The sequence below is a fragment of the Pseudomonas mucidolens genome, assembly GCF_900106045.1.
GTDB lineage: Bacteria > Pseudomonadota > Gammaproteobacteria > Pseudomonadales > Pseudomonadaceae > Aquipseudomonas > Aquipseudomonas mucidolens.
This window is the reverse complement of record NZ_LT629802.1, coordinates 4,062,254-4,119,924: the sequence shown is the minus strand read 5'-3', so window position 1 is coordinate 4,119,924 and position 57,671 is coordinate 4,062,254. Positions and strand designations below refer to the sequence as shown.

The window sequence follows — 57,671 nt, the reverse complement described above, 5'->3', positions numbered from 1 at the left end:
CAGCCGATGGCGGCGCACTGACACAACTGTTCCGCGCCTGGACGCCCTCACTCGATGCGGAGATTAATAACACCTCTCGCCTGGGCGAGCTGATGGCGGCACTGGCCTCCGAGAATATCGCGGCAACCCATCAGGCACTCGCGCCATTGACCAGGCCGATTCTGGATGACCTCGCGGCCATGGCCCGCGACGCCCATAGTCCATGGAATGTACTGGTCAACCGTCTGGCGGCGTCGTTGCTGTTGCTCAAAGGAGCTCAAACCTTCAGCAGTGCCTGGCTTGGCGTTTTCGTCGCCGCTCGCTTAGGCAGCGAAACTCGTTTGCAGTTGGTGACCGAGGGTGGCCGGCAGATTTGGACGTTGTTGGGGCAAAAAGCCGAAGGGCTGACCCAATGGGCCCGCACCACAGGGGAAGCCATTGGCGCCGGACGCGTGACAGGCATCACGAACTCCGCCTTTGTGACCAATAGTGGTGGGGTCGTGCCATTGGCAGCCTTGCTGCTGAATACACTCAACGCGAGTAATTACCTGAGTCAGGCCGGGTCAGTGGAGGGGATGGACAGTCAGCGCGTCAACGATACAGTTTCCGCTGCTTTGTATGCCGCTGCCGCGTTGACGGCGGTGATTGATAGTCAGGTGCGGCAGGGGTTGGGGGTGGATCGACTTCACTTCTTTGGTTCAGCGGCCCCAACCCTCACTCTATTTGGTGGGGTGATTGGTGGGTTGTCGTTCGTTGCTGCTGGAGCGGAGTTTAAATCCCTGCAAAAACAGATGGAAAGCGCGCAATCACATATCGATCCGTGGCTGGAGATGCGCCAGGCTGTAGTTGGTGGACAAATAGCGGCTTATGGTAGTCAGGCTCTGTTGGGGGCTACCTACACGATGAGAACCTTAGCTGGACTGGTGGAAGTCGAAACAGCCATCATGCGCTACTCGCTATGCATGGGCCCGCTCAACTGGATCATGTTCGCGCTGGGCGTGCTGTACCTGATCACCTGGTTCTTTCAGCAAACCCCGCTGCAAAATTTCCTCAACTTCTGCTGCTGGTCAAAAGCCCGAGCAGGGAATTTAGATCCTATCGCGGCCAAGGCCCAACAAGACGAACTCAATCAACTGTACGGCATCCTGTATACCCCACGCGTGAGCATGGAGAGCAGCTCGGTAATGGGCAGTTCAAGTGGTCCCTCCGGGCTGACTTCCGTAAGCACCATCAGTAGCCTGACCATCGACTTGCCAGGGGCCGAGCCCAGCAGCGCCTACCTGGAACTGAGCCTGATCGGTGATCCGGTGGATAGCCAGCGCTACCGCGATTTGATCAAAAACAGCCCGATCAACAACTACAAACCGCCTCGCCCTTGGCGGGATATGGCACCTCATTGGCTGCCCGGCAGTACCTGTTGCTGGATACCCGCTAACGAAGGCCAAGGTTTACGCCTGAGCGGGCCCTTCAGCTCAGTACAAGGTGTCCTTAGCACCCCACCCAGCACGATCTCCCTGCGCTTGCGGTATCGCACGCCATTGACCGCACTGCTGGGCGCCCGCAACTTTATCGGCGGTGAACGGGGTGTGGCCTTTACCCTGAATGACAACGGAGGCGTGATTGCCCTGCGGGATGATCCGACACCGGAACTGGATCGTGTACCAAGCTACCCGCTCGACAGTGAGCGTTCAGGCTCTACTTACCTGCAACCCAAGGACCGCGCATGAGTACGCCACCGGCAGGCACCACGAAAAAACGGATGTTTTCGCGCAATGACTACTTATCGCCGTTGCCCATTCCCACCGGTGAAAAACCCTCGGATGTGCTCAACACCATTTGGCGCAAGAACGAGGTGTTTCTCGACATCGGAAACTACAGTATCGGCTCGGCGGTGATGGTGCTGTGGCCGATGGTAATGCTGTTTTTAGGGCTGGCCTTTGCGTTTAGAAATATTGCCCCCGATCTCAGTGTGTTTACTCTTGTAGGAGGCGGAATCATCATTGGGGTTCCTACGCTTTTTTTAATTCAGGGACTGTTTCGTGAGGTGCCTTTACCGGTGCGCTTTAATCGGCAACGCCGCGAGGTGTGCGTGCCACGAGAGGGTGGCGAGTTCTGGATTGTCCCCTGGGAAAGCGTGACGGCGGCGGCCACGCAGCAGTCGTCGGTGAGCCAGGCCGGTAAAGCTACGATGGGCTTATTGATTGTTGGCTTTGAGAACCCTGACCCGCAGGCCAAAGAGGATAACAAGCATTTTTCGTTCGGCTTTAACTGTGGTGGCGGCACCACGGCCATGGCGTTGTGGGAGTGTATGCGTAGCTACATGGAGATTGGGCCTGAGGCTGCCCCGGAAGCCGCAGCGCTCAATTCAGGTGCAAATCTGCGTTACTACATCGATTACATGAACGACAAGGCCAAAAAGCGCGGCTGGTTTCTAACACTATTGTGGGAAGGAGTATTCGGCGTATTTATTTTCAATGCTCCTCTCGCTACCTATCTGCAAAGGAAAAAGCTGTACCCGCCGCCAGACCTGCCCTATCCCGACATCATCGAATGGTCCAAACCGCTACCACCCGAGCAATGGGCCAAGCGTTCCCCTGAGTTGGAAGAAGCCATCGCAAAACGTGAAGCGGAACTGGCCGTGCAACCTAAGGACAGCGCATGAGTACGCCACCGGCAGGCACCACGAAAAAACGGATGTTTTCGCGCAATGACTACTTGGCGCCGTTGCCCGTTCCCACCGGTGAAAAACCCTCGGATGTGCTCAACATCATTTGGCGCAAGAACGAGGTGTTTCTCGATATTGGCAACTACAGCATCGGTTCGGCGGTAATGGTGCTGTGGCCGATGGTGATGCTTTTTTTATCCGCAGCTTATGGATTTAGAAATATTTCACCTGAGCTCAGCGAATTTTCTCTTATCGCAGGAGGGATAATCACAGGTATTCCTGCGCTCTTTATAATTCAAGGTCTGTTTCGCGAGGTGCCCTTGCCGGTGCGCTTTAATCGGCAACGCCGCGAGGTGTGTGTGCCACGAGAGGATGACGAGTACTGGATCGTCCCCTGGGAAAGCGTGACGGCGGCAGCCACTCAACAGTCGTCAGTGAGCCAGGCAGGTAAAGCAACAATGGGTTTATTGATCATTGGCTTTGAGAACCCTGACCCGCAAGCCAAGGACGATAATAAGCATTTTTGGTTCGGGTTTAACTGTGGTGGCGGCACCACGGCCATGGCGTTGTGGGAGTGCACGCGCAGCTACATGGAAATCGGGCCAGAGGTTTTGCCGATTACAAATGATTTTGAGGGGGGGAGAGAAAAACTGCGCGGTAGAAGTGTTTTTTGGGGCGTTTGCTCTGACTACCTTAATGGAATCAGGCAGCACCTAAGGGATCAAGAAATTGGTCAAGCAATTTGGTTGGTGATCGCTGCCATACTCCTTGGTGCTCCGATCGCAATGATGCTGCAAACATGGAAGTTATCACCGCCACCAGACCTCGACTATCCCGACATCATCGAATGGTCCAAACCGCTGCCACCGGAGCAATGGGCCAAGCGTTCCCCTGAGTTGGAAGAAGCCATCGCCAACCGTGAGGCGGAATTGGCCGTGATCAGGAAGTCGGCATGAGTACGCCACCGGCAGGCACCACGAAAAAACGGCTGTTTTCGCGCAATGACTACTTAGCGCCGTTGCCCATTCCCACCGGTGAAAAACCCTCGGATGTGCTCAATACCATTTGGCGCAAGAACGAGGTGTTTCTCGACATCGGAAACTATAGCATCGGCTCGGCGGTGATGGTGCTGTGGCCGATGGTAATGCTGTTTTTGGGGCTGGCCTTTGCGTTTAGAAATATTGCCCCCGATCTCAGTGTGTTTACTCTTGTAGGAGGCGGAATCATCATTGGGATTCCCACGCTTTTTTTAATTCAGGGCCTATTTCGCGATGTGCCTTTACCGGTGCGCTTTAATCGGCAACGCCGCGAGGTGTGCGTGCCACGAGAGGATGGCGAGTACTGGATTGTCCCCTGGGAAAGTGTGACGGCGGCGGCCACGCAGCAGTCGTCGGTGAGTCAGGCCGGTAAAGCTACGATGGGCTTATTGATCATTGGCTTTGAGAATCCTGATCCGCAGGCCAAAGAGGATAACAAACATTTTTCGTTCGGCTTTAACTGTGGCGGCGGCACCACGGCCATGGCGTTGTGGGAGTGCATGCGCAGTTATATGGAGATTGGGCCGGACGCTGTTGAAGATCAGACGGCACGCTTCGACAGATCTAAAGGAATATGGGCTACCTACCTGGACGACCTTATCAAGGCTGCGAAGTTGAGAGGCTGGTTTATAACCGCTTTGTGGGAAGGCTTCTGCGGGATTTTTATTTTTAATACGCTACTGATAGATGTCCTTGAACGCTGGAAACTGAACCCGCCGCCAGACCTGCCCTACCCCGACATCATCGAATGGTCCAGGCCGCTACCACCCGAGCAATGGGCCAAGCGTTCCCCTGAGTTGGAAGAAGCCATCGCCAACCGTGAGGCGGAATTGGCCGTGATCAGGAAGTCGGCATGAGTACGCCACCGGCAGGCACCACAAAAAAACGGCTGTTTTCGCGCAATGACTACTTAGCGCCGTTACCCATTCCCACCGGTGAAAAACCCTCGGATGTGCTCAACACCATTTGGCGCAAGAACGAGGTGTTTCTCGATATTGGCAACTACAGCATCGGTTCGGCGGTAATGGTGCTGTGGCCGATGGTGATGCTTTTTTTATCCGCAGCTTATGGATTTAGAAATATTTCACCTGAGCTCAGCGAATTTTCTCTTATCGCAGGAGGGGTAATCACAGGCATTCCTGCGCTCTTTATAATTCAAGGTCTGTTTCGCGAGGTGCCCTTGCCGGTGCGCTTTAATCGGCAACGCCGCGAGGTGTGTGTGCCACGAGAGGATGGCGAGTACTGGATCGTCCCCTGGGAAAGCGTGACGGCGGCAGCCACTCAACAGTCGTCAGTGAGCCAGGCAGGTAAAGCAACGATGGGTTTATTGATCATTGGCTTTGAGAACCCTGACCCGCAGGCCAAGGAGGATAACAAGCATTTTTCGTTCGGCTTTAACTGTGGTGGCGGCACCACGGCCATGGCGTTGTGGGAGTGCACGCGCAGCTACATGGAAATCGGGCCGGACGCAGTACCCAATAGCCGAGTAGGTATTACCCCCTACGAAAAAACGCAAATCGGTTCGATTATTACCGACTTGTGTAAAGGGGGCCTTCTAAATGTTTTATGGGGAATATTCTGCATTACGATTCTGGGGACATATTTCGCAGAAAAATTGCAGAATTTAAAGCTGTCGCATCCGCCTGATCTGCCCTATCCCGCCATCACCGAATGGTCCAAACCGCTGCCGCCCGAGCAATGGGCCAAGCGATCCCCTGAGTTGGAAGAAGCCATCGCCAACCGTGAGGCGGAATTGGCCGTGATCAGGAAGTCGGCATGAGTACGCCACCGGCAGGCACTACGAAAAAAGGGATGTTTTCGCGCAATGACTACTTCGCGCCGTTGCCCATTCCCACCGGTGAAAGCCCCTCGGATGTGCTTAACACCATCTGGCGAAAGAACGAGGTCTATCTTGATATCGGCAACTACAGCATCGGTTCGGCGGTGATGGTGATGTGGCCGACGATGATGCTGTTTTTGGGGCTGGCCTTTGCGTTTAGAAATATTGCCCCCGATCTCAGTGTGTTTACTCTTGTAGGAGGCGGAATCATTATTGGTGTTCCCGCTCTCTTTATTGTTCAGGGCCTATTCCGCGAGGTGCCCTTACCGGTACGCTTTAATCGTCAACGCCGTGAGGTGTGCGTGCCGCGAGAGAATGGCGAATACTGGATTGTCCCCTGGGAAAGCGTGACGGCGGCAGCCACTCAACAGTCGTCAGTGAGCCAGGCAGGTAAAGCAACAATGGGTTTATTGATCATTGGCTTTGAGAACCCTGACCCGCAGGCCAAGGAGGATAACAAGCATTTTTCGTTCGGCTTTAACTGTGGTGGCGGCACCACGGCCATGGCGTTGTGGGAGTGCATGCGCAGTTATATGGAGATTGGGCCAGAGGTTTTGCCGATTACAAATGATTTTGAGGGGGGGAGAGAAAAACTGCGCGGTAGAAGTGTTTTTTGGGGCGTTTGCTCTGACTACCTTGATGGAATCAGGCAACACCTAATGGCTCAAGAAATTGGTCAAGCAATTTGGTTGGTGATCGCTGCCTTACTCCTTGGTGCTCCGATCGCAATGATGCTGCAAACATGGAAGTTATCACCGCCACCAGACCTCGACTATCCCGACATCATCGAATGGTCCAAACCGTTGCCGCCCGAGCAATGGGCCAAGCGATCCCCTGAGTTGGAAGAAGCCATCGCCAACCGTGAGGCGGAATTGGCCGTGATCAGGAAGTCGGCATGAGTACGCCACCGGCAGGCACCACGAAAAAACGGATGTTTTCGCGCAATGACTACTTAGCGCCGTTGCCCATTCCCACCGGTGAAAAACCCTCGGATGTGCTCAACACCATTTGGCGCAAGAACGAGGTGTTCCTCGACATTGGTAACTACAGCATCGGCTCGGCGGTGATGGTGCTATGGCCGATGGTGATGCTGTTTGCATTCATGGGATATCTGTTCAGAAATGATCATGACGATATGCACATATTTGCGATCATGACTACCTTCATCATTGGGGTTCCTACGCTTTTTTTAATTCAGGGACTGTTTCGTGAGGTGCCATTGCCGGTGCGCTTTAATCGTCAACGCCGTGAGGTGTGCGTGCCACGAGAGGATGGCGAGTACTGGATTGTCCCCTGGGAAAGCGTGACGGCGGCAGCCACTCAACAGTCGTCAGTGAGCCAGGCCGGTAAAGCCACCATGGGCTTATTGATCATTGGCTTTGAGAATCCTGATCCGCAGGCCAAGGAGGATAACAAGCATTTTTCGTTCGGCTTTAACTGTGGTGGCGGCACCACCGCCATGGCGTTGTGGGAGTGCACGCGCAGCTACATGGAAATCGGGCCGGACGCAGTACCCAATAGCCGAGTAGGTACTGCCCCCTACGAAAAAACGCAAATCGGTTCGATTATCACCGACTTGTGTAAGGGGGACCTTCTAAATGTTTTATGGGGAATATTCTGCATTACGATTCTGGGGACATATTTCGCGGAAAAATTGCAGAATTTAAAGCTGTCGCATCCGCCTGATCTGCCCTATCCCGCCATCACCGAATGGTCCAAACCGCTGCCGCCCGAGCAATGGGCCAAGCGTTCCCCTGAGTTGGAAGAAGCCATCGCCAACCGTGAGGCGGAATTGGCCGTGATCAGGAAGTCGGCATGAACACGCCTCCGGCAGGCACCACGAAAAAACGGATGTTTTCGCGCAATGACTACTTGGGCCGGGGTAATTTGAAACAAGTCGGTATCTATCTGTTTTTTCTGGTTAATAATTTATTGGTCAACTTGCTTGGAATACCAGTTGGAACGCTGCGTGGTCTGGATTCCGATGGACGGTGCTTTTTGAGCTCCGCCCCATAAATGAATCGGGATCGAATCTATCAAGCAAATGGTCGCGCTGTTGATTGATGCCCCTGCGCGTACGATGTCCCCACTCGCCGCACGTACAGGGGCTCCTAGCAAACGATAGCGTCAATAATTGCTGTGCTGGTTAAGCCGACTCTCGAAGTATTGCGCAGTCTCTTTGTCGGTGCAGTACAGGTAGCAACCCTTCATCCCACGTGTCATCAGGGTTCGGTATGTATTTTTGATGATCACGTCTGTTTCATTTTTCGCGAGGGTAGGTTGCTCTTTCATCATTTTTTTCCAGCCGCGAATCGATTTATCGTGCTTGTCGCGCTCATCCGGGGATGTCACTACCTTACCGTCACGTACGACTAGGTCTGGCCCGATGATCACCCCGATGTAGTCGACTTCCAAACCCTGGCAGGTATGAATGCAGCCAACCTGCTCGATGGAGTTCTCAGCGATGATCCATAGGCTGCCATCCTGATCCAGGTTCCATTGGCGTTTGTAGTCACCAATGACGATATCAGCAGCGGTGGGGTCTTTCTTGCTCAACCAAGGCCAGCAATAGCCCGCGACCACACGAGCCTTGTTTCCATGGTTTTTCTCGTCAATGGCGTCATGCAGCGCCTGCGGTGAGTCGAATACCTTGAACTCGTACTCCGAGGTGTTGAGCGTCGGATTTGCTGTCGAGCGAATGCCAAGCACGTCATCCAGCCATGCCATGTAACCGTCAGAACCACTGCAGCGAAACTGTGAAGACAGCACATATTCCTCGACCACAGCACCCTTGGCTTTGGCAAAGGCGCGTATTGCCTGCTTGCTGCCTATGTCGCTCAGGGTCACACGCTGGTCTTCATCGATGAAGAAAATTGAGCATTTCGCTGATTCAATCAGCTCCTTGATCTGGTTTTCGCCAAGGTTCCCATAAAGCCCGCTTTTCTCATTCAGCCGGTGAGCTTCGTCCACGATAAGCGCATCGAATGTGTTGGGCTCAGTGTCGATGAACGCCCCAGAGCCTGAAAAGAAATTCGAGAAATGGCTGCGTTTTATGGTGCCAACCAGTTTGCTTTCGTAGACCTTGCGTGGGGCGGCATTCTTCGAGACATATTTGCTTAAGAGCCTCAATTCTGTGAGCCTCACCAGTAAATTGATAGCCAGAACAGTTTTCCCGGTGCCCGGGCCCCCCTCAATGATCAGCACCTTTGGTGCCTGGTCCGAGGCTTCGCTTGCTGCCGCAAGCGCTGATTCAAAAATTGCTTTTTGATCGTCAATCAATACGAACTCTGGCTTGCCTGTCATCAGCCCTTCGAGGGCTTCGGCTAGCGCTTTGGACGGACGGATTTTCCCATCGGACAGTTCGTAGAGAACCTCTTTGTTGTCGCCGTGAGCAATATGCTTTTTCAGGAAGCTTCTGAGTTTGGTGAGCTCGTCCGGCCCTTTCAGGAACAGTGGGGCTTTGCTGATGTGGGGCTCGTAGTGCGCTGAGTCGATGATGCCGTCGCTGACGTAGTTATGAAGGTAGGCACACGGACGGATCTCGATGCTTTTGTCATACACCGCTTCGTTGAAGCCCTCCAGCAGCGCGGCGTATGACCATACCTGATAGGACGGGTGAATGGTCTCAACGAGGCCGCCACCCAATGCCGTTTTGACGATGGCATCCTTGGTAGTGGCGGTGGCCTTGCTCCATTGCTTCAATTCGATCAAGACGGCTTTTTTTGCCTGATTTTCGTCGCGACCGGTGAGCAGAAAATCGATTCGCTTCGACGACTGCGGAATGTGCAGCTCAATGGCCAGGCCCGCGTCGCTCGGCAGGCCTTCATCCCTAAGGACCTTGGCCATGTACGTTAGCGATCCTTGCCACGACCTGATTTCCGACCTGCCAACGGTCTTGCCGGTGGCTTCCTTGTAATGCCTGAGGATCACGTCCTCGATGTCATCGTTATCGTTGTCTTTTAGAAATTGCTGTTTGGTCGCAGCGTAAACGATCACGGGTTGTCCTTAGATTCGGGTTGATCAGAGTCGGTCGTACTTTTTGCTGTTGCTTCTGGCTTTATCCACGGGATATTTCTGGCCGTTCGAGGCAAGTTTCCGTGTCACCGCTTCGTTGAGGTCAATGCCGAGTACGCTGCTCAGGCGAACCAGGTACATCAATACGTCCGCCAATTCGTCCTCAACGGCCTGGCCCATTTCCGGGTTTTTTGCGGCGGAGAGCGAATCGGCATCGCTCAGCCACTGGAAAATCTCGCACAGCTCTCCTACCTCGCCAGTGAGAGCCAGAATGAGATTTTTGGGGGAGTGGAACTGTTGCCAGTCGCGATCATCTGCGAAACGCTGAAGGGATGCGGCAAGCTTCACTACGTCAACCAGTGGCGCGGATGAGCTGTCTGAGTCACTCACGGGGCTATCTCTTGGGTATCAATGGGGGCAAAAAATGTGTAGGAAATCCGGCCTTGGATTGTAAGAGTTTTCGTTGTTTCGCGGGGTTTTTTGTGATTTCTCTCACGCGCTGTCTGCTGGCCGAATTGCTTGCCAGCGTTCGCTATATCCTTTGAGCATGGCGAAGTGGGCCGGCTACAAACAGGTCTTCCAGTGCCTGTCGGCGGGCGTGCCCCAGCGGTGATCTGAGGCTTTCCATCCGAAGAACCGAAATCTGGTGTGCTTCGCTGTCTGCTTGAGATAGCTTGGACGAGCAGGTGAATAAATCCAAAGGTCAGCACCTTAAACCGAGGCTCGCAAACCAATCATCCAGAGTCAAAGCCCGTGACGTTGTTAAGTTAGCTAGGCGTTGGGGTGATTCCGCTTGATTTCGCTCCACTTTTAATTCTGCTTGATGGATTTTTAGTGCTTTTTCCTGCTGTGCTTTTTTTGACTTTAGCTTTACCAGCAGCCGTGGTTTTCTTTTGAAGCTTCTTTGTTGCTACCTTCTGAGCAGCCTTAACACGGTATGCTGCAGATTCAGGGATGTGCAGGAGTTTAATCCCGTATCCGTATGAAGTTATAGTTTTGCCGCAATTTTGAAGCGTCACTTTGCTAAAGAATGGGATGTCTAGACTAGAGGAGTTCTCACCATCAATTATTGCGTATACGATATCGTTTCCTTTAGCTTCAAATTTCTCTGGTAGCGCAGGGAAGCCTTGTTTTGCTAGCTGATTATTTACATCCTTAACGAACTCAGATTCACGAACTAAAAGCGTAGAAGCAACTAAGCCTTGAGCAAACAAGTGACTAAGATTGGAAGAGCCTCGCCCTCTCTTTACGTGGATGAATTCCCCTCTTTCGCCACCGCCTTGCTTCTTATAAATATCACAGACCTCAATTTTGTCATAGCTGCCGCCAAATCTAATTAGCTGCCGATCAAGCATCGCATGAGTGGAAGACGCCTGAGCGCACACGTACTCATTGTATTCGCCTTCACCGGAGTGATCGTACTCCACAAAAGGAACAGCAAAGATTTTCTTGTCAAGATCAGAGTAGTACCTTTCAACAGATGCTTGGAAAGAGTCTTCTACGCCAAACCAGCTGCCGGCATGCAAGATAAATAACTTCGCCTTATGCTTTATCTCAGCATAAATGCACTTGAAGGCACTAAATTTTGCCGGTGCCCGGCCATCAGTGTGAATCATATAGATATCACGACGTTTAACAGTATCTAGCGTCGCGTCACTTCGAAAAGTGTCGAGAAATTTTTCAAGATACAGAATCTCCTGTATATCCGTGCCCTCGGCTTCTGCCCGATAGGAAAACCCAGCCACATTACTCCAGTCGACAATATCGGGGATTGCAAGCCACATATTATGCTTTTCGGAAGATATCAGAGCGCTCCAAAGCTGCGCCTCTAGCTCTTCAATAACATCTTTGTCCTTCACAGGAAGTAAATTTTCGACCCAAGAGAACTCACTATTATGGCCATCGACACTTCGGGTCAAGTAGTCCTTAGAAGCAGACCGATCTAGCACCGTCGTAAAAAACATTTTTAGCCCTGCTAGTTCCGCAGGAACTGAAGCCTTAAATGAGTCAATTCCAGCGATTAATGGCCCAAGAACATCAGAGTATTCAGGCTTTGTAAATCCTACCAATCCCCTCAGCAGATCCTGTTCAGCATTAATCATGTAGTCAGAGACGGAGGACGCCTTTATAGTTTGTGTTCGGCTTATTCTTGGGGATGCATCAAAAGTCTGCCGATCAATTGAGGAAATTCTGTCTGGCGAAACGCTATTTAGCACAACCCTTATGCCAAACCTATCTTCTATCAACCGCGGCTCAATCATGTGCCGCCCATGTCCAAAGGCGACCGCGAACTGTCTTGAATTATGAGTCACTATGAGAAGAGCAGACACGCTTTTATTTGTCCAACTCTTAGTCTTTACGCTCTCATTTAACCCCTGGGCGATGAATGAGAGCCAATCAGGTGTAGTTTCAAGTATTGGTTTCCGAATGAAGAGGGTACCGTAAATCCCTTCGGGGCCCAGGAGGTGTTTTTCCGTCTGAATTTTCTGGGGTTTACCGCCTGATCCTATTGGGCTAGCAATTACGTCTTTATCGTCCCACAGGACTCCATTGTTTTCTTTCAGCAAATAGACGTTTAGCGGTATCTTTTTCCCGTTCCCTTTTACGCTCATCGCTCCTCCTAAGCGCAGCGATAGTCGCTGCTTGGCTAATACATGCTCAAAGTGGCCCATTGCCATCCACTGCAGAGTACCCCAGGCCTCTACCGTTTGCTAATGAGTCCAAAAGCCGAACAGGACTGCTGAAAGCGTCTTTTCAGCACGGCGCCACGTGAAATCTGAGTCCGGTAACCTCTACCGAGATTAAGGATTTCAATCTCAGGCGCATACTTTTCTACCGTCAAATCCACGTCCGACTTTTTCAACAGAATCGGCCGTTTTTTGACCTTCGTCTACCGGTTGAACTGCCAGGGTTTTCCTAAGCGATGAGTGAGTAATTGCATGGTCAGCAAATAGTAATAGCGCGTCGATTCAGTGTGCTGGTTTAGGTGGTGATTCAAAAACCACGCAAGATGCTTTCTCTGCCAAGTCCATGGATTGTCGCGTTGCCAACGCTCAGAGATTGCTGTTTGGATCGTCTTCGCCTGACGAAGGTGGCGTTGGCGTGTGGTATGCGACCCGGTCAGGACGCCTGACAGGAACAGCTCCATATCGAATGACTTGCTCATGCTCGACTACCGATGTAAGCCGATACCACGTCAACACGACCGTGCCCTAGCTCATAGCTGATTTGCATTCGGGCCTCCTGATCGAGGCGTCGCTCGAGTTGATAGCAATGGCCATCGTTGATAGGCGCGGGATGCAGGGTGATTTGCTCATAGCGTTCGCATGCAAAGGCCGCCCGTAATTCATGAAAGCCTTTGAGGTTGTGCTTATGGAGGATCTCCCGTGCGGGGCGGACGATTCCCTGCAAGAAATCGAGGTAGCGTTCGTTCGGTGCAAGTAGGTTGCGGCTACCGTCGGGCGAGACCTTTTCGGCAAACCTCAGGGCGTCACGAATATGATCATCTACCGTAATCCAACGAGGTGCTGACGCGCCTGAACGGCCACCTTTGGTGCCGTCCTGAATGTTAATCCTGCCTAGATCGTTAGCCTCACGGCTTAACCGTGGAAGGTCAGCCAAGATGGCCTCACGTAAGCGCATGCCGGTGGCTCGCGCTAACTGAGCGATGGCCGCGGCGCGTGACTGCTGGTGTTCGCAAAGCACCTCTACGATCCGCTTCACCTGTTCGCGGTCTTGGCCTTGCGGCACTGAATGACGAATACTGGTGCGCCGCATTCCCAGCGCCTTACTCGGACTTGGCACTTTCACATATTGATCACCGCGAAGCGCAGCCATGGTCCGATTCACACTGGACAACCGGTTTTGTGCAGTTGCGATGGCCAACTCACCTCGTTCAACTTGTTGGCGCAGATGTCCGGCGTAGTCCATCAAGGTCTGCCGATTAATCTGCCGCGCATCGTTAAACCCCGGGCCATCCTCCGACCGACACCAGCGCACAAAAGCCTGCCAACGCTCACTGTGCGCCTTGACGGTCCCGTAATGGCCGCCGTCAAACAGATCGCGCAATGCCTGCGGCCCGGCATAGCTCAGTTGTCGGCCATAGCCAAAATTGCGGCCACCTCGTTTGCCCACCAGTGCCATGATCGAACTCCTCTCGAAGCTAAAACTTTTAAAACTTTCCCCACGCCATCCCGCCAAGAATGTTGAGTGTTATCAGGGATCAAGGCCCCTGCGACCAGTGAGGGTTGTCCACTAACGCGGGACTGGCGGCTCTTTACGACCGGGAGCTTGGGCATCTCATGATCTGGCCTCCTGAGCACTCCCGAAGAAGTGGGCGGGTGGAGGCTGCACTGGCTGACGAGACCAAGCGCCGCGAGATCCTGAGTCGGGTGAAGGCAGTGAGGTGATGACCGGGGCATGCCTGACTGTCAGTCAGGTGCAGTCCACTCCTTGGGCTGCGGCACCATCATCTGCATCGCTGTTGCGGGTGACTTCGGTGTTTGTCACGCCGATTGTCACGAGGGGAAATGCCGCAATGCCTTGTACGAGGTGGGCTGCAGCAGTGGTAGGAGCGCCCGTCTCTTTCCAGAAGAAAGAGACGGGCGAAGGTTGGCGCAAGATTCGGCCAAGCGGATAGGTTGCTGCAGGGCAGCGAAGTAGGAAGTGTCTTCTGGCGCACGAGGGCCATGATCTGAAGTAGGCATCCATCACCGGGGAGGTGACCGGGCGAGCTGCCGGACGCTAATCGCCTTATGGGGGGAACCACCGCGGGAGCGGCGTGACCTTCAAGGTTCGGGCCACCTGGGTTGCTGTCATCGACAGCGCTTGCACGGCCAGTTCTACGCCTGTGGATAAACCCGGTCAAGGTTCTAAATTCATCGCCACTTTGGACTTGAAGAACGGTTATCCACCGGTGGAACTCCGTGGTAAATCCTGGACAACGTGGTCGCTTTTAGCTCTTCAAAGTAAGGTCCATCCAAACAGGGCGGCTTTGCAGCCCCGTTTGGATGGACCCGCGCTTAGTAGCGGATAAGCGAGGCTGCTTGCCCCGAATCTTGAACGTTCAGTTGTTGCTGCAGTTCTTGCGCCTGTACAGCGCTAGCGAATCGGCACCACGTTCTTGTCTCTGACTTGGCCGTACGCTGAGGCGAGCAGGCTGCCGGTGGCGGCTTTCTGGATGTACTCACTCCACCAGGCCATCATCGGGCGCCGGCGCTCGATGTAGTCGGCTCGGTTGTAGGCGCTACGCACTTCATCCTTATCGACGTGCGCCAGTGCGACCTCAATGAGTTCCGGGTCCCAGCCATGTTCATTCAAGATAGTACTGGCTATCGAGCGCATGCCGTGGCTGACCAAGCGATCCTGGAAGCCCATGCGTTTCAACGCCATGTTGGCTGTTTGGCTATTGGCGTGGGTACGTGGATTTCTGTCTGCCGGGAAGACGTATTCGCGATGGCCGCTGTGAGTTTTCAGTGACTCCAGCAGTGCGACAGCGTGATCACTCAACGGGATGCTGTGTGGACGGCGCTTCTTCATCCGCTCCGGTGGGATATTCCAGACACGCCTTTCAAAGTCGATGTCCGCCCAGCGGGTAGTCGCCGCCTCGGCGGGGCGAGTCATCGTGTGCAACTGCCATTCGATCAGGCAGCGGGTGGTGCGTTTGATGCTGGCATTCGCGATCTCCAGCATGAGCTCGGGGAGCTCTTCGGGTGGAAGCGCGGCCATGTTCTCTTTCTTGGGCTTCTTGAATACTGCCCTGATACCGCTGAGCGGGTTGGCGAAGATCAAGCCGGAATTTACGCCGTAGGTCATGATCTCGTTTAGCCGCTGGCTAAGACGCTTGACCGTCTCCAGGCTGCCTTTCGCTTCGATAGGGCGAAGTAATCCAATCACCATCGGCGCGGTGATTTTCACCAGTGGTGTCGTTTTCAAGTCGGGGGGCACATGCAGCGTGAGCGACCGCCAGATGTCCTCGGCGTAGGCCGGGGTGACCGAGTCTTTCTTGAGCTCGAACCAGGCGGTGGCCACGTTCTCGAAGGTGTGTTCAGTTTCTGCGCGCTTGGCTTCATTCAGCGTATTGCGCTGCACCTTCGGATCAATGCCCTGTGCGAGCAGCTCGCGCGCATCGACTGCCATCTTTCGTGCATTCGCCAGTGACAGTTCGGGGTAGGTCCCGAAGCCGATGTTGATGCGCTTTTTGGTCACCGGTTCGCGGTAGTTGAAATTCCACAGCAACGAGCCGTTGCTGCGTACGCGGAGCTGCAAACCGTCACCGTCGGTGAGGACGTAATCCTTGGACGCGGGTTTGACTCCCTTGAGCTGTCGATCGGAGAGGCGGAGATTTTGAGCAGGCATGAGATTGTCCTCAGGCGCTGATTCGGTATTCCAAAGATTAGCACCGGATGAGCTGGAATACTGTCTGGAATACCCGAATGGCTGGAACTCAAAAAATCTCAGAAGACCGCAAAAGCGCTGGAGTCCGCGTATTTGCTGGATCGCAGGCACAAAAAAAGACGTCCGTGGACGTCTTTAGATGATGAAGTGGTGGAGCCGGGGGGATTTGAACCCCCGTCCGCCAGTACTCCGCTGTCGGTACTACATGCTTAGCCGTGTCTATTGAGTTAACCCTCAGCCGCCCGACGGGCAGGGTGCATTGGGCGAGTTGTGTAAGTTTTAGCCGCTTCGTCCACAACGTACTGCACGGCGATTCTGTTCTATATGACAATCACTTTGGGTTTACAGACATCCCCTGGTGATTGCTGGACCCGAAGGTACCAGAAGGGAAGGGCTAAGGCTGCTTACGCAGCGAGAGCGTATTCCCCGTAGGTTTCGTCATTGGCAACTATAGAAAGTTGCAACAGTGGATTTACGAGTTCTGTTACCAACTCGGCATGCACCTAAAGGTTCGCAACCGGCGTCGAATCCTAAACGGCCCCGTGCTTGTTGCTCGGTGTCATCATGAGCGACAAGCCAGCGCAGTGTACGTCAAACCGTCACAGAAGGCCAACCCGAAGGTGGGTCTTGAGGGGTTGGTGGGTTATTGGGGGCCGCCTTTATCGGCGTTTTGCAGGTCTTGCAGGGCTTTGGAAGTGATCTCGATACACTTCTTCTCGTCACCGGCCGACTGGGCGGATTTGGCTTGGGAGACGGCAGTATCGATTTCACCACTTTTGCCACTGGTGTCGGTGGCGAGCAGCGCTTTGCCGTTGTTGATTTTGTCCAGGTTGATCTGGCACAGATCCTTGTCGCTGCCTGCGGCAAATACGGGGGAGGCCAGCATCGCAGCAGTAACGAATACACCAGCAAGTACGGAACGCTTCATGGGTATCTCCTTGTGCAAAGAGGTCTCGTTGCTGCGCGGGAAAAGGCGCCAGCCAGCGAGGTCATTGATCAGTCCCGATTGTCGGGGCTTATGCAAGTGACTGCGCCGGTGCACAGGGGTTCGGTTTTTTTATGCGGTCATCGGGCTCGCGCCTGGGTCACGCGGTCCACCAGGTACACCAACCCGTGATAATCAATGCCGCCGTGCTGGCTCAGGCCGATTTCACAGGTGCGGCTGGTGGAGATACCTTCGCTGCAGTACTGCACGGCGTCCTTGAGTGAGCGCAGTGCGTGGGCATTCAGTTCTGGCGTGGTGAATCCTTTGTCACCGGCAAAACCACAGCAGTGGATGCCTTCGGGGATCACCACGTTGTGGCTGCAACGCCGAGCCAGGTCGATCAACGCCTGGCTTTCGCCCAGGTGCTGGGTGCTGCAGGTGACATGCACGGCGATCGGCGCTTGCTGAGGTGTGAAGTCGAGACGATCCATCAGGTGGGTGCGGATGAAGCGTACCGGGTCGTAGAGGTCCAGGCGGGTTTGTCCTAGGTCTTGCATCAGGCGCAAGGTGCAAGGGCTGGTGTCGCAATAGATCGGATCGAGGCCGCCACGACTGGCATGGAGCAGGGCACCGAGCAGTTCCTGGCGCTTGTGTTCCGCTTGTTCGGCGTAACCTTTGGAGGCAAAGGGCTGGCCGCAACACAAGCTGTCCTGATTGTCAGGGATGACTACCTGATAGCCAGCCTTTTCCAGCAGGCCGCGAGTCTTTTCGTACAGCGACATCTGCTCTTTATCAGCGGCCGCCGGGCCCATGATGCGTGACACGCAGGCCGCCAGGTACACCACCCGCGGGCGTTCATCGCTGACGGCCGGGCTGAAACGGATGGCTTTTTCCGGCTGCGGCATGGCATTGCTCCACTGCGGGATTTGCCCCTTCGACAGCTTGCTCAGCGTGGTCGACAGTTTCGCCAGGCGAGGCGCGCCCAAGAGCATTCGCGCACCGTTGGCCACGTGCAGCGTAAAACGAGCGCCTTGCAAGGCGGTGGCGAAATGCGTGGCCAGCCATTCAGCGGTTTTCGTACGGTCGGCGTCGCGTCCGCGCAGCTTTTTTACCAGGTCGCCGGTATTGATGCCTACAGGGCAGCGTTGGGCACAAAGCCCGGTCGCGGCGCAGGTCTCAATGCCCTGGTAGTGATACGCCGCTTCAAGCTCGGTGGTGTCGAGGTCCGCGCGTTTGCGCGCCTGGATATCACGCCAGATCACGATGCGCTGGCGCGGGCTCAAGGTCAGGCCTTTCGACGGGCACACCGGTTCACAAAAGCCGCACTCGATGCACTTGTCGACGATGTCGTCGGCGGCGGGCAAAGGCTTGAGGTGCTTGAGGTGTATGTGCGGATCTTCGCTGAGCACCACATCCGGATTGAGGATGCCGTTAGGGTCGAGCAGGCGCTTGAGTTGCCACATCAATTGATAGGCGTCGCTGCCCCATTCCAGTTCGACGAAAGGCGCCATGTTGCGGCCGGTGCCATGTTCAGCCTTCAGGGAGCCGCCGAACTCCACGGCCACCAGTTGCGCGACGTCATCCATGAACGCCTGGTAGCGCGCGACTTCTTCCGCGCTGTTGAAGCCTTGTGTGAAGACAAAGTGCAGATTGCCTTCCAGCGCGTGTCCGAAAAGGATGGCTTCGTCGTAATGATGTTTGTCGAACAACTCGATCAGACGGTTCACGCCGACGGCCAGTTGTTCCACCGGAAAGGTCACGTCTTCGATGATGACCGTCGTGCCGGTTTTGCGTACCGCGCCGACGGCCGGGAAGGTGTCTTTGCGGATCGCCCACAGGCGCGCATTTTCCACCGGGTCTTCGGTGAAATCGACCTGCTGCTCCACGGGAAAATGGGCCAGTGCAGCCATGATCAGTGCCAGTTGCTCGTGGAGCAGTGAAGACGAGGCCGCACGGGATTCGATCAACAGTGCGCAGGCGTTTTCCGATAGCTGCTGTACGAAAGCGGGCATGCCGGGTTTGTCCTGCACCGAGCGCATGCTGCGTCGGTCCAGCAGCTCGACTGCCGACACCGGCTGGGTCTTGAGCACGGTGACCGCGTTGCAACAGGTTTCCACATCGGGGAACACGATCAGTGCCGACGCCTTGTTCGGATGATCGATCACGGTGTCGTAGGTCACCGCGCTGATAAAACCCAGGGTACCTTCGGAGCCGACCAGCAGATGGCTGAGGATATCCAGCGGCTCGTCGAAATCCACCAAGGCATTGAGTGACAGGCCGGTGGTATTTTTCAGGCGATATTTATGTCGGATTTTTGCCGCCAGTTCAGCATTGGCGCGAGTTTCGTGGCCCAGCGTCGCCAAGCGTTCAAGCAAGGCGCGGTGCTGCTGGCGAAACGCCGAGACGCTGGCGGGATCTTCAGTGTCGAGGCGGCTGCCGTCGGCCAGCACCAGGCGAATCCCGGCCAGGGTGTGGTAGGTGTTCTGCGCGGTGCCGCAGCACATGCCGCTGGCGTTGTTGGCCACGATGCCGCCGATCTTGCAGGCATTGATCGACGCCGGATCCGGACCGATCTTGCGTCCGAACGGCGCGAGCCAGGCGTTGGCCTGGGCACCGATCACGCCGGGTTGCAGGCGGATTTGTGTGCCCTGTCCGCGTATCTCGCGCCCGTTCCAGTTATCGCCCAGTACGATCAGCACCGAATCACTGAGGGCTTGTCCGGAAAGACTGGTGCCGGCTGCACGAAAGGTCACCGACACCCGGTCGCTTTGAGCGAATTGCAGCAGCTCGACCACTTCATCTTCCGATTCGACACGGATTACAAGCTGTGGGATCAGTCGGTAAAAACTGGCGTCGGTGCCGAAGGCGAGCGTGGAAAGTGGGTCGTCGAAACGCCGATCTTTAGGGATCAGTCGTGCGACAGCATCAAGGAAAGCGACGGGCAGACTCATTGGTCCTCCAGGATCAACGGCGTCAGATCTTGGGGATCGTGGACGCCGCCATAGACTAACACCTGAGCACGGACCTACCGATCAGGTGGTGAATAGCAGACGCCGGCAAGCTGAGGCGGCGTCGGTTCTTACCTGTCTGTGATTAATCCACCAGCATGCCGGTGAACCAGTACGCCTGGGCCAGGGTGATCAGGCCGACAATCGTGGCGAAAAACAGACTGTGCTTGAGGGTAAAGCGGAACAGGTCGGATTCCTTGCCCACCAGGCCCGTCGCGGCGCAGGCCACGGCGATCGATTGGGGGGAAATCATCTTGCCGGTTACGCCGCCGCTAGTATTGGCCGCCACCAGCAGGGTGTCGCTGACCCCAATCTGGTGAGCGGTGGTGGCTTGCAGGGAACTGAACAGCGCGTTGGATGAGGTATCGGAGCCTGTAAGGAACACGCCCAACCAGCCGAGAAATGGCGAGAAGAAGGGGAACGCCGCACCGGTTCCGGCCAACACCAGGGCCATGGTCGATGACATGCCGGAGTAGTTGGTGACAAACGCGAACGCCAGCACCATGCCGATGGACAGGATCGGCCAGCGCAGTTCGAAAAGGGTCTCTTTAAAAGTGGTCAGACCAGTTTTTAAATCGATTTTCAGCACCAGCATGGAGATCAGGGCGGAGAAGAAAATCGCGGTGCCGGTGGCGGAAATCGGATCCAGCTTGAACACTGCGGGAATCGCGGTCGGATTGCTGACGATGGGCGCAACCTTGACCACCATCTGGTCCAGGTGCGGGATCGCAAAGTTGAACACCCAGCCGTACATCGAGCCGCCGGCGGCGAACAATGCCTTGAACGGTTTTAGGGTCCAGATAGTGACCAGCATGGTCAGGATCAGGAACGGCGACCAGGCCTTGATGATTTCCCCCAGACTGTAAGGCGAAGCCACGCTGGTACGAGGCTGGCCGAAGCCGCCGACGCTGCTGGTGATGGCCGCGCTGGAGGTCGCGCCGGCAATCTGGGCGCCCGCGGTGCGCTTGGGCTGCCAGATTTTCAGAAACAGGGTGAGGGAAATCAGGCTGGCCAGGGCTGAGGTGATGTCCGGCAGTTCCGGGCCGATGAAGTTCGAGGTGAGGTACTGAGTGATGGCAAAGCTCAAGCCCGCCACGAGTGCGGCTGGCCAGGTTTCCTTGACGCCACGCAGGCCGTCCATCATGAACACCAGCCAGAACGGTACGAACAGCGACAGCAGCGGCAGTTGGCGACCGGTCATGGCGCCGATCTTGAAGGCATCGATACCGGTGACCTGACCCGCAACGATGATCGGGATCCCCAGGGCGCCAAAGGCGACGGGGGCGGTGTTGGCAATCAGGCACAAGCCGGCGGCGTACAGAGGATTGAAACCGAGCCCTACCAGCAGGGCGGCGGTAATCGCCACGGGAGCGCCGAAGCCGGCGGCACCTTCCAGGAACGCGCCGAAGCAGAACCCGATCAGCAGCACTTGCAGGCGCTGGTCATCGGTAATCGACAGTACGGAGCTGCGGATAACTTCGAATTGGCCACTCTTGACCGTCAGCTTGTAGAGGAATACCGCCGCGACGATGATCCAGGCAATCGGCCACAAGCCGTAGGCAAAGCCGTAGCCGGCGGCGGCAAGCGCCATATCCACGGGCATCTGGAACGCGAAGATCGCCACGAGGATCGACAGCGTCAAGGTAATAGCGCCGGCGACGTGACCTTTGAGGCGGAACACGGCCAAGGCCAGAAAGAAAAAAACGATGGGAATGACAGCGGTCAGTGCGGACAGGCCGAGGCTGCCGAGTGGGCTGTAGATCTGTTGCCAGGTTTGCATATGGGGTGGCCCCTAATTGTTGTTGGTCAGGCACTGTTTAGCTATTTTGGTTAATTGGTAATACCAATTTACAATGGCTGTGGGCTAGGTTAAAAGTGTTCGGGCCGATGTGTCAATTTGCGGTTTGAGAAACTTTGGTCTTATGTGGGCAGTGAAACGGTCTGATCGGTTGAATTCGTGGGGTTCTGATAGGTGCCGACGGCGCGGCAATAGGCCAGAATAGCGGTCCCGCCGATGTGTCGGGATCGTGGAGAGTTTGTTATGGGGTTTGATCAGGTGCGTCAGCGCCGTTTGTCCGACGATATCGTCGAGCAGCTTGAGGGGATGATCCTTGAGGGCACGTTGAAGTCGGGTGAGCGACTGCCGGCCGAGCGCGCGCTGGCTGAGCGGTTCGGCGTGTCGCGCCCGTCGTTGCGCGAGGCGATTCAGAAACTCGCGGCCAAAGGGCTGCTGGTCAGTCGCCAGGGCGGTGGTAATTATGTCGTGGAGAGCTTGGGCTCAACCTTCATTGATCCGTTATTGCACTTGCTCGAAAGTAATCCGGAAGCCCAGCGTGATCTGCTGGAGTTTCGTCAGACCCTTGAAGCTTCTTGTGCGTATTACGCAGCGCTACGCGCCACCGAAGTGGACCGCGAGCGGCTGACGGCAGCCTTTGATGCATTGCAGGATTGTTACGCGCGTGATGACGAGGTGAGTCGTGCCGAGGAAGGAGCGGCTGACGCCAGGTTTCACTTGGCTATCGCCGAAGCCAGCCATAACGCGGTACTGCTGCACACCATTCGCGGTTTATTCGACCTGCTCAGACGCAACGTCGTGACCAATATCGGTGGAATGTACCAGCAGCGTACGGAAACCCGGGACATGCTGATCAGTCAGCATCGGGATCTGTATCTGGCGATCATTGAGGGGCGAGCGGAACAGGCGAGAGAGGTTTCAACGCGGCACCTGCTGTATGTGCAGGAAGTGTTGGAAGAGGTTCGCCAGGAGGTGCAGCGGGTGGCGCGGGCGGAACGGCGTCGAGATATGTAACGTCAACGCTGGCCAGGCGCAGGCTTTCTGGTCAGCGTTGATTGCATCAAGCGGCTGGAACGTCAGTCTTCCTTGCCCTTGTTGCGCACGGCACGTTGCAGCTCCCGGTTGGAGTCGCGTTCGCGCTCGGTGTCACGTTTGTCGTATTCTTTCTTGCCCTTGCCCAGGGCGATCTCGCACTTGACCAGGTGTTTGCTCCAGTACCACGACAAGCAGACGCAGGCGTAGCCTTTCTGCTGCACTGCCGCTGCGAGCTTTTCCAGCTCGCGGGCGTTGAGCAACAGCTTGCGCGTACGCACCGGATCGGCAATTACGTGGGTACTGGCCGTAGTCAGAGGCGTGATATGACTGCCGAGCAGCCATGCCTCGCCATCTTTGAGCAGTACGTAACTGTCGACCAGCTGCAGCTTGCTGGCACGCAGACTCTTTACTTCCCAGCCGGCCAGGACCAGGCCAGCCTCGAACCGATGTTCGATGAAGTAATCGTGTCGCGCCTTTTTGTTTTGCGCGATGGTCCCTGTGGGGTGTTTCTTTTGTTTAGCCATAGGGGCGGCATTATAGGGAGTTGCGAGCGCGTCGGCTACGGTCAACCTGCGTGCTTGAGCGTGTTGGATGAATCCCGGACAATGCGCGCAGTTTTCTGGTTTCTTTGTTTCGCGAATCAGCCTGTTTTTTCGCGATGTTTGCCGTTCAGCTGTGGAAATAACGCTCACATGACGACGCATATTCAACGTTCGGCCCTGTTGCCCTACCCGGCGCAGGCGCTCTATGACCTGGTCAACGACGTGGCGCGTTACCCGGAATTTCTGCCTTGGTGCTCGACGGCCGAGGTGCTGGAGAGCAGTGATGAACACATGGTTGCCAGTGTCGGGGTAGCCAAGGGTGGCCTCAGCCAGCACTTCGTCACGCGCAATATCCTGGTGCCTGGGCAGTCCATCGAAATGAATCTGCAGGAAGGACCGTTTACCCAGTTGCACGGTGTTTGGGTATTCAAGGCGTTGACCGAGAAGGCCTGCAAGATCAGCCTGGATCTGTCATTTGAATACGCGGGGCCGATTGTGCGGGCGACCTTGGGGCCACTGTTCAATCAGGCCGCAAATACGTTGGTGGATGCATTTTGCCAGCGAGCCAAGCAGTTACATGGCTGAATCACTGATCGAAATTGAAGTGGCCTATGCCGCCGTGGAGCGTCAGACGCTGCTGGCTTTGGCTGTCGCGCCGGATACGAGCTTGAGGGCGGCAGTGTTGGCGTCAGGTATTTCGGCGCAGTTTCCCGAGTTGGATCTGGCCAATTGCCCGTTAGGTATTTTTGGCAAGGTTGTCGTGGATGCTGATACTCGCGTCGTACGCAGCGGCGATCGTATCGAGATTTATCGGCCATTGCTGGTCGATCCGAAAGAGGTGCGCCGATTACGTGCGGCCAAGGCAGCTCAGGCCAAACAGCAAGGCGTCTGAGGTGTGAAACGACAGACAATAAAAAGCCCGGCATGCCGGGCTTTTTATTGTGTTGCGAAATTACTGCGGGCTGGGATCCAGTGGCTCTGGCGTCGGAACCGGAACGGTTTTCACGCCATCGATGTCTTTCTGGATCTGGTCCAGCAAGGAACCAGGCTTGGCCGGCACCTCGGATTTTTCTTCCTCGACATTTTGCGCGGGGGCCGTGACATTGGTCCCGCTGTCCTTGCCCAGCAAGGCTTCATCGCGGCTTACGCCGGGCATGAAGTCACCGGACAGGCTGACGAGTTGGTCATTGTCATTGAAGATGACACTGACGCGCTCCTGTTGGCGTTCTCCGCCTCCAGGCTGCAGGCTATAGAGATAATCCCAGCGATCGGCATGGAATGTGTCGGTCAGCAGGGGATTGCCCATGATAAACCGTACTTGCCGTCGGGTCATTCCCGGGCGTAACTGGTCTATCATGTCCTGCGTGACGACATTGCCCTGCTGGATGTCGATTTTGTAAACCCCGGGGAATGAACAACCGGCGAGTGCGAGCAGTCCCACAAAGGTGAAACTGGTTAGCAAGAGCTTGGTGTTTTGCATCGGTGGGCGACTTCCACTATCTTGGCTGGGACAACGTAAACGCCGATCATACCCGTATTAAGAGAAGCTGCGAAGCAGCATCCGCGAGAAAGCTAACCATGGTTGAAAATAGCGAACTACGCAAAGCCGGTCTTAAAGTGACTCTGCCACGAGTCAAGATTCTACAAATGCTCGATTCTGCTGAGCAGCGCCACATGAGTGCCGAGGATGTCTACAAAGCGCTGATGGAGTCTAACGAGGACGTCGGCCTGGCCACGGTTTACCGTGTGCTGACCCAGTTTGAAGCCGCAGGGCTGGTGGTTCGTCATAATTTCGACGGCGGTCATGCAGTGTTCGAGCTGGCTGATGGTGGTCATCACGACCACATGGTTGATCTGGATACCAATGAGGTTATTGAGTTCACCAGTCCGGCAATCGAAAAGCTCCAGCATGAAATCGCTGAAGAGCACGGATTCGATTTGATAGACCACAATCTGGTCTTGTACATCCGTAAGAAAAAGTAAAAAACGCCGCAGATCCGCTCTGCGAAACGATCGAAGGCGACCCTAGGGTCGCCTTCGTGCTTTCCATCGAACAGAAAATGTCGCTGGGTTGAGTGTCAGGCTTTGGCGGCGATGACCATTTTCTTGGCGTGGGCCAGGGACTCCTTGGTGAGATCGATACCGCCCAGCATGCGTGCTACTTCTTCCACCCGCTCGGTCTTGTTTAGCTTGGATACGGCAGTGTGGGTCGCATCGTTGCCACGTACTTTGTGCACGAACAAATGTTGGTGCCCTTGGGCGGCCACCTGTGGCAGGTGGGTCACAGTCAATACTTGCCCGCGATCGCCCAGGCGACGCAGCAGTTGGCCGACAATTTCCGCAGTCGGCCCACCGATCCCGACATCCACTTCGTCGAAGACCAGCGTCGGTACGCGTGAGGTTTGGGCGGTAATGACCTGGATCGCCAGGCTGATCCTGGACAGTTCGCCACCAGAGGCCACTTTTGCCAGGGCCTTGAGCGGTTGACCAGGGTTGGCGCTGACCAGCAATTCGACCTGCTCCAGCCCGTTGGGCAGCAATTCATCACTGGTATTGGCGTGCAGTTCAATGGTGAAGCGCCCGCCGGGCATGCCCAGTCGCTGAATCTCCTGTTCCACGGCGTCGGCGAGTCCTTTGGCTGCCTGATGCCGCAGATCGCTCAATTCCCGGGCTTTTTCCTGATAATGACGGGCGAAGGAGGACAGCTCATCCCCGAGGCGTTCGATGGACTCGTCATTGGCATTCAGGGTTTCGATCTCGTCCAGGAGCTTTTGCTGCATGGCGGCGACTTCGGTCGGCTGGATTCGATGTTTACGCGCCAGTGTATAAATAGTGTCCAGGCGTTCTTCGATTTCCTGAAGGCGTGCCGGGTCGGCGTCGAAATGGTCAAGGAAGCGGTTCAGCTCGCCTACGGCTTCTTCTACCTGGATCTGTGCGCTGGTCAACAAGGTGGTGGCCTCGCTCAGTGATCCAGAGCCGTTGTTTACGCTCGACAGGCGATTGAGGCTGGCGGTCAGCGCATTCAATACATTCCCCGAATCACTTTCGCTGCATTGCTCAACCACCTGCCGGCAAATGCCCAGCAGGGTTTCGGCATTTGTCAGGTTTTTGTGTTCCTGCTCCAACTGTTCCAGTTCTGTTTCGCCCAAGCCCAGGCTTTCCAGCTCTTCTAGCTGATAGCTGAGCAGTTGGTGGCGGGCACGTTGTTCGTCGCCGGAGTTGCAAAGGCGTTCCAGCTCCAGGCGCGCCTGACGCCAGCGCTGCGCCGCCAGGTGTACCTGGCGCGCCAACTCGGTGGCGCCGGCGTATTCATCCAGGAGGCGGCGGTGGGTGTCGGTTTTCAGCAGGGATTGGTGTTCGTGCTGGCTGTGAATGTCGATCAACAGTTCGCCCAGCGCCTTCAGGTCGCCAAGCGGGCAGGGTGTGCCATTGATGTAGCCGCGCGAACGCCCTTCAGCGGTGATGACGCGACGCAGGATGCAGGGGCCGTCGTTATCCAGGTCGCGTTCGGCGAGCCAGGTGCTGGCTTCGGGAATGTCGGCCAGGTCAAAGGTCGCCAGGATATCGGCCTTGTCCGCGCCGGGACGCACGACGCCGCTGTCGGCGCGATCGCCCAGGGTCAGGCCCAGTGCGTCGAGCATGATCGACTTGCCGGCGCCGGTTTCGCCTGTGATTACGCTCATCCCGCGATCCAGTTCAAGATCCAGATGTTCAACGATGGCGTAGTTATGTACGGACAGGTGCACGAGCATGACGGCCGCTCCCAGGCTTTAGGTCTGGTTATTTATACAGTGTTTTGTTCGCGACTGACAATCCTGACACTTAGCTCGATTTGCTTGAATGAATGGTTTTTTTAGTGCAATACGCAATGAGCTGGCAGGAATTGTTCGACGGCAAGGGAAAGACTTTTGGTAGCACCTGAGCCCTTGAACCAGGAAATTGTGGCCCCATATACCGGAACAGAAGCGCGAGTTGAGTTCGCGCATGATTTTGAAAGGAGATAACTATGGCTGACGAACAGACGCAGGATACGCAAACTCCAGACGCCACCCAGGCTGCCGGTGAAGACCTGGCAACTCGTGTACAAGTGCTCGAAGAGCAACTGGCTGCTGCGCAGGATCAGTCTTTGCGTGTGGCTGCCGATCTGCAGAACGTCCGCCGCCGCGCCGAGCAGGATGTAGAAAAAGCCCACAAGTTCGCCCTGGAAAAATTTGCCGGTGACCTGTTGCCGATCATTGACAGTCTGGAGCGTGGTCTTGAGTTGTCCGACCCGAATGACGAAAACATCCGCGCCATGCGCGAAGGGATCGAGCTGACCCTGAAAATGTTCCAGGACACCCTGAAGCGTTATCAGCTTGAAGGCATTGATCCGCAAGGCGGCGAGCCGTTCAACGCTGAGCACCATCAAGCCATGGCCATGCAGGAAAGCCATGATCTTGAGCCTAACAGTGTGCTGAAGGTGTTCCAGAAGGGTTATCTGCTCAATGGCCGCTTGTTGCGTCCGGCGATGGTGGTGGTGAGCAAGGCTCCTGCACCTGTTGCACCTTCTATCGACGAGCAGGCTTGAAATCCGCCGTAAGGCCCCCATCTACAAGTCAAGCGATTAAGTGCTACCGCAGTTAGCCACCACTGCTGCGGCAACCAAATTCAAGTTTCGGGAGAGTAAATCATGGGCAAAATTATCGGTATCGACCTGGGGACCACCAACTCCTGCGTCTCCGTCATGGAAAACGGCAAAGCTAAAGTTATCGAAAACGCCGAAGGCACGCGTACCACGCCGTCGATCATTGCTTACGCCAACGACGGTGAAATCCTCGTCGGTCAGTCGGCCAAGCGTCAGGCTGTGACCAATCCGCATAACACCCTGTACGCGGTGAAGCGTCTGATCGGTCGTAAGTTCGACGAAGAAGTCGTACAGAAAGACATCAAGATGGTGCCTTACAAAATCGCCAAGGCTGACAACGGTGACGCCTGGGTTGAAGTGAATGGCAACAAAATGTCGGCGCCGCAGATTTCGGCCGAAGTCTTGAAAAAGATGAAGAAAACCGCTGAAGACTATCTCGGCGAGGCGGTGACTGAGGCAGTCATTACTGTTCCGGCCTACTTCAACGACAGTCAGCGTCAAGCCACTAAAGACGCCGGCCGCATCGCGGGCCTGGACGTCAAACGCATCATCAACGAGCCGACCGCAGCCGCTCTGGCTTACGGTATGGACAAAGCCAAGGGCGACCACACTGTCATCGTGTATGACTTGGGTGGCGGTACCTTCGACGTTTCCGTGATCGAGATTGCGGAAGTTGATGGCGAGCACCAGTTCGAAGTGTTGGCCACTAACGGTGACACCTTCCTGGGTGGTGAAGACTTCGACATTCGTCTGATCGACTACCTCGTTGACGAATTCAAGAAAGAAAGCGGCATGAACCTCAAGGGTGATCCGCTGGCCATGCAGCGCCTGAAAGAAGCCGCTGAGAAAGCCAAGATCGAGCTGTCGTCGAGCATGTCGACCGACGTGAACCTGCCGTACATCACTGCAGATGCCACCGGTCCTAAGCACTTGAACGTGAAGATTTCCCGCGCCAAGCTGGAATCTCTGGTTGAGGACCTGGTTCAGCGCACCATCGAACCTTGCCGCATTGCGCTGAAAGATGCCGGTATCGACGTTGGTGCCATCAACGACGTGATCCTGGTCGGCGGTCAGACCCGTATGCCGCTGGTGCAGCAGAAAGTGACCGAGTTCTTCGGTAAAGAGGCACGTAAAGACGTCAACCCGGACGAAGCTGTAGCCATGGGTGCTGCCATCCAGGGTGCGGTATTGGCCGGCGACGTCAAAGACGTGCTGCTGCTGGACGTCAGCCCGCTGACCTTGGGTATCGAAACCATGGGCGGCGTGATGACTGCGCTGATCGAGAAAAACACCACGATTCCTACCAAGAAATCGCAAGTGTTCTCGACTGCCGATGATAACCAGGGCGCAGTGACTATTCACGTGCTGCAAGGTGAGCGTAAGCAAGCCGGTCAGAACAAGTCCCTGGGCAAGTTCGACCTGGCCGAGATTCCACCAGCACCACGTGGCGTGCCACAAATTGAAGTGACCTTCGACATCGACGCCAACGGTATTCTGCACGTAGGCGCTAAAGACAAGGCCACTGGCAAGACTCAGTCGATCGTGATCAAGGCCAACTCCGGTCTGTCCGAGGAAGAAATTCAGCAGATGATTCGTGATGCTGAAGCCAACTCCGAGGAAGATCGCAAGTTCGAAGAGCTGGCGGCTGCCCGTAACCAGGGTGATGCACTGGTTCACTCGACACGCAAAATGATCGCTGATGCTGGCGATAAAGTGACCGAGGAAGAGAAGTCGGCCATCGAGGCGGCAGTGGTTGCCCTGGAAGTCGCCGTTAAAGGTGATGACAAGGCGGCCATCGAAGCCAAGGTCGAGGAGCTGTCGAAAGTCTCCGCGCCAGTCGCTCAGAAAATGTATGCCGAACAAGGCCAGCCGGCTGATGATGCTGCGCAACAGGCAGAGCCTGAAGCCAAGCACGATGACGTTGTCGATGCCGAGTTCGAAGAAGTCAAAGACCAGAAGTAAGTTGGTCGTCCGGTTGACCGCTATCAAGCGGTGACTGGTAGGATGTCGCCGCGCGGGAGCTTGCTCCCGCGTTGGCGTGTCTGGGGTAAGCGAATTTTTACAGCATGCGACAGCATTCGGATGCTGGCGGTGTGATCGCGAATGCTCCTGCTTTGCGATCGACAGGCACCGCTTTTTTCAGCCAGGTTCCCGGCTGAAATAATCCAAGACCAGGATCGTTGAAATTGACGTGAGTTGGGTCCGGGCCTGTATTGGGGCTCAACGAGTTTGGCGAGGCTCAGGAGGGGTTTGCCGAACGTCCTTAAGGGTATAAAGACTTATGGCAAAGCGTGACTATTACGAAGTGTTGGGTGTTGAGCGAGGTGCCAGCGAGGCAGACCTGAAAAAGGCCTATCGTCGCCTGGCAATGAAGCATCACCCGGACCGTAATCCGGATAACAAAGAATCCGAAGAATTGTTCAAAGAGGCCAATGAGGCCTACGAATGTCTGTGTGATCCGAACAAACGAGCGGCCTACGATCAGTATGGTCATGCGGGTGTGGACCCGAGCATGGGGGGTGGTGGCGCCGGTTTTGGCGGGCAGAACTTCTCGGATATTTTCGGCGATGTGTTCAGTGACTTCTTTGGTGGCGGTCGCGGTGGCCAGCGGGGCGGCGCCCAGCGTGGCAGTGACCTGCGCTACACCCTGGAACTGAACCTCGAAGAAGCTGTGCGTGGCACCAGCGTCAATATCCGCGTTCCGACGCTGGTCAACTGCAAGCCGTGTGACGGTTCGGGGGCGAAGAAAGGTTCCTCGCCGATCACCTGTCCGACCTGTGGTGGTATTGGTCAGGTACGCATGCAGCAAGGCTTTTTCTCGGTGCAGCAGACCTGTCCGCGCTGCCATGGCCAGGGCAAGATCATTTCTGATCCGTGCGACTCCTGCCATGGCGAAGGGCGTGTCGAAGAGTACAAGACCCTGTCGGTAAAAGTGCCGGCCGGGGTTGATACTGGCGACCGCATCCGTCTGTCCGGCGAGGGCGAGGCGGGGGCTCAAGGTGGTCCAACCGGCGACCTGTATGTGGTGATCAATGTGCGTGAGCACTCGATCTTCCAGCGCGACGGCAAGCATCTGTTCTGTGAAGTGCCGATCAGCTTTGTCGATGCGGCCCTGGGTGGAGAGTTGGAGATTCCGACGCTGGATGGTCGGGTCAAGCTCAAGATCCCTGAGGGTACGCAGACCGGCAAGCAGTTCCGTATCCGTGGCAAAGGCGTGGCGCCGGTGCGCGGTGGTGGTGCGGGCGACTTGATGTGCCGCGTGGCGGTAGAGACGCCAGTGAACCTGGGGCGTCGTCAGCGTGAACTGCTGGAAGAGTTGCGCAGTTCGCTGGCGGGTGATGACACGCATTCGCCAAAAACCACTGGCTGGTTCGAAGGCGTGAAGCGCTTCTTCGGCGACCTGTAAGGACGTGAGTATGCGACGTATAGCGGTGATGGGCGCTGCCGGGCGTATGGGCAAGACCTTGGTCGAGGCGGTGCAGCAGCGCTCGCCAGCCTCCGGGCTGACGGCGGCGATTGTTCGTCCTGGCAGCACCCTGATCGGTGCGGATGCGGGTGAGTTGGCTTCCCTGGGGCGAATCGGCGTGTCGTTGTCCGGCAGCCTGGAAAAAGTCGCCGACGAGTTCGATGTGTTGATCGACTTCACGCTGCCGGAGGTGATGCTGAAGAACCTGGCGTTCTGCCGCAAGGCGGGCAAGGCCATGGTCATCGGTACCACGGGTTTGAGTGTTGAGCAGAAGCAGTTGTTGGTGAGTGCGGGCAAGGATATTCCGATCGTGTTCGCGGCCAATTTCAGTGTCGGCGTCAATCTGTCGCTGAAGCTGCTCGATATGGCGGCACGTGTTCTGGGGGATGAGGCCGATATCGAAATCATCGAGACCCATCATCGGCACAAGATTGACGCTCCGTCGGGTACGGCGCTGCGTATGGGTGAGGCTGTCGCAGATGCGCTGGGTCGTGATCTGTCGAAGGTGGCGGTGTACGGTCGTGAAGGTCACACCGGTGCGCGTGCGCGTGACACCATTGGGTTTGCGACCGTGCGCGGCGGCGATGTGGTCGGTGATCACACCGTGCTGTTTGCCACCGAAGGCGAGCGCCTGGAAATTACGCACAAGGCCTCCAGTCGCATGACTTTTGCCAAGGGCGCGGTACGTGCCGCGCTCTGGTTGGAAGGGCGTGAAGCGGGCCTGTACGACATGCGCGACGTGCTTGATCTGCATTAAGCAGTAGCTAAAGCGGGGCCTCGGAATTATCATGAGGTCCCGTTTTTATCCGCTAGGCGACGTCCTGTCGCATTCTCCTGCCTTTAAGGCTCATTAGCGGTGGACCAAAAAAGCCTTTTTCTGTAAGCTACAGCTTTAGTGTGTCCACTAAAAGCGCGCAGAATAATTCAGTGAAGAAGCGGGGTGACGTGTCCATACGTCATTCCGCTTTTTTGCAACCTGCGATCGCCCTTTCAGGCTTTATTTACGGGAGGTCTTCTTGACTAAGCCAGCCATACTCGCCCTTGCTGATGGCAGCATTTTTCGCGGCGAAGCCATTGGAGCCGACGGTCAAACCGTTGGAGAGGTGGTGTTCAACACCGCCATGACCGGCTATCAGGAAATCCTTACCGATCCTTCCTACGCCCAGCAGATCGTTACCCTGACCTACCCGCACATCGGAAATACCGGTACTACACCGGAAGATGTCGAGTCTGATCATGTCTGGTCGGCAGGCCTGGTTATCCGCGACCTGCCACTGGTTGCGAGCAACTGGCGTAACACGATGTCCCTGTCCGATTACCTGAAAGCCAATAACGTTGTGGCTATCGCGGGTATCGATACGCGTCGCCTGACACGCATCCTGCGTGAAAAAGGCTCGCAGAACGGCTGCATCATGGTCGGTGAGAATATCTCCGAAGACGCGGCAATCGCCGCGGCCCAGGGTTTCCCTGGCCTGAAAGGCATGGACCTGGCGAAAGTCGTCAGCACCCAGGAAAAGTACGAGTGGCGCTCCACCGTCTGGGACCTGAAGACCGACAGCCACGCGACGCTCGACGCCGCCGACTTGCCGTACCATGTCGTGGCCTATGACTACGGCGTCAAGTACAACATCCTGCGCATGCTGGTCGAGCGTGGTTGCCGCGTGACCGTGGTTCCCGCACAGACTCCAGCCAGTGATGTGCTGGCCCTGCAACCGGACGGCGTATTCCTGTCCAACGGCCCGGGTGATCCTGAGCCTTGCGACTATGCCATCCAGGCCATCAAGGATGTACTGGAAACCGAAATCCCGATATTCGGTATCTGCCTGGGTCACCAATTGCTGGCGCTGGCCTCCGGTGCCAAGACCCTGAAAATGGGGCATGGCCACCACGGCGCCAACCACCCCGTGCAGGACCTGGACACTGGCGTGGTGATGATCACCAGCCAGAACCACGGTTTTGCCGTGGATGAGGCGACTTTGCCGGCCAATGTGCGGGCGATTCACAAGTCGCTGTTCGACGGTTCCCTGCAAGGCATCGAGCGCACCGACAAGAGCGCGTTCAGCTTCCAGGGCCACCCTGAAGCAAGCCCGGGCCCGAACGACGTAGCGCCGCTGTTCGACCGTTTCATCACTGAGATGGCCAAGCGACGCTGACTGAGTGTGCCGAGCGGCCCCGGAAACCGGTGGCCCCTCGGGCGCGTCAAAGATTGTTCAAGACGGCTTGCCGACTGACCTGCGGATTTGAGTGACAAACCCATGCCAAAACGTACAGACATAAAAAGCATCCTGATTCTCGGCGCTGGCCCGATCGTGATCGGCCAGGCCTGCGAATTCGACTACTCCGGCGCCCAGGCTTGCAAAGCCCTGCGCGAAGAGGGTTATCGCGTCATTCTGGTGAACTCCAACCCAGCGACCATCATGACCGACCCGGCCATGGCCGACGCCACTTACATCGAGCCGATCAAGTGGCAGACCGTTGCCAAGATCATCGAGAAAGAGCGTCCGGACGCATTGTTGCCGACCATGGGTGGCCAGACTGCGCTGAACTGCGCCCTGGACCTGGAGCGTGAAGGCGTTCTGGAGAAGTTCGGCGTAGAGATGATCGGCGCCAATGCCGACACCATCGACAAGGCCGAAGACCGTTCGCGCTTTGACAAGGCGATGAAGTCCATTGGCCTGGACTGCCCGCGCTCGGGCATCGCCCACAGCATGGAAGAAGCCAACGCAGTGCTCGAGAAGCTGGGCTTCCCGTGCATCATCCGTCCGTCCTTCACCATGGGCGGCACTGGTGGCGGTATCGCTTACAACCGCGAAGAGTTCGAAGAAATCTGCGCTCGTGGCCTGGACTTGTCGCCGACCAAAGAGCTGCTGATCGACGAATCCCTGATCGGCTGGAAAGAGTACGAGATGGAGGTTGTCCGCGATAAGAAGGACAACTGCATCATCGTCTGCTCCATTGAAAACTTTGACCCGATGGGCGTGCACACCGGTGACTCGATCACTGTTGCGCCAGCGCAAACCCTGACGGACAAGGAATACCAGATCATGCGTAACGCCTCCCTGGCGGTACTGCGCGAGATCGGCGTGGAAACCGGTGGCTCCAACGTCCAGTTCGGCATCTGCCCGGACACTGGTCGCATGGTGGTCATTGAGATGAACCCGCGGGTATCCCGTTCCTCCGCTCTGGCTTCGAAAGCCACCGGTTTCCCGATTGCGCGTATCGCCGCCAAGCTGGCGATCGGCTATACCCTGGACGAGCTGCAGAACGAAATCACCGGCGGCGCTACTCCGGCGTCCTTCGAGCCGTCCATCGACTACGTCGTGACCAAGCTGCCACGTTTCGCTTTCGAGAAATTCCCGAAAGCCGACGCGCGCCTGACCACTCAAATGAAGTCGGTGGGTGAAGTCATGGCCATCGGCCGGACTTTTCAGGAATCCCTGCAGAAAGCTTTGCGCGGCCTGGAAGTGGGCGTTTGCGGCCTGGACGAGAAGCTCGACCTGAGCAGTCCGGAAAGCATGAGCATCCTCAAGCGCGAACTGACCGTGCCGGGCGCCGAGCGCATCTGGTATGTGGCGGACGCCTTCCGCGCCGGTCTGTCGGTCGAAGATATCTTCGGCATGAACATGATCGACCCGTGGTTCCTGGTGCAGATCGAAGATCTGATCAAGGAAGAAGAGAAGGTCAAGACCCTGGGGCTGGCCAGCATCGATCGCGACCTGATGTTCAAGCTCAAGCGCAAAGGCTTCTCCGACATGCGTCTGGCCAAGCTGCTGGGCGTGACCGAGAAAGCGCTGCGTCGTCACCGTCACAAGCTGGAGATCTTCCCGGTCTACAAGCGCGTTGACACCTGCGCAGCCGAGTTTGCCACCGACACCGCCTACATGTACTCAACCTACGAGGAAGAGTGCGAGGCCGCGCCTTCGGGGCGCGACAAGATCATGATCCTCGGCGGCGGTCCAAACCGTATCGGCCAGGGCATCGAGTTCGACTACTGCTGCGTCCACGCCGCTCTCGCCCTGCGCGAAGACGGTTACGAGACCATCATGGTCAACTGCAACCCGGAAACCGTTTCCACTGACTACGACACCTCCGATCGCCTGTACTTCGAGCCAGTAACCCTGGAAGACGTGCTGGAAATCTGCCGGGTCGAGAAGCCAAAAGGTGTGATCGTCCAGTACGGCGGCCAGACCCCGCTGAAACTGGCGCGTGCCCTGGAAGAAGCCGGCGTGCCGATCATTGGTACCAGCCCTGACGCCATCGACCGTGCCGAAGACCGTGAGCGCTTCCAGCAAATGGTTGAGCGCCTGAACCTGCGTCAGCCGCCAAACGCCACCGTGCGCAGCGAAGACGAAGCTATCCGCGCAGCCAGCAAGATCGGCTACCCGCTGGTGGTGCGTCCGTCCTACGTGCTGGGCGGTCGTGCGATGGAAATCGTCTACGAAGAAGAAGAACTCAAGCGCTACCTGCGTGACGCGGTGAAAGTGTCCAACGACAGCCCGGTGCTGCTGGACCACTTCCTCAACTGCGCCATCGAAATGGACGTTGACGCTGTTTGCGACGGTACCGACGTGGTGATCGGCGCGATCATGCAGCACATCGAACAGGCTGGCGTTCACTCCGGTGACTCCGCTTGCTCGCTGCCGCCGTACTCGCTGCCGGCGCACATCCAGGACGAGATGCGTGAACAGGTCAAGAAAATGGCCCTGGAACTGGGTGTGGTTGGCCTGATGAACGTACAGTTGGCGCTGCAAGGCGAGGACATCTACGTCATCGAAGTCAACCCGCGCGCTTCGCGTACTGTGCCGTTCGTATCCAAGTGCATTGGCGTGTCCCTGGCGATGGTCGCGGCGCGTGTGATGGCCGGTAAGACCTTGAAGGAAATCGGCTTCACCAAGGAAATCATTCCAAACTTCTACAGCGTGAAAGAGGCGGTGTTCCCATTCGCCAAATTCCCTGGTGTGGACCCGATCCTGGGCCCAGAGATGAAGTCCACGGGTGAAGTGATGGGTGTCGGCGACACCTTCGGTGAGGCGTTCGCCAAGGCCCAGATGGGTGCCAGCGAAGTGCTGCCGACCGGCGGGACTGCGTTCATCAGTGTGCGTGATGACGACAAGCCACTGGTTGCAGGTGTGGCCCGTGATCTGATCAACTTGGGCTTCGAAGTCGTGGCTACCGCCGGGACCGCCAAGCTGATTGAAGCTGCCGGCCTGAAAGTGCGCCGCGTGAACAAGGTGACCGAAGGCCGTCCGCACGTGGTCGACATGATCAAGAATGACGAAGTCACGCTGATCATCAACACCACCGAAGGTCGCCAGTCGATCGCCGACTCCTACTCCATTCGCCGTAACGCCTTGCAGCACAAGATCTACTGCACCACCACCATTGCTGCTGGCGAAGCTATCTGCGAAGCGCTCAAGTTCGGCCCGGAAAAGACCGTACGTCGCTTGCAGGATCTACACGCAGGATTGAAGGCATGATCAAATATCCAATGACCGTCCAGGGCGCAAAGGCCCTGGAAGAGGAGCACGCTCACCTGACCAAGGTCGTTCGTCCGAAGCTCAGCCAGGACATCGGCACGGCTCGTGAGTTGGGCGACTTGAAGGAAAACGCTGAATACCATGCTGCCCGTGAGCAGCAAGGTATGGTCGAGGCGCGGATCCGTGATATCGAAGGCCGCATGCAGAATGCGGTGATTATCGATGTCACGACCATCCCGCACACCGGCAAAGTGATTTTCGGTACTACCGTGGAAATCGCCAACGTCGAGACGGATGAAAGTGTGACTTACCACATCGTGGGTGAGGACGAGGCGGACATCAAACAAGGCAAGATCTCTGTCGGTTCGCCGATTGCTCGCGCCTTGATCGCCAAGGAAGAGGGTGATGTGGTGGTCGTCAAAACGCCAGGTGGCGTGATCGAGTACGAGATTGTTGAAGTTCGTCACATCTAAAGCGTGGCGCCCGTTTCGTGCGGGCGCAATGCTCTGGCAACTGACTCAGATGCTTTGGGTAGGTCGCGTGTGGCTATTGCATCTCGCTGTAGTGCCGGCGTTGGGCCTGATTGGCCTGGCGCCGTTGCTGATCGAAGAGATCGGCGGATTATTGAGCGTGCTGCTGGTCGGTTTCGCGGCGGCGGGCGTGACGCTTCAAGTGTTGGTGCTGATCAAGACCGAGGGCTTGCGGAGTTTGTGGCGGGATATGCGTGGCCAACTGCTGTTGATGGCGTTGTATGCGTGTGCAATGTATTGCGTGGTGCGCATGCTGCTGCCGGAAGCGTTGCGCTGGCAGCTTTTCAGCTATCTTGTGCTAGGGTTCTCCGGCCTGTTACTGGTGTTGCAACCGGTGCCCGGATGGAGTGACAGGGCGCGCGAAGCACGCCCATGACCCTTGTATCATTTGAAGCGATGAACGTTCGACAGTTGCTTGTTGGCGCTGAAGTTCTTGCGATACAACAGCGCCATCTTGCCGATGACCTGAACCAGATCAGCTTTGCCGGACTTGCAGAGTTCTGCAATCGCGGCGAGGCGGGCTTCACGATCCAGGATGCTGACCTTGATCTTGATGAGTTCGTGATCGCTCAATGCGCGTTCAAGTTCGGCTAACACACCCTCAGTCAAACCGTTATCAGCCACAATCAAAACTGGTTTCAGATGGTGGCCAATGGATTTGTACTGTTTCTTCTGCTCTTGAGTGAGCGGCATAATCTGACCCCTGCGTCTGATCTTGTAAAAAGCGGCGGCCAGTTTACCCGAGCGAGTCCGGGACCGCCCAGTTAATCACGACCCGTTTTATTTTCGAGGTGGCCCGTGGCCCGTTCCAAAACCAGCCTTAACTGGCTCAAAGAACATTTCAACGATCCTTACGTCAAAAAGGCGCAAAAGGATGGCTACCGTTCCCGGGCCAGCTACAAGCTGCTTGAGATCCAGGAAAAGGACAAGTTGATCCGCCCAGGCATGAGCGTTATCGATCTTGGCGCGGCCCCGGGTGGCTGGTCCCAGGTGACCAGTCGTCTGATTGGTGGGCAAGGTCGATTGATTGCTTCCGATATCCTGGAAATGGACAGTATTCCCGACGTGACCTTCGTTCACGGCGATTTTACCCGGGACGACGTGTTGGCCCAGATTCTTGAGGCTGTCGGAAATTCGCAGGTAGACCTTGTGATTTCCGATATGGCCCCCAATATGAGTGGATTACCTGCCGTGGATATGCCACGTGCGATGTTCCTTTGTGAATTGGCATTGGATCTGGCCGGGCGGGTTTTGCGTCCTGGCGGTGATTTTTTGGTCAAGGTCTTCCTCGGTGAAGGTTTTGACGAGTACCACAAGAACATGCGCAAGCTGTTCGACAAGGTTCAGACGCGCAAGCCTGACTCCTCGAGAGATCGGTCTCGCGAGCAGTATTTGCTGGGCCGTGGGTATCGTGGCATTGAAGGTGCCGCCAGCGAGGAGCGTCTTTGAGAGATTCAAGGGAGTCGATAGGTTTTTTTATATCGCTTTCGTCATGAAGCTTTACGAATATTGTGTAGTCAAAGTTTCACAAAGGGTTACAGACGGCGCCTGCCAGAGTTGTAGGTAATGTAGTAAGTTATGCCGGTGAATATCATGCGAAGCGCGCGCCAGTAGCGGAGCTTGCTTCAGAGGGTAGTTAATTGAACGATATGGCAAAGAATCTGATCCTGTGGTTGATCATCGCGGCAGTCCTGGTGACGGTGATGAACAACTTCTCCAGCCCTAACGAGCCGCAGACCCTCAACTATTCCGACTTCATCCAGCAAGTCAAGGATGGCAAGGTCGAACGCGTAGCCGTCGATGGCTACGTGATTACTGGTAAGCGCAACGATGGCGACAGCTTCAAGACCATCCGTCCGGCGATCCAGGACAATGGCTTGATCGGCGATCTTGTGGATAACAAGGTCATCGTTGAGGGCAAGCAGCCTGAGCAGCAGAGCATCTGGACCCAGCTTCTGGTGGCCAGCTTCCCGATCCTGGTGATTATTGCCGTGTTCATGTTCTTCATGCGCCAGATGCAAGGTGGCGCGGGAGGCAAGGGCGGGCCGATGAGCTTTGGCAAGAGCAAGGCGCGGCTGCTTTCCGAAGATCAGGTGAAGACTACGCTGGCTGACGTCGCGGGTTGCGACGAAGCCAAGGAAGAAGTCGGCGAGTTGGTTGAGTTCCTGCGCGATCCAGGCAAGTTCCAGCGCCTTGGTGGTCGTATTCCCCGTGGTGTGCTGATGGTCGGTCCTCCGGGTACCGGTAAAACCCTGTTGGCCAAGGCCATCGCTGGTGAGGCCAAGGTCCCGTTCTTCACCATTTCCGGTTCTGATTTCGTTGAAATGTTCGTCGGTGTCGGTGCGAGTCGTGTCCGTGACATGTTCGAGCAGGCCAAAAAGCACGCGCCATGCATCATCTTCATCGATGAGATCGACGCTGTGGGTCGCCATCGTGGTGCTGGCATGGGCGGTGGTCACGACGAGCGTGAGCAAACCCTCAACCAGTTGCTGGTCGAGATGGATGGCTTCGAAATGAACGATGGCATCATCGTGATTGCGGCGACCAACCGACCTGACGTGCTTGACCCTGCGCTGTTGCGTCCAGGGCGTTTCGACCGTCAGGTCGTCGTCGGCCTGCCGGATATCCGTGGCCGTGAACAGATCCTGAAAGTGCATATGCGCAAAGTGCCGATGGGCGACGACGTGGCTCCGGCCGTGATCGCCCGTGGTACACCGGGCTTCTCCGGTGCTGACCTGGCCAACCTGGTCAACGAAGCGTCGCTGTTTGCCGCCCGTACCGGCAAGCGCATCGTTGAAATGAAGGAATTTGAACTGGCGAAAGACAAGATCATGATGGGTGCCGAGCGCAAATCCATGGTCATGTCCGAAAAAGAGAAGCAGAACACCGCTTATCACGAGGCTGGCCACGCCATTGTCGGTCGCGTCGTGCCTGAGCATGATCCGGTCTACAAGGTGTCGATCATCCCGCGTGGTCGCGCACTGGGTGTCACCATGTTCCTTCCGGAAGAAGATCGCTACAGCCTCTCCAAGCGGGCCTTGATCAGCCAGATTTGCTCGCTGTACGGCGGGCGGATTGCCGAAGAGATGACGCTGGGCTTCGACGGTGTGACCACGGGCGCCTCCAATGACATCATGCGCGCCAGCCAGATTGCGCGAAACATGGTCACCAAGTGGGGGCTGTCCGAGAAGCTGGGTCCATTGATGTATGCCGAGGAAGAAGGCGAAGTGTTCTTGGGGCGTGGCGGTGGTGGTCAAGGTGCCAGTTTCTCGGGCGAGACAGCCAAGCTGATCGACTCCGAGGTGCGCAGTATCATTGATCAGTGCTATGGCACGGCCAAGCAGATCCTGACGGATAACCGCGACAAGCTCGATGCCATGGCGGATGCCTTGATGAAGTACGAAACCATTGATGCCGAACAGATCGACGACATCATGGCGGGGCGTACGCCGCGTGAACCTAAGGATTGGGAAGGTGGCTCGGGGACTTCGGGCACTCCGCCAGTAGTGCAGAGCGAGCGTCCTGATGCCCCTATCGGCGGCCCGGCTGCCGACGTTTAAGGTTTGAAATGACTTCTGTGTTGCCCTCCACCCGGTTGCCTTGCGGCAGCCGGGTTCTTGATTTGGCCCATGCGCATGTCATGGGTATTCTCAATGTAACTCCAGACTCCTTTTCCGATGGTGGGCGCTTCAGCCAGCTTGATGCGGCGCTGCGTCATGCCGAGGCGATGGTTGCTGCGGGTGCGACCTTGATTGATGTGGGTGGCGAGTCGACTCGTCCCGGTGCGCGTGTTGTATCGCCGCTGGAGGAGTTGGAGCGCGTTGCGCCGATTGTCGAGCGTATCCATGGCGAGCTTGATGTGATCATTTCGGTGGACACTTCGACGCCGGCTGTCATGCGCGAAACCGCTCGTTTGGGTGCCGGATTGATCAATGATGTGCGCTCGTTGCTGCGTGACGGAGCGCTTGAAGCTGCGGCTGCGACCGGGTTGCCGGTATGCCTGATGCATATGCTCGGCGAACCTGGAACGATGCAGGAGGACCCGCGTTATAGCAATCTCGTGGGTGAAGTGACTGAATTTCTCGCCGAGCGCATTGCGCAGTGCGCCACGGTCGGAATTGCTCCCGAGCGGATTATTCTCGATCCAGGGTTTGGCTTTGCCAAAACCCTGCAGCACAATTTAAGTCTGTTCAAGCATATGGAGGCCCTGCATGCCCTTGGTCGGCCGCTATTGGTCGGCGTTTCGCGCAAGAGCATGATAGGCATGGCATTGAATCGTCCTGTGGGGGAAAGGCTGCATGGCGGCCTGGCTCTCGCGGCGCTGGCGCTGGTCAAGGGTGCGCGCATTTTGCGCGTGCATGACGTTGCCGAGACGATGGACGTGGTACGGATGATTGAAGCAGTAGAATCAGCCGAATAAGAATGATGGAGCACTTATGACTAAAAAATATTTTGGCACTGACGGCATTCGTGGTCGGGTCGGCGAGTTTCCTATCACTCCAGACTTTATGCTCAAGCTCGGTTGGGCGGCTGGCATGGCGTTTCGCAGTATGGGTGCATGCCGCATCCTGGTAGGCAAGGACACGCGAATTTCGGGTTACATGTTCGAGTCGGCGCTTGAGGCGGGCCTGTCTGCCGCCGGGGCTGATGTGATGCTGCTGGGGCCGATGCCTACGCCGGCGATCGCTTACCTGACGCGCACCTTTCACGCTGAAGCCGGTATCGTGATCAGTGCTTCGCACAATCCCCATGATGACAATGGCATCAAGTTCTTCTCGGGCCAGGGCACCAAACTGCCGGACGAGATCGAACACATGATTGAAGAACTGCTGGATGCGCCGATGACTGTCGTCGAGTCGAGCAAGCTGGGCAAGGTTTCGCGGATTAACGATGCTTCCGGTCGTTATATTGAGTTCTGCAAAAGCAGCGTGCCTACCAGTACCAATTTCGCAGGCCTCAAGGTGGTCATCGACTGTGCCCATGGCGCGACCTACAAAGTTGCCCCCAGCGTCTTCAAGGAGTTGGGTGCGCAAGTCACAGTGTTGTCGGCCCAGCCTAACGGCCTGAACATCAACGATAACTGCGGCTCGACTCATATGGAGCAGCTGCAGGCCGCGGTATTGGCTGAGCACGCCGACCTTGGGATTGCCTTCGATGGTGATGGCGACCGGGTGCTGATGGTTGATCACACGGGTGCTATAGTCGACGGCGATGACCTTTTGTTCATCATTGCCCGCGACCTGCACGAGCGTAACAAGCTGCACGGCGGGGTTGTCGGTACCCTGATGAGTAATCTGGGGCTGGAGTTGGCCCTCGCCGACCTCGGGATTCCGTTTGTGCGTGCGAACGTTGGCGACCGTTACGTGATTGCTGATTTGCTGGAGCGCAACTGGTTGGTCGGGGGTGAAAACTCGGGGCATATCGTTTGCTTCCAGCACACGACCACCGGGGATGCGATCATCGCTGCGCTGCAGGTGCTGTTGGCCTTGCGTCGCCGTGAAGAAAGTCTTGCCCAGGCACGTCAGGCGTTGCGCAAATGTCCACAAGTCTTGCTTAACGTTCGTTTCGCGGGCGGTGAAAATCCTATCGAGCACCCGGCGATCAAGGAAGCCTGTGAGCGCGTTACCGTTGCTATGGCGGGTCGTGGCCGGGTTTTGTTGCGCAAATCGGGAACGGAGCCTTTGGTGCGTGTCATGGTCGAAGGTGACGACGAAACACAGGTTCGCGGCTATGCCGAGGAGCTGGCAAAACTGGTAACTGAAGTTTGCGCCTGAATTCGGCTTGCCAGTGTTGATGTGGTTGGGTAACATCTGCGCCCACTTTGACCGACGAGGTACAGCATGCGTCGCACTATGGTAGCTGGTAACTGGAAAATGCACGGTACCCGCGCCAGTGTCGCTGAGCTGATCAATGGCCTTCGTCATTTGGCCTTGCCGAGCGGTGTCGATGTCGCGGTATTCCCGCCTTGCTTGCATATCAACCAAGTGGTTGATGGCTTGAAAGGCAAGTCGATTCAGGTCGGCGCGCAGAATTCCGCGGTAGAAGCCATGCAGGGTGCGTTGACCGGTGAAATTGCACCGAGTCAGCTGGTTGATGCGGGCTGCTCCTATGTACTTGTAGGGCATTCCGAGCGCCGCCAGGTAATGGGTGAGCGTGATGCGATACTCAATCGCAAGTTCGCGGCAGCACAGGCTTGCGGCCTGATTCCGGTGTTGTGTATAGGGGAAACTCTAGAGCAGCGTGAATCTGGCAAGACCCTTGAGGTTGTCTCGCGTCAGTTGGGCAGCATCATCGAAGAGCTGGGTGTTGGTGCGTTTGCAAAGGCGGTCATAGCTTACGAGCCGGTCTGGGCCATTGGCACCGGGCTGACTGCTTCGCCGCAACAGGCGCAGGATGTGCACGCAGCCATTCGCGCGCAGTTGGCGGCAGAGAATTCTGAGGTTGCACGAGGTGTGCAGCTTCTATACGGCGGCAGCGTGAAGGCGGCCAATGCGGTCGAACTGTTCAGCATGCCGGATATCGATGGGGGGCTCATTGGTGGGGCTTCCCTGAATGCAGATGAGTTCGGTGCGATTTGTCGCGCCGCGGGAAACTGAAAAAATGCTGGAAACAGTCATCGTTGTTTTTCATCTGCTGGGTGCGCTGGGCGTTGTTGCTCTGGTATTGCTGCAGCAGGGTAAAGGTGCGGACGCTGGTGCGTCTTTCGGAGCAGGTGCGTCAAATACTGTGTTCGGAAGCCAAGGTTCCTCTACCTTTCTTAGTAAGTTTACTGCTATACTTGCCGCCGGTTTCTTCATAACCAGCTTGGGGTTAGGTTACTTTGCTAAAGAGAAAGCTCATGTGCTGACTCAAGCAGGTTTGCCAGATCCAGCAGTGATGGAAGTTCCAAAGGCAAAACCGGCTTCTGATGATGTCCCGGTGCTTCAAGAGCAAAAGTCGGCTAGCCCAGCGACTGACGTGCCTCCAGCTCAAGAGCAAAAGTAAGAAGGGTTTCATGTTGTAAACGTTGTATTGCCGAGGTGGTGGAATTGGTAGACACGCAACCTTGAGGTGGTTGTGCCCATAGGGTGTAGGGGTTCGAGTCCCCTTCTCGGTACCAATTATCAGGAGAGCCCGCTGTTGCGGGCTTTCTTGTAGGTGGAAGGTTACATTGACCCTGTAAGGGATCGGTCGTATACTTCCGCCCCAGCTTTGTCGCGGGGTGGAGCAGTCTGGTAGCTCGTCGGGCTCATAACCCGAAGGTCGTCGGTTCAAATCCGGCCCCCGCAACCAGTTTTAGCGGAGCCCCTTTTAAGGGGCTTTTTGTTAGCTGGACACTTTCAACGCCGCTGTTCGACGGCGTTTCAAGGATGGGCGTTTCGCCCATTTTTTTATTTTGCACAGCATGCACATACATGCACGAGGGGGTTCAGGTGTCGAGCAAGCTAGAAGAGTTGCAGGCCTTGTTGGCCCCGGTGGTCGTGGCCCTAGGCTATGAATGCTGGGGTATTGAGTTTTCGGCTCAAGGTCGCCACTCAATGTTGCGTGTTTATATCGATAAAGAGGGCGGCGTGCTGGTGGACGATTGTGCCATTGTCAGTCGCCAGATCAGCGGTGTGCTGGATGTTGAAGATCCGATCTCCGTTGAATACACCCTCGAAGTTTCCTCGCCAGGCATGGAGCGCCCACTGTTCACTATCGAGCAGTTTGCCAAATATGCCGGTGAACAAGTGAAGATCAAGCTGCGTTCCCCGTTCGAAGGGCGACGCAACTTTCAGGGCCTTCTGCGCGGTGTAGAAGAACAGGATGTCGTGGTGCAGGTAGAAGACCATGAATTCCTGTTGCCGATCGATATGATCGACAAGGCCAACATTATTCCCAGTTTTGACTGAGACGCGGATCCCGCGGATCCAATGGCTTGCGAAAGGCGAGGCGTACGATGAGCAAAGAAGTACTGCTGGTTGTTGAGTCGGTATCCAATGAAAAGGGCGTACCGGCAAACGTGATTTTTGAAGCGTTGGAGCTGGCCCTGGCCACTGCTACCAAAAAACGTTTTGAAGACGAAGTTGATCTGCGTGTGGAAATCAACCGCCACACCGGTGCCTATGAGACTTTCCGTCGCTGGACGGTAGTCGAAGAAGCCGATCTTGATGATCCGGCCATCGAAACCTGGCCAAGCAAGGTTGCTGAAACGCATCCTGGCGCCCAGGTCGGTGATGTTGTCGAAGATAAGATCGAATCGATCGAGTTCGGCCGGATTGCTGCACAGACTGCCAAGCAAGTCATCGTGCAGAAGGTTCGCGAAGCCGAGCGTGCTCAAGTCGTTGATGCCTATCGCGAGCGCCTGGGTGAAATCATCTCCGGCACCGTGAAAAAGGTCACCCGCGACAACGTGATCGTTGACCTGGGCAACAACGCCGAAGCGTTGCTGGCCCGTGAAGACATCATTTCCCGTGAAACTTTCCGGGTTGGCGTGCGCTTGCGTGCGTTGCTCAAGGAAATCCGCACCGAGAACCGCGGCCCTCAGTTGATCCTGTCGCGTACTGCGCCGGAAATGCTGATCGAGCTGTTCCGTATCGAAGTGCCGGAAATTGCTGAAGGTCTGATCGAAGTCATGGCTGCGTCCCGCGACCCGGGTTCGCGTGCCAAGATCGCGGTCCGCTCCAAGGACAAGCGCATCGACCCGCAAGGTGCTTGCATTGGTATGCGCGGTTCGCGCGTCCAGGCAGTGTCGGGTGAATTGGGCGGTGAGCGTGTGGACATCGTCCTGTGGGACGATAACCCCGCGCAGTTCGTGATCAACGCTATGTCGCCGGCTGAAGTGGCGGCGATTATCGTTGACGAGGATGCCCATGCGATGGACATCGCCGTTGGCGCCGACAATCTGGCTCAAGCCATTGGTCGTGGAGGTCAGAACGTGCGTCTGGCCAGCCAGTTGACCGGCTGGACCCTGAATGTCATGACCGAATCGGACATCCAGGCTAAGCAGCAAGCAGAAACCGGTGACATCCTGCGCAACTTTATCGAAGAGCTCGAAGTCGATGAAGACCTGGCACAGGTGCTGGTAGATGAAGGCTTCACCAGCCTGGAAGAGATTGCCTACGTACCGTTGGAAGAAATGCTCAACATCGACGGCTTTGACGAAGACACCGTCAACGAGCTTCGCGCTCGGGCCAAGGATCGTTTGTTGACTAAAGCCATCGCTACTGAGGAAAAGCTGGCAGACGCCCATCCGGCCGAAGACCTGCTCTCGCTTGAGGGTATGGACAAGGATTTGGCGATGGAACTGGCGGTGCGCGGCGTAATTACCCGCGAAGACCTGGCCGAGCAGTCTATTGACGATCTGCTCGACATCGACGGCATTGACGATGATCGTGCCGGCAAGTTGATCATGGCCGCCCGAGCCCATTGGTTCGAGTAATTAGGCGCGGCCTGAGGAGAGAAGTGCATGACGCAAGTCACGGTGAAACAACTGGCCGATGAGGTCAAAACACCGGTAGAGCGCCTGTTGCAGCAGATGCGTGAGGCAGGTCTGCCGCACACCGCCGCCGATGAAGGTGTGAGCGATAGTGAGAAGCAGTCTTTGCTGACTCACTTGAAGAGCAGCCACAAGGCGAAAGTGGAAGAACCGCGCAAGATTACACTGCAGCGCAAAACCACCAGCACCCTGCGTGTTGCGGGTAGCAAGAGCATCAGCGTTGAAGTACGCAAGAAGAAAGTCTTCGTACAGCGCAGCCCGGAAGAAATCGAAGCCGAGCGCAAACGCGAGCTGGACGAACGTCGCGCAGTAGAAAATGCTGCTCGTCAGAAGGCTGAAGAAGAAGCCAAGCGTCGCGCCGAAGAAGAAGCGCGTCGCCAGCCTACTGCTGCGCAACCTGCTAGCACTGAAGCAGTCGCTGCGCCTGTAGAAGCTGTGCGTGAGGCCGCTCCGGTGGCCCCGGCGCCAGCTCCGGCAGCCGACGCACGCAAGCGCGACGAACCTCGTCGTCCGGACAAGCCACGTGCTGACGATAATAATCGTCGCGGTGGTGGTGGCGATGGCGAGCGTAAAAACGCTCCGCATCGCGCTTCGGTCAAGGAAAAGGCACCTGCTCCACGGGTTGCTCCACGTACTACCGACGAAGAAAGCGATGGCTTCCGTCGTGGCGGTCGTGGCAAGGCCAAGCTGAAGAAACGCAACGCCCACGGTTTCCAGAGCCCAACCGGTCCTGTCGTGCGTGAAGTGAAGATCGGCGAGACCATCTCTGTTGGCGATCTTGCCCAGCAGATGTCGGTCAAGGCTGCTGAAATCATCAAGTTCATGTTCAAGCTGGGTACGCCAGCCACCATCAACCAGGTACTGGATCAGGAAACTGCCCAACTGGTCGCTGAAGAGCTGGGCCACAAAGTGGTTCTGGTCAGCGACACCGCCCTGGAAGATTCCCTGGCCGAGTCCCTGAAGTTTGAAGGTGAGGCGGTTTCCCGTGCGCCGGTCGTGACCGTAATGGGCCACGTTGACCACGGTAAGACATCCCTGCTCGACTATATCCGTCGTGCGAAGGTTGCAGCGGGCGAAGCCGGCGGCATTACCCAGCACATCGGCGCCTACCACGTTGAAACCGAGCGCGGTATGGTGACGTTCCTCGACACCCCAGGTCACGCTGCGTTTACCGCAATGCGTGCCCGTGGTGCCAAGGCAACCGACATCGTGATCCTGGTGGTTGCGGCGGACGACGGCGTGATGCCACAAACCATCGAAGCCGTCCAGCACGCCAAAGCGGCGGGTGTGCCGCTGGTCGTGGCAGTGAACAAAATCGACAAGCCGGGCGCCGATCTCGATCGCATCCGCAGCGAACTGTCGGTTCACGGCGTGACGTCCGAGGAGTGGGGTGGCGACACCCCGTTCGTACCGGTCTCCGCGAAGATGGGTACGGGTGTCGACGAACTGCTCGAAGCGGTCCTGCTGCAAGCCGAAGTCCTGGAACTGACGGCTACGCCTTCGGCTCCTGGCCGTGGTGTCGTGGTTGAATCGCGTCTCGACAAGGGCCGTGGCCCGGTGGCGACTGTGCTGGTTCAAGACGGTACCCTGCGCCAAGGCGACATGGTGCTGGTCGGTTCGAACTATGGCCGTGTCCGCGCCATGCTCGACGAGAACGGCAAGCCAATCAAGGAAGCCGGTCCGGCCATCCCGGTCGAGATTCTCGGCCTGGACGGTACCCCGGACGCTGGCGACGAGATGAGCGTTGTGGCTGACGAGAAGAAAGCCCGTGAAGTGGCTCTGTTCCGTCAAGGCAAGTTCCGTGAAGTCAAGCTGGCCCGTGCTCACGCCGGCAAGCTTGAGAACATCTTCGAGAACATGGGCCAGGAAGAGAAGAAGACGCTTAACATCGTCCTCAAATCTGACGTTCGCGGCTCCCTTGAAGCGTTGAACGGCGCCTTGAATGGCCTGGGTAACGACGAAGTGCAAGTGCGTGTGGTCGGTGGCGGTGTTGGTGGTATCACCGAATCCGACGCCAACCTGGCACTGGCTTCCAACGCTGTACTGTTCGGCTTCAACGTGCGTGCCGATGCTGGCGCACGGAAGATCGTCGAGCAGGAAGGCCTGGACATGCGTTACTACAACGTCATCTACGACATCATCGAAGACGTCAAGAAAGCCCTTACCGGCATGCTTGGCAGTGACGTCCGGGAAAATATCCTGGGTATCGCCGAAGTTCGCGACGTGTTCCGTTCGCCGAAGTTTGGCGCCATCGCCGGTTGCATGGTGATCGAAGGTGTCGTTCACCGTAACCGTCCGATCCGTGTACTGCGTGAAGACATCGTTATCTTTGAAGGCGAGCTGGAATCCCTGCGTCGCTTCAAGGATGACGCTTCCGAAGTACGTGCCGGCATGGAATGCGGTATCGGCGTCAAGAGCTACAACGACGTTAAGCCTGGCGACAAGATCGAAGTCTACGAGAAGGTCCAGGTTGCTCGCAGCCTCTAACTCGCGCACTTCAGGAGCCACACGGCGTGTGGGCATGCAAATGCCCCGCGCGGTGTCCGGACTCTAAACGCAACGCCCGGTCTGGCTTTTGTCAGGCCGGGCGTTTGCCGCTTTCAGACCCCACGGGTTTCACCGTGTGGCAGTAACAGGTAACAAGACATGGCAAAAGAATACAGCCGTACCCAGCGTATCGGCGATCAGATGCAGCGTGAGCTGGCCCAACTGATCCGTCGCGAAGTCAAAGACCCCCGCGTTGGCCTGGTCACCATCACCGCCGTTGAAGTGAGCCGTGACGTAGGTCACGCCAAGATCTTCATCACCGTGATGGGTCAGGACAACAGCGAAGAAATCGCACAAAGCATCAAGGTGCTCAACTCGGCCGCAGGTTTCTTGCGCATGCAGTTGGCCCGTGAGATGAAGCTGCGCAGCGTTCCTCAGTTGCACTTCCACTACGACGAAAGTGTCGTGCGTGGTGCGCACCTGTCGGCTCTGATCGAGCGCGCCGTGGCTGAAGACAGCCAGCGCCCGTCCACACCTGAAGACGCCAAGGAGTAAGCGGTGGCTCAGGTCAAACGTATACGTCGCAATGTCAGCGGCATCATTCTGCTCGACAAGCCCATTGGCTTTACCTCCAATGCCGCGTTGCAGAAGGTTCGCTGGCTGCTCAATGCCGAGAAGGCCGGGCACACCGGCAGCCTCGACCCCTTGGCCACTGGCGTGTTGCCGCTGTGCTTTGGCGAGGCCACCAAGTTCTCGCAATATCTGCTCGATTCCGACAAGGGTTATGAAACTTTGATGCAACTGGGCAAGACCACCACCACGGCCGACGCCGAAGGTGATGTCTTGCAGGTTCGCGAGGTGACCGTTGGTCGTACTGATATCGAGGCGGCTTTACCGGCTTTTCGTGGGCAAATCAGTCAGATACCGCCGATGTACTCGGCGCTCAAGCGTGATGGCCAGCCTTTATACAAGTTGGCACGTGCTGGTGAAGTAGTGGAGCGCGAACCGCGTTCTGTTACTATTGCGCGCTTGGAATTGCTCGCCTGTGAAGGTGACACCGCCCGGTTGGCGGTGGACTGCAGCAAAGGCACCTATATCCGTACCCTGGTGGAAGATATTGGTGAGCAGTTGGGCTGTGGCGCATACGTTGCTGAACTGCGACGTACCCAGGCTGGCCCTTTCGCCCTGGCCCAGACGGTCACCTTGGAAGAGTTGGAAGCGGTGCATGCCGAAGGTGGCAACGAAGCGGTTGATCGCTTCCTGATGCCGTCGGACAGTGGTTTGCAGGACTGGCCATTGCTGCATTTTTCGGAACACAGTGCGTTCTACTGGCTCAACGGCCAGCCGGTACGTGCCCCGGATGCCCCGAAATTCGGCATGGTGCGAGTACAGGATCATAACGGTCGCTTTATCGGTATCGGTGAAGTGAGCGAAGACGGGCGGATCGCGCCGCGTCGACTGATTCGGTCAGAATGACCGAACGAGGGTGGCTGTTAACAGGCACGGTCACTACTCATTTTTAGATACAGGGATTTGTCCCTGGCCTGTTGAAACTGCCCTTTGGGTGGTTTCCTGAAAAAAGGATTGCCTCATGGCTCTCGACGTTCAAGAAAAAGCACAAATCGTAGCTGACTATCAGCAAGCTGTTGGTGACACTGGTTCGCCAGAGGTGCAAGTTGCACTGCTGACCCACAACATCAACAAGCTGCAAGGTCACTTCAAGGCCAACGGTAAAGATCACCACTCCCGTCGTGGTCTGATCCGCATGGTAAACCAGCGCCGTAAGCTGCTGGACTACCTGAAAGGCAAGGATCTGGGTCGTTATCAGGCTCTGATCGGTCGCCTGGGTCTGCGTCGCTAATTAAGCGATTGCGCTAGAGGTTGGTTGTCTGCCGTGTGTCAGTGGGATTCCCGCTGGCCCATGGCAGGCTCCCAGCCTCAAGTTTTATCTGGATACACGTTTTACCCTGGACGAGGGTCGGGCCGATTCCCGACATTGCCCAAGAATTTCGCAAGAAGACAAGTTCCCCAAGAGCCACAAAGAAGGTAGGACACCGTGAACCCGGTTATCAAAAAATTCCAGTTCGGTCAGTCGACCGTTACCCTCGAGACAGGCCGTATCGCCCGTCAAGCCTCCGGCGCAGTGCTGGTTACCGTTGACGACGACGTTACCGTTCTGGTGACCGTTGTTGGCGCCAAGACCGCTGACCCGAGCAAAGGCTTTTTCCCTCTTTCCGTTCACTACCAGGAAAAGACTTACGCTGCCGGTAAGATCCCTGGCGGTTTCTTCAAGCGCGAAGGCCGTCCTTCCGAGAAAGAAACCCTGACTTCCCGACTGATCGACCGTCCGATCCGTCCGCTGTTCCCAGAAGGCTTCATGAACGAAGTGCAGGTTGTCTGCACCGTCGTTTCCACCAGCAAAAAGACCGATCCGGACATCGCAGCGATGATCGGTACCTCGGCTGCCCTGGCTATTTCCGGTATTCCTTTCGATGGTCCGATCGGCGCTGCCCGCGTTGCCTTCCACGAAAGCACTGGTTACCTGCTGAACCCGACTTACGAGCAACAGAAAGCTTCGAGCCTGGACATGGTCGTAGCCGGTACCTCGGAAGCCGTATTGATGGTTGAATCCGAAGCCAAAGAGCTGACCGAAGACCAGATGCTGGGCGCTGTACTGTTTGCTCACGACGAGTTCCAGGTTGTGATCAACGCTGTTAAAGAATTGGCTGCCGAAGCTGCCAAGCCAACTTGGACTTGGGCTCCACAGCCTGAAGCCACCGCTCTGCTGGGCGCTATCCGTGCCGAATTCGGCGACGCGATCTCCCAGGCCTACGCCATTACCGTCAAGGCCGACCGTTACGCTCGCCTGGGCGAGTTGAAGGATCAGGTTGTTGCCAAGCTGTCCGGTGAAGAAGGCCAGCCTTCTTCCAGCGAAGTCAAAGCTGCATTCGGTGAAATCGAATACCGCACCGTTCGCGAAAACATCGTTAACGGCAAGCCACGTATCGACGGTCGCGACACCCGCACTGTACGTCCGCTGAACATCGAAGTCGGCGTTCTGCCGAAGACTCACGGTTCGGCCCTGTTCACCCGTGGTGAAACTCAGGCTCTGGTAGTTGCGACCCTGGGTACTGCCCGTGACGCACAGCTGCTGGACACCCTGGAAGGCGAGAAAAAAGACCCGTTCATGCTGCACTACAACTTCCCTCCGTTCTCGGTGGGCGAGTGTGGTCGCATGGGTGGCGCTGGTCGTCGCGAAATCGGTCACGGTCGTCTGGCGCGTCGTTCGATCGCCGCCATGCTGCCAGCTGCTGACGTGTTCCCGTACACCATCCGTGTTGTGTCGGAAATCACTGAGTCCAACGGTTCCAGCTCCATGGCTTCGGTCTGCGGTGCTTCCCTGGCGCTGATGGACGCTGGTGTGCCGATGAAGGCACCGGTTGCCGGTATCGCGATGGGCCTGGTTAAAGAAGGCGAGAAGTTCGCCATCCTGACCGACATTCTGGGCGACGAAGACCACCTGGGCGACATGGACTTCAAAGTAGCCGGTACCGCCAAAGGTGTTACCGCGCTGCAGATGGACATCAAGATCAAGGGCATCACCGAAGAAATCATGGAAATCGCTCTGGGCCAAGCCCTGGAAGCGCGCCTGAACATTCTCGGTCAGATGAACCAGATCATCGGTCAGTCCCGTACCGAACTGTCGGAAAATGCTCCGACCATGATCGCGATGAAAATCGACACCGACAAAATCCGTGATGTTATCGGTAAAGGTGGCGCGACCATTCGTGCGATCTGCGAAGAGACCAAGGCTTCGATCGACATCGAAGACGACGGCTCGATCAAGATCTTCGGCGAAACCAAGGAAGCTGCAGAAGCGGCGCGTCAGCGCGTTCTGGGCATCACTGCGGAAGCCGAGATCGGCAAGATCTACGTCGGTAAGGTTGAGCGCATCGTCGATTTCGGCGCATTCGTCAACATCCTGCCGGGCAAAGACGGTCTGGTTCACATCTCCATGCTGAGCGATGCTCGCGTCGAGAAAGTGACCGACATTCTGAAAGAAGGCCAGGAAGTGGAAGTGCTGGTACTGGACGTGGACAACCGCGGTCGTATCAAGCTGTCCATCAAGGACGTAGAAGCAGCGAAGGCCTCGGGCGCTTAATTACCCCGTCGCTTCATGCTGAAATAAAGGACTCTTCGGAGTCCTTTTTTTATGCGCGCGGGAAACTGAATAAAAATCAGCGTTTTAACCTTTCCCAAAAACCGCAACTTGCACGCAGGTGCACAGGCCTTCATGCAAGTTGCACGATTCCGCAAATTTGCGATTATTTTAAGTTATTGTTTTATAACGACTAATTTCCTGTTCATGAGTTGGCACACTGCCTGCAACATCACTTGCAACGCTGCGGCATCAAGGTTTAAACGCTGCAGGTTTTCGATAAAACAGGAGTTACTCGTATGAAGAAGTTCGCTCTCGCTACCGCAACAGCTACCGCTCTGACCCTGGCAATGGCTAACGCGGCCTACGCTCAAACTTCCCAGGCTCCAATGACACTGGCGGCAGGTGAAGCTACTCAGGTTAAGGAATCGGCTTCAGACACTTGGATCACCACCAAAGTCAAAGCGGACCTGCTGACCGAGAAAGGCATTCCTGGTTCCGATATCAAGGTTGAGACCAACAAAGGTGTGGTTTCCCTGTCTTCGGATGAAGCGATTTCCGATTCGCAGAAAGAAATGGCCGTTAGCATCACCAAGAAAATCAAAGGTGTAGAAGCGGTATCCGCTGATGGCCTGATGGCTGGCGGCGCTGCCCAAGCTGACAATGTCGACAAGGCTAAGGAAACCACTTCGGATACTTGGATCACCACCAAAGTCAAAGCCGACCTGGTCACCGAAAAAGGTATTCCTGGTACCGACATCAAAGTCGAAACCAACAAAGGCGTGGTTTCCCTGTCCTCGACTACCGCCGTGACTGAGTCGCAGAAAGAGACGGCAGTCGCCATCACCAAGAAAATCAAAGGCGTCAAAAGCGTTTCGGCTGATGGCCTGAAAGCCGAGTAACGCACATTTATCGACTGGACTGAAGAAAGGCGGCGGCGAGCGAGTCAGATTTGCGCTTAATGCACCTTACGGGTTCATGCGACCGACCACACGGATGTGGCCATTACGGGCCCCGACACTTGCAGTGTCGGGGCCCGTTCTATTGGGGAAGGGAATAATTTATAGGTTGAGCGATCGGTTATTCGGCATCCAGGTGCATCGGCGTGATCACCCGGCCATCCTTCTCGGCTTGCCCCAGGCTCGCATCAATAAAGTACACCCTGTCGTCTTCCAGTTGCCCTTTGTCCACCAAGTAGTCCTTGATGGTGCTGGCCCGATCCTGGCCCAGTTGGCGTAACAGCACTTCACTGCCACTCCAGAACTTGATCACGCCGTCACGCAGCTTCGCCGTGCGCTCATCGCGGCTGAGGTCTTTCCATTCGGCCGGCGGCTGTAGTTTCAGGCGGGTCCGGTAGATGCCCTCGAGCAGCGGCGCTTTCTCGCTCTCCGGTACTTCCAGCAACGATGCCTGGGCGGGAACCTTGTCGCCCCGACGCTGGAGGATCTTGTAGTAGTTGTACTGGTATTCGCGCTCCAGGCGCTGCGCGGCCAGCAAAGGACCGTCGCTGCTGGCGGCTGCGGTGCCTTCGATTTCCAGGCGCAGGGCAGGGCGTTCCTTGAGCGCCTTGGAAAGGCTAACCAGTGCGGACTCGGCGTCCTTGCTCAGCTCGCTGGAGCCTGCGGCGAACGAGACGTTGCCGAGGTCTTCCGCGCCGCCACCGGTCACCAGCCCGCCGATAAACTTGAACGGCGCCGTGGCTGCGCGTACTACCAGGTTACGCAAGGTTTGCCAGACGATCGGCATCACGCTGAATTGCGGGTTGTTCAAGTCGCCCGTCACTGGCAGCTCGATGGATATCTTGCCATCGGTGTCCTTGAGCAAGGCAATCGCCAGGCGAATCGGCAGATCCACGGCATCCGCGCTGTCGACCTTCTCGCCCAATTGCAGTTGTTCCACCACCACCTTGTTCTCGGCCTTCAACTGGCCTTTGGTGATGACGTAGTGCAGGTCAAGATTGAGCCGGCCCTTGCGGATACGGAACCCGGCGAACTTGCCCGAGTACGGCGTCAATGTCGTCAGTTCGACGCGTTTGAAGCTGGTGGCGATATCCAGCGCCGCCATCGGGTCAAACGGGTTCACGCTGCCTTTGATCGTCACGGGCGCATAGCGGTCAACCTTGCCCTTGATGTCGACGCTCGCAGGTTTGGCCTGACGGCTGTCGATGGTCCCGATCTTACCGTTGAGTTGCTGGATGGCCGTGGCGAAGTTGGGAGTCAGGCTGAAGTCGGCAAAGTTAGCCGAGCCGTCATTGATCGCAATCTGGCCGATATGAATGCCCAGGGGCTTCTCGTTGCTTGCAGTGGATTTGGAGGTGGACTTGGCGCCACTGTCGGCCGGTTGGGGAATCAACAGGTCATCGACGTTAGTGCTGCGATCATCGTTGATCATGAAGCGCGCGTAGGGTTGCAGCAGGCTCACCTTGTCGATCGACAAGCTGTCACCGTGCTGATAGTTCAGGCCTTCAACCACCAGGCGCTGCCATTTCAAGAAATCACGGGTCTTGAGGGTATCCAGAGTGTGTAACTGATCCACCTGTGCGCGGCCGGTGATCTGCAGTGCCAGGGGCTCGGTGCCCTTGAGGTTCACATCCAGGTTGCTGCCCAGCATGCCGCTTCGCAGCTCCAGGCGAATGAAGGGGCTGATATAGGCCTGGGCGACCCGCAGGTCGATATCCTTGGTGTCGACTTTGAGCTTGGCGCTGATCGGATTCAGATTAACCTGGCCGCTCGCCTGGAGCTTGCCCTGTTTACCCAGTCCGGTATCGATCTTGAGCGTGAAAGGGCTCTGGTTGAGGCTGTCGAAGTTCTGTACGTCGACATTCAGTGGGCCCAGGTCCAGCGCCACCTCAGGTTTGACCTGACGGTCTGCCAGATGCACTTGGTAGTTGCGCAGTTGGACATCCTTGAGCAGTACTTGCCAAGGTTTGCTCGGGGCGGCGGGTTCCGCTGCCGGCGAGTCGGCGGTGGCGGGAGCACTCGCGGGTTCCGAGGTCGCGGCCGGTTTGCTCGGTTGACTGGCGAACAGCCTCTGCCAATCCAGCCGGCCGTCGGCTTCGCGCGCGGCCCAGGTTTCGAGTTTGTTGCTGCGGATCTTGCCGACAATCACCTGCTGCTTGGCCAGGTCGATTGAGGTTTCGCTGACATCCAGGCGCTCCAGGCGCGCCAGCGGCCTGCCATCCGGCGCCTTGATGGCGAAAGGGGCGATGCTCGCGGTGGTGTTGGTCAGATTCAGTTCGGTTTCTTTGGACAGGTTCAGCGTGTAGTCGGTGCTGAAATTCAATACACCGTTTTCCAGCACCAGTGGCAGAGCGTCGCGCACATAAGGCCACCAGGCTTTCATCTGGCCATCGGTCACCTTCAGTTTACCCTCGGACGCGATGGGCACCAGGCTGAAATTGCCGGTCCAGTCGATCTGGCCGCCTTGGGGGCCGGCTGCCACAAGGGTCATGTCGGCGTTGTCTTCGGGCAGGGTACTGAGGTTTTTCAGCTCGAAGTCGAGTGTGTCGTAGAGAAATTCAATGGGCTCGCTGGGGCGCAAGTCTTCAAACCGGACGTACCCGGCGGCCAGCTTGATACGCTCGATGCGCAGCGGGAACGGTTTGCTCTCGGGATCATCCGGGGTGGGCTCGCTGGCGGGCAGTTTGAACAGTTGCGTCAGGTTGAGCGTGCCGGATTTGTCGAACAGCACTTCGGTCTTTGGTTTGTCCAACTGCACGTCGGCAACGTGCAGGACCCGGGTCCAGAGACTGTCGAGCTGCAGATTGGCATAGAGGCGTTCAAAACCTACCTGCTCCTTGCCCGGCTCGCCGATATTCAGGCCCCAAAGGGTCAGTTCAAGGCTGAAGGGGTTGAGCTCGATGCGTTCGAGGCGGGCCGGTACCGTGGCGTAGTTGGCTAACTGTTGATTGGCCACGCGAAGGGCTATACCGGGAAGAATCAGGAAGCCCAGCAAGCTGTAGAGTGCAAGGGCGGTCAGCAAGGCGCCTGTGGCGCGAATCAATCCTTTGGGCATGAGTGACGCCATCTATGTCGATCAAAGAGTGCCTTGGAGTATGGCACGGGTTTACGGTTCCGAAGAACCGCACCTTTATTACAGTAACCGGGTCTTTTTAGGACAGGTCCTACAGCTGCAGAATCAGGGTCTTCAACGGGGGCTGCTGATCCTGGGAGGGAAAGTCTGCGCCTGGCGTCATGATTGCCCAGTCGCGCACCGGCCTTCCGGCTTTTTCGGCG

At 56.6% G+C, this 57,671-nt stretch carries 49 protein-coding genes, 2 tRNA genes and 1 other RNA gene (2 of these 52 running past the window's edge); 36 read left to right on the top strand and 16 right to left on the bottom strand.

Annotation, left to right across the window (positions count from 1 at the left end):
* The 8 genes in view from BLU75_RS19080 to BLU75_RS19045 are tightly spaced (each overlapping or abutting the next) and all read left to right on the top strand, a layout consistent with a single transcriptional unit that may run on beyond the window.
* Positions 1 to 1,706, top strand: partial view of a toxin VasX gene (locus tag BLU75_RS19080; protein ID WP_090221529.1) — the 3' portion only. It extends 1,567 nt beyond the left edge of the window; 1,706 of the gene's 3,273 nt are visible here — the last part of the coding sequence; its start codon lies beyond the left edge, outside the window; its stop codon occupies positions 1,704 to 1,706.
* A complete protein-coding gene (locus BLU75_RS19075; RefSeq protein WP_084379047.1) occupies positions 1,703 to 2,641 on the top strand; it encodes a hypothetical protein in 939 nt (312 codons plus the stop codon). Before BLU75_RS19080 ends, BLU75_RS19075 begins: the two co-directional genes overlap by 4 nt.
* Complete coding sequence (locus tag BLU75_RS19070; protein WP_084379048.1) at positions 2,638 to 3,600, top strand: hypothetical protein; 963 nt, start codon at positions 2,638 to 2,640, stop codon at positions 3,598 to 3,600. The genes BLU75_RS19075 and BLU75_RS19070 overlap by 4 nt, the downstream gene beginning before the upstream one ends.
* Entirely contained in the window at positions 3,597 to 4,538 is a 942-nt protein-coding gene (locus tag BLU75_RS19065) for a hypothetical protein (protein ID WP_084379049.1), read from the top strand. Before BLU75_RS19070 ends, BLU75_RS19065 begins: the two co-directional genes overlap by 4 nt.
* Complete coding sequence (locus BLU75_RS19060) at positions 4,535 to 5,461, top strand: hypothetical protein (protein ID WP_084379050.1); 927 nt, start codon at positions 4,535 to 4,537, stop codon at positions 5,459 to 5,461. The genes BLU75_RS19065 and BLU75_RS19060 overlap by 4 nt, the downstream gene beginning before the upstream one ends.
* Positions 5,458 to 6,420, top strand: a complete 963-nt coding sequence (locus tag BLU75_RS19055) for a hypothetical protein (RefSeq protein WP_084379051.1) — start codon at positions 5,458 to 5,460, stop codon at positions 6,418 to 6,420. Before BLU75_RS19060 ends, BLU75_RS19055 begins: the two co-directional genes overlap by 4 nt.
* The gene (locus BLU75_RS19050; protein ID WP_084379052.1) at positions 6,417 to 7,340 is read left to right on the top strand and encodes a hypothetical protein; all 924 of its coding nucleotides are present in this window, start codon (positions 6,417 to 6,419) and stop codon (positions 7,338 to 7,340) included. The genes BLU75_RS19055 and BLU75_RS19050 overlap by 4 nt, the downstream gene beginning before the upstream one ends.
* Complete coding sequence (locus tag BLU75_RS19045; RefSeq protein WP_090221528.1) at positions 7,337 to 7,537, top strand: hypothetical protein; 201 nt, start codon at positions 7,337 to 7,339, stop codon at positions 7,535 to 7,537. Before BLU75_RS19050 ends, BLU75_RS19045 begins: the two co-directional genes overlap by 4 nt.
* A gap of 111 nt (positions 7,538 to 7,648) precedes the next feature.
* Here the strand turns inward: BLU75_RS19045 and BLU75_RS19040 are convergent, their stop codons facing one another.
* The 10 genes from BLU75_RS19040 to BLU75_RS18990 form a co-directional block, all read right to left on the bottom strand.
* Complete coding sequence (locus BLU75_RS19040) at positions 7,649 to 9,517, bottom strand: DUF2075 domain-containing protein (RefSeq protein ID WP_084379053.1); 1,869 nt, start codon at positions 9,515 to 9,517, stop codon at positions 7,649 to 7,651.
* Between the two features lie 24 nt (positions 9,518 to 9,541).
* Positions 9,542 to 9,925 carry a nucleotide pyrophosphohydrolase gene (locus BLU75_RS19035; protein WP_084379054.1) on the bottom strand — a complete coding sequence of 128 codons (384 nt, stop codon included), beginning with the start codon at positions 9,923 to 9,925 and terminating at the stop codon, positions 9,542 to 9,544.
* A 377-nt stretch (positions 9,926 to 10,302) separates the two neighbouring features.
* Entirely contained in the window at positions 10,303 to 12,147 is a 1,845-nt protein-coding gene (locus BLU75_RS19030; RefSeq protein WP_157720791.1) for a DUF6119 family protein, read from the bottom strand.
* A 278-nt stretch (positions 12,148 to 12,425) separates the two neighbouring features.
* Positions 12,426 to 12,701, bottom strand: coding sequence for a hypothetical protein (locus BLU75_RS19025; protein ID WP_084379056.1), 276 nt, complete (start codon positions 12,699 to 12,701; stop codon positions 12,426 to 12,428).
* Positions 12,698 to 13,678, bottom strand: coding sequence for an integrase domain-containing protein (locus BLU75_RS19020; protein WP_084379057.1), 981 nt, complete (start codon positions 13,676 to 13,678; stop codon positions 12,698 to 12,700). The genes BLU75_RS19025 and BLU75_RS19020 overlap by 4 nt, the downstream gene beginning before the upstream one ends.
* A 957-nt stretch (positions 13,679 to 14,635) precedes the next feature.
* Positions 14,636 to 15,892, bottom strand: coding sequence for an integrase domain-containing protein (locus BLU75_RS19010; RefSeq protein ID WP_084379058.1), 1,257 nt, complete (start codon positions 15,890 to 15,892; stop codon positions 14,636 to 14,638).
* A 187-nt stretch (positions 15,893 to 16,079) separates the two neighbouring features.
* Positions 16,080 to 16,473: a transfer-messenger RNA gene (gene ssrA / locus BLU75_RS19005) on the bottom strand.
* 101 nt (positions 16,474 to 16,574) lie between these two features.
* A complete protein-coding gene (locus BLU75_RS19000; protein ID WP_084379059.1) occupies positions 16,575 to 16,859 on the bottom strand; it encodes a hypothetical protein in 285 nt (94 codons plus the stop codon).
* 137 nt (positions 16,860 to 16,996) lie between these two features.
* Complete coding sequence (locus BLU75_RS18995; RefSeq protein WP_084379060.1) at positions 16,997 to 19,807, bottom strand: FAD-binding and (Fe-S)-binding domain-containing protein; 2,811 nt, start codon at positions 19,805 to 19,807, stop codon at positions 16,997 to 16,999.
* 142 nt (positions 19,808 to 19,949) lie between these two features.
* A complete protein-coding gene (locus tag BLU75_RS18990; protein WP_084379061.1) occupies positions 19,950 to 21,644 on the bottom strand; it encodes a lactate permease LctP family transporter in 1,695 nt (564 codons plus the stop codon).
* Between the two features lie 261 nt (positions 21,645 to 21,905).
* Here BLU75_RS18990 and BLU75_RS18985 point away from each other — a divergent pair, with 261 nt between their 5' ends.
* On the top strand, positions 21,906 to 22,673 hold the full coding sequence (locus tag BLU75_RS18985; RefSeq protein ID WP_090221527.1) for an FCD domain-containing protein: 768 nt from the start codon (positions 21,906 to 21,908) through the stop codon (positions 22,671 to 22,673).
* A 62-nt stretch (positions 22,674 to 22,735) separates the two neighbouring features.
* Here BLU75_RS18985 and smpB read toward each other — a convergent pair whose 3' ends face one another.
* Complete coding sequence (gene smpB / locus BLU75_RS18980) at positions 22,736 to 23,218, bottom strand: SsrA-binding protein SmpB (RefSeq protein WP_084379062.1); 483 nt, start codon at positions 23,216 to 23,218, stop codon at positions 22,736 to 22,738.
* A 168-nt stretch (positions 23,219 to 23,386) separates the two neighbouring features.
* Here smpB and BLU75_RS18975 point away from each other — a divergent pair, with 168 nt between their 5' ends.
* Positions 23,387 to 23,821: a type II toxin-antitoxin system RatA family toxin gene (locus BLU75_RS18975; RefSeq protein WP_084379063.1), complete on the top strand. Its 435-nt coding sequence runs from the start codon at positions 23,387 to 23,389 to the stop codon at positions 23,819 to 23,821.
* On the top strand, positions 23,814 to 24,128 hold the full coding sequence (locus tag BLU75_RS18970; protein WP_084379064.1) for an RnfH family protein: 315 nt from the start codon (positions 23,814 to 23,816) through the stop codon (positions 24,126 to 24,128). The genes BLU75_RS18975 and BLU75_RS18970 overlap by 8 nt, the downstream gene beginning before the upstream one ends.
* Positions 24,129 to 24,188: 60 nt before the next feature.
* On the opposite strand, the gene BLU75_RS18965 is transcribed toward BLU75_RS18970, so the two are convergent.
* Positions 24,189 to 24,716: an outer membrane protein assembly factor BamE gene (locus BLU75_RS18965; protein ID WP_084379065.1), complete on the bottom strand. Its 528-nt coding sequence runs from the start codon at positions 24,714 to 24,716 to the stop codon at positions 24,189 to 24,191.
* A gap of 98 nt (positions 24,717 to 24,814) precedes the next feature.
* Here BLU75_RS18965 and fur point away from each other — a divergent pair, with 98 nt between their 5' ends.
* Positions 24,815 to 25,219: a ferric iron uptake transcriptional regulator gene (fur, locus tag BLU75_RS18960; protein WP_003176156.1), complete on the top strand. Its 405-nt coding sequence runs from the start codon at positions 24,815 to 24,817 to the stop codon at positions 25,217 to 25,219.
* Positions 25,220 to 25,314: 95 nt separating this feature from the next.
* Here the strand turns inward: fur and recN are convergent, their stop codons facing one another.
* On the bottom strand, positions 25,315 to 26,988 hold the full coding sequence (gene recN / locus BLU75_RS18955) for a DNA repair protein RecN (RefSeq protein WP_084379066.1): 1,674 nt from the start codon (positions 26,986 to 26,988) through the stop codon (positions 25,315 to 25,317).
* Positions 26,989 to 27,242: 254 nt separating this feature from the next.
* On the opposite strand from recN, the gene grpE reads away from it, so the two are divergent.
* From grpE to BLU75_RS18915, 8 genes are all read left to right on the top strand, one after another.
* Positions 27,243 to 27,803: a nucleotide exchange factor GrpE gene (gene grpE, locus BLU75_RS18950; protein ID WP_084379067.1), complete on the top strand. Its 561-nt coding sequence runs from the start codon at positions 27,243 to 27,245 to the stop codon at positions 27,801 to 27,803.
* Positions 27,804 to 27,905: 102 nt separating this feature from the next.
* Positions 27,906 to 29,822 (top strand): molecular chaperone DnaK, encoded by a 1,917-nt coding sequence (gene dnaK / locus BLU75_RS18945; RefSeq protein WP_084379068.1) that lies wholly within the window; start codon positions 27,906 to 27,908, stop codon positions 29,820 to 29,822.
* A gap of 319 nt (positions 29,823 to 30,141) precedes the next feature.
* Positions 30,142 to 31,266, top strand: coding sequence for a molecular chaperone DnaJ (gene dnaJ, locus BLU75_RS18940; RefSeq protein ID WP_084379069.1), 1,125 nt, complete (start codon positions 30,142 to 30,144; stop codon positions 31,264 to 31,266).
* A gap of 10 nt (positions 31,267 to 31,276) precedes the next feature.
* On the top strand, positions 31,277 to 32,083 hold the full coding sequence (dapB, locus tag BLU75_RS18935) for a 4-hydroxy-tetrahydrodipicolinate reductase (protein ID WP_090221526.1): 807 nt from the start codon (positions 31,277 to 31,279) through the stop codon (positions 32,081 to 32,083).
* Between the two features lie 259 nt (positions 32,084 to 32,342).
* Positions 32,343 to 33,479, top strand: a complete 1,137-nt coding sequence (gene carA / locus BLU75_RS18930; protein ID WP_084379071.1) for a glutamine-hydrolyzing carbamoyl-phosphate synthase small subunit — start codon at positions 32,343 to 32,345, stop codon at positions 33,477 to 33,479.
* A gap of 102 nt (positions 33,480 to 33,581) precedes the next feature.
* Entirely contained in the window at positions 33,582 to 36,803 is a 3,222-nt protein-coding gene (gene carB / locus BLU75_RS18925; RefSeq protein WP_084379072.1) for a carbamoyl-phosphate synthase large subunit, read from the top strand.
* Positions 36,800 to 37,276, top strand: coding sequence for a transcription elongation factor GreA (gene greA, locus BLU75_RS18920; protein WP_084379073.1), 477 nt, complete (start codon positions 36,800 to 36,802; stop codon positions 37,274 to 37,276). The genes carB and greA overlap by 4 nt, the downstream gene beginning before the upstream one ends.
* Before the next feature lie 28 nt (positions 37,277 to 37,304).
* Positions 37,305 to 37,709, top strand: a complete 405-nt coding sequence (locus BLU75_RS18915; protein ID WP_084379074.1) for an MFS transporter — start codon at positions 37,305 to 37,307, stop codon at positions 37,707 to 37,709.
* 8 nt (positions 37,710 to 37,717) lie between these two features.
* On the opposite strand, the gene yhbY is transcribed toward BLU75_RS18915, so the two are convergent.
* On the bottom strand, positions 37,718 to 38,026 hold the full coding sequence (gene yhbY, locus BLU75_RS18910; protein WP_084379075.1) for a ribosome assembly RNA-binding protein YhbY: 309 nt from the start codon (positions 38,024 to 38,026) through the stop codon (positions 37,718 to 37,720).
* Between the two features lie 105 nt (positions 38,027 to 38,131).
* Here yhbY and rlmE point away from each other — a divergent pair, with 105 nt between their 5' ends.
* From rlmE to BLU75_RS18830, 16 genes are all read left to right on the top strand, one after another.
* The gene (gene rlmE / locus BLU75_RS18905) at positions 38,132 to 38,782 is read left to right on the top strand and encodes a 23S rRNA (uridine(2552)-2'-O)-methyltransferase RlmE (protein WP_084379076.1); all 651 of its coding nucleotides are present in this window, start codon (positions 38,132 to 38,134) and stop codon (positions 38,780 to 38,782) included.
* 200 nt (positions 38,783 to 38,982) lie between these two features.
* Positions 38,983 to 40,893 (top strand): ATP-dependent zinc metalloprotease FtsH, encoded by a 1,911-nt coding sequence (gene ftsH / locus BLU75_RS18900; protein ID WP_084379077.1) that lies wholly within the window; start codon positions 38,983 to 38,985, stop codon positions 40,891 to 40,893.
* A gap of 8 nt (positions 40,894 to 40,901) precedes the next feature.
* A complete protein-coding gene (gene folP / locus BLU75_RS18895) occupies positions 40,902 to 41,753 on the top strand; it encodes a dihydropteroate synthase (protein ID WP_084379078.1) in 852 nt (283 codons plus the stop codon).
* Positions 41,754 to 41,769: 16 nt separating this feature from the next.
* Complete coding sequence (gene glmM / locus BLU75_RS18890) at positions 41,770 to 43,107, top strand: phosphoglucosamine mutase (protein WP_084379079.1); 1,338 nt, start codon at positions 41,770 to 41,772, stop codon at positions 43,105 to 43,107.
* 66 nt (positions 43,108 to 43,173) lie between these two features.
* A complete protein-coding gene (gene tpiA / locus BLU75_RS18885; RefSeq protein WP_084379080.1) occupies positions 43,174 to 43,929 on the top strand; it encodes a triose-phosphate isomerase in 756 nt (251 codons plus the stop codon).
* 4 nt (positions 43,930 to 43,933) lie between these two features.
* Positions 43,934 to 44,317, top strand: coding sequence for a preprotein translocase subunit SecG (gene secG / locus BLU75_RS18880; protein ID WP_084379081.1), 384 nt, complete (start codon positions 43,934 to 43,936; stop codon positions 44,315 to 44,317).
* 29 nt (positions 44,318 to 44,346) lie between these two features.
* Positions 44,347 to 44,432: transfer RNA gene (locus tag BLU75_RS18875), tRNA-Leu, on the top strand.
* Positions 44,433 to 44,528: 96 nt separating this feature from the next.
* Positions 44,529 to 44,605 (top strand) — tRNA-Met (locus BLU75_RS18870).
* 140 nt (positions 44,606 to 44,745) lie between these two features.
* On the top strand, positions 44,746 to 45,204 hold the full coding sequence (gene rimP, locus BLU75_RS18865) for a ribosome maturation factor RimP (protein ID WP_032873230.1): 459 nt from the start codon (positions 44,746 to 44,748) through the stop codon (positions 45,202 to 45,204).
* A gap of 47 nt (positions 45,205 to 45,251) precedes the next feature.
* Positions 45,252 to 46,733, top strand: a complete 1,482-nt coding sequence (gene nusA, locus BLU75_RS18860) for a transcription termination factor NusA (RefSeq protein WP_084379082.1) — start codon at positions 45,252 to 45,254, stop codon at positions 46,731 to 46,733.
* A gap of 27 nt (positions 46,734 to 46,760) precedes the next feature.
* Complete coding sequence (gene infB, locus BLU75_RS18855; protein WP_090221525.1) at positions 46,761 to 49,277, top strand: translation initiation factor IF-2; 2,517 nt, start codon at positions 46,761 to 46,763, stop codon at positions 49,275 to 49,277.
* 159 nt (positions 49,278 to 49,436) lie between these two features.
* Positions 49,437 to 49,832 (top strand): 30S ribosome-binding factor RbfA, encoded by a 396-nt coding sequence (gene rbfA, locus BLU75_RS18850; RefSeq protein WP_065875288.1) that lies wholly within the window; start codon positions 49,437 to 49,439, stop codon positions 49,830 to 49,832.
* Positions 49,833 to 49,835: 3 nt separating this feature from the next.
* On the top strand, positions 49,836 to 50,753 hold the full coding sequence (truB, locus tag BLU75_RS18845; RefSeq protein ID WP_084379084.1) for a tRNA pseudouridine(55) synthase TruB: 918 nt from the start codon (positions 49,836 to 49,838) through the stop codon (positions 50,751 to 50,753).
* Between the two features lie 115 nt (positions 50,754 to 50,868).
* Complete coding sequence (gene rpsO / locus BLU75_RS18840; RefSeq protein WP_003176135.1) at positions 50,869 to 51,138, top strand: 30S ribosomal protein S15; 270 nt, start codon at positions 50,869 to 50,871, stop codon at positions 51,136 to 51,138.
* A gap of 195 nt (positions 51,139 to 51,333) precedes the next feature.
* Positions 51,334 to 53,439 (top strand): polyribonucleotide nucleotidyltransferase, encoded by a 2,106-nt coding sequence (pnp, locus tag BLU75_RS18835; RefSeq protein WP_084379085.1) that lies wholly within the window; start codon positions 51,334 to 51,336, stop codon positions 53,437 to 53,439.
* A 296-nt stretch (positions 53,440 to 53,735) separates the two neighbouring features.
* Positions 53,736 to 54,338, top strand: a complete 603-nt coding sequence (locus BLU75_RS18830; RefSeq protein ID WP_084379086.1) for a BON domain-containing protein — start codon at positions 53,736 to 53,738, stop codon at positions 54,336 to 54,338.
* Positions 54,339 to 54,516: 178 nt separating this feature from the next.
* On the opposite strand, the gene BLU75_RS18825 is transcribed toward BLU75_RS18830, so the two are convergent.
* A complete protein-coding gene (locus BLU75_RS18825) occupies positions 54,517 to 57,450 on the bottom strand; it encodes a DUF748 domain-containing protein (protein WP_084379087.1) in 2,934 nt (977 codons plus the stop codon).
* Between the two features lie 109 nt (positions 57,451 to 57,559).
* On the bottom strand, positions 57,560 to 57,671 hold the final stretch of the coding sequence (locus tag BLU75_RS18820) for a class I SAM-dependent rRNA methyltransferase (protein ID WP_084379088.1). The gene runs 905 nt beyond the window's last position; only the last 112 of its 1,017 coding nucleotides appear in the window; the start codon falls outside the window, past its right edge; it ends in the stop codon at positions 57,560 to 57,562.

What these genes read in the sequence shown, in the direction of transcription:
- BLU75_RS19075 (WP_084379047.1), top strand. Translation starts at nt 1,703, where the DNA reads ATGAGTACGCCACCGGCAGGCACCACGAAAAAACGGATGTTTTCGCGC.
- BLU75_RS19070 (WP_084379048.1), top strand. Translation starts at nt 2,638, where the DNA reads ATGAGTACGCCACCGGCAGGCACCACGAAAAAACGGATGTTTTCGCGC.
- BLU75_RS19065 (WP_084379049.1), top strand. Translation starts at nt 3,597, where the DNA reads ATGAGTACGCCACCGGCAGGCACCACGAAAAAACGGCTGTTTTCGCGC.
- BLU75_RS19060 (WP_084379050.1), top strand. Translation starts at nt 4,535, where the DNA reads ATGAGTACGCCACCGGCAGGCACCACAAAAAAACGGCTGTTTTCGCGC.
- BLU75_RS19055 (WP_084379051.1), top strand. Translation starts at nt 5,458, where the DNA reads ATGAGTACGCCACCGGCAGGCACTACGAAAAAAGGGATGTTTTCGCGC.
- BLU75_RS19050 (WP_084379052.1), top strand. Translation starts at nt 6,417, where the DNA reads ATGAGTACGCCACCGGCAGGCACCACGAAAAAACGGATGTTTTCGCGC.
- BLU75_RS19045 (WP_090221528.1), top strand. Translation starts at nt 7,337, where the DNA reads ATGAACACGCCTCCGGCAGGCACCACGAAAAAACGGATGTTTTCGCGC.
- BLU75_RS19030 (WP_157720791.1), bottom strand. Translation starts at nt 12,147, where the DNA reads ATGAGCGTAAAAGGGAACGGGAAAAAGATACCGCTAAACGTCTATTTG.
- BLU75_RS19025 (WP_084379056.1), bottom strand. Translation starts at nt 12,701, where the DNA reads ATGAGCAAGTCATTCGATATGGAGCTGTTCCTGTCAGGCGTCCTGACC.
- BLU75_RS19020 (WP_084379057.1), bottom strand. Translation starts at nt 13,678, where the DNA reads ATGGCACTGGTGGGCAAACGAGGTGGCCGCAATTTTGGCTATGGCCGA.
- BLU75_RS19010 (WP_084379058.1), bottom strand. Translation starts at nt 15,892, where the DNA reads ATGCCTGCTCAAAATCTCCGCCTCTCCGATCGACAGCTCAAGGGAGTC.
- BLU75_RS19000 (WP_084379059.1), bottom strand. Translation starts at nt 16,859, where the DNA reads ATGAAGCGTTCCGTACTTGCTGGTGTATTCGTTACTGCTGCGATGCTG.
- BLU75_RS18995 (WP_084379060.1), bottom strand. Translation starts at nt 19,807, where the DNA reads ATGAGTCTGCCCGTCGCTTTCCTTGATGCTGTCGCACGACTGATCCCT.
- BLU75_RS18990 (WP_084379061.1), bottom strand. Translation starts at nt 21,644, where the DNA reads ATGCAAACCTGGCAACAGATCTACAGCCCACTCGGCAGCCTCGGCCTG.
- BLU75_RS18985 (WP_090221527.1), top strand. Translation starts at nt 21,906, where the DNA reads ATGGGGTTTGATCAGGTGCGTCAGCGCCGTTTGTCCGACGATATCGTC.
- smpB (WP_084379062.1), bottom strand. Translation starts at nt 23,218, where the DNA reads ATGGCTAAACAAAAGAAACACCCCACAGGGACCATCGCGCAAAACAAA.
- BLU75_RS18975 (WP_084379063.1), top strand. Translation starts at nt 23,387, where the DNA reads ATGACGACGCATATTCAACGTTCGGCCCTGTTGCCCTACCCGGCGCAG.
- BLU75_RS18970 (WP_084379064.1), top strand. Translation starts at nt 23,814, where the DNA reads ATGGCTGAATCACTGATCGAAATTGAAGTGGCCTATGCCGCCGTGGAG.
- BLU75_RS18965 (WP_084379065.1), bottom strand. Translation starts at nt 24,716, where the DNA reads ATGCAAAACACCAAGCTCTTGCTAACCAGTTTCACCTTTGTGGGACTG.
- fur (WP_003176156.1), top strand. Translation starts at nt 24,815, where the DNA reads ATGGTTGAAAATAGCGAACTACGCAAAGCCGGTCTTAAAGTGACTCTG.
- recN (WP_084379066.1), bottom strand. Translation starts at nt 26,988, where the DNA reads ATGCTCGTGCACCTGTCCGTACATAACTACGCCATCGTTGAACATCTG.
- grpE (WP_084379067.1), top strand. Translation starts at nt 27,243, where the DNA reads ATGGCTGACGAACAGACGCAGGATACGCAAACTCCAGACGCCACCCAG.
- dnaK (WP_084379068.1), top strand. Translation starts at nt 27,906, where the DNA reads ATGGGCAAAATTATCGGTATCGACCTGGGGACCACCAACTCCTGCGTC.
- dnaJ (WP_084379069.1), top strand. Translation starts at nt 30,142, where the DNA reads ATGGCAAAGCGTGACTATTACGAAGTGTTGGGTGTTGAGCGAGGTGCC.
- dapB (WP_090221526.1), top strand. Translation starts at nt 31,277, where the DNA reads ATGCGACGTATAGCGGTGATGGGCGCTGCCGGGCGTATGGGCAAGACC.
- carB (WP_084379072.1), top strand. Translation starts at nt 33,582, where the DNA reads ATGCCAAAACGTACAGACATAAAAAGCATCCTGATTCTCGGCGCTGGC.
- greA (WP_084379073.1), top strand. Translation starts at nt 36,800, where the DNA reads ATGATCAAATATCCAATGACCGTCCAGGGCGCAAAGGCCCTGGAAGAG.
- BLU75_RS18915 (WP_084379074.1), top strand. Translation starts at nt 37,305, where the DNA reads ATGCTCTGGCAACTGACTCAGATGCTTTGGGTAGGTCGCGTGTGGCTA.
- yhbY (WP_084379075.1), bottom strand. Translation starts at nt 38,026, where the DNA reads ATGCCGCTCACTCAAGAGCAGAAGAAACAGTACAAATCCATTGGCCAC.
- ftsH (WP_084379077.1), top strand. Translation starts at nt 38,983, where the DNA reads ATGGCAAAGAATCTGATCCTGTGGTTGATCATCGCGGCAGTCCTGGTG.
- folP (WP_084379078.1), top strand. Translation starts at nt 40,902, where the DNA reads ATGACTTCTGTGTTGCCCTCCACCCGGTTGCCTTGCGGCAGCCGGGTT.
- glmM (WP_084379079.1), top strand. Translation starts at nt 41,770, where the DNA reads ATGACTAAAAAATATTTTGGCACTGACGGCATTCGTGGTCGGGTCGGC.
- tpiA (WP_084379080.1), top strand. Translation starts at nt 43,174, where the DNA reads ATGCGTCGCACTATGGTAGCTGGTAACTGGAAAATGCACGGTACCCGC.
- secG (WP_084379081.1), top strand. Translation starts at nt 43,934, where the DNA reads ATGCTGGAAACAGTCATCGTTGTTTTTCATCTGCTGGGTGCGCTGGGC.
- nusA (WP_084379082.1), top strand. Translation starts at nt 45,252, where the DNA reads ATGAGCAAAGAAGTACTGCTGGTTGTTGAGTCGGTATCCAATGAAAAG.
- infB (WP_090221525.1), top strand. Translation starts at nt 46,761, where the DNA reads ATGACGCAAGTCACGGTGAAACAACTGGCCGATGAGGTCAAAACACCG.
- rbfA (WP_065875288.1), top strand. Translation starts at nt 49,437, where the DNA reads ATGGCAAAAGAATACAGCCGTACCCAGCGTATCGGCGATCAGATGCAG.
- rpsO (WP_003176135.1), top strand. Translation starts at nt 50,869, where the DNA reads ATGGCTCTCGACGTTCAAGAAAAAGCACAAATCGTAGCTGACTATCAG.
- BLU75_RS18830 (WP_084379086.1), top strand. Translation starts at nt 53,736, where the DNA reads ATGAAGAAGTTCGCTCTCGCTACCGCAACAGCTACCGCTCTGACCCTG.
- BLU75_RS18825 (WP_084379087.1), bottom strand. Translation starts at nt 57,450, where the DNA reads ATGCCCAAAGGATTGATTCGCGCCACAGGCGCCTTGCTGACCGCCCTT.